We start from the raw sequence: 57,304 nt of genomic DNA on the forward strand, positions 1-57,304 counted from the left end.
GCCAGCCGCACCAGATACAAGGGATCAGATGCAAATCTGGTCCCTTTTTTCTTTCAGCGTAGGGATTTCGTCACGTTATTTCCATCCCGACGCCAGTTCGACGATTTACCCATTGGGCTAAATGCTCTGTCGAAAGATGAGCGTACCGCTGCACCATCTCCGACGTAGCCCATCCGCCCAGCTCCCGTAACACGTTTAACGGCGTCCCATCTTGCGCGTGCCACGATGCCCAAGTGTGCCGTAGATCATGCCAGCGAAATCCTGCTGAAATGCCTGCTTTGGCTAAGGCATTGCGCCATGACTTTGTTGCCACTTGAGTTACAGGCTTTCCTCTGTACGGAAAAACCCAATTTTCATTTTTACCGACTTGCTGCCGCAAAACTTGCATAGCTTCATTTGATAATGGCACTCCGATTGCTTTTCCTGCCTTGGCTTGATCGGGATGTATCCACGCTTGACGTTTGATAAGGTCAACTTGCGACCATGCCAAGTGCGTTACATTTTTCCTACGCAGTCCGGTTTCCAGAGCAAAGCGCACCATTTGCCGTTGATGATCTGGGAGGGCATTTAATAGTGCTAATGCTTGTTCCCGAGTAATCCAGCTTACACGCTTGATTGGTTCCTTTAACATCGGAATATTTGGACATTGATCTATCCATCCCCAATCATCGCGCGCTCTCCTTAAAATCGCCCTTAATACTTCTAAAGTTCGGTTTACCGTGGAGGTTTTTGGTGTGATTTGTCTAGGTCTGCCCTTTGTTCGGGCTATTTCGTAGGGTAATCCTCTTGCCACCGTGATTTGCGATATTAGGTCGCGATCAATTTGACTCAAGTATTTCCCTGCTAAACAGCCATCTAGCCATCGCAAATGCGATTTATCAGTTTCAATTGAAGCCTTGTTTGCTTGCTCGGAAAGCCAGCGCAAAACAGTTTCTTGCCATGTTCGATTAGGTTTAATGCCTAACCGTTTTTCGTTCCAAAATTGCGTTTTGAGTCTGTCATGCAACTCTTGCGCCGCTACTTTTTCGGAAGTCCCAGTGCTTTGCTGTATGCGTCGTCCGTCCGGTGCAGTAAGTTCGATCCACCAATTAGGTGAGTCTTTGCGCCTGAAGAGTGACATAGTGTTTTCCTTTCGTGAGAGTCACTCAACGACACCTGCATTGCATACTTTGCCCTAAGCCAGTCGAGTAAGTCAACAGTAATGAAGATCCATTTTTTCCCTGTTTTTGCCGCTGGAATTTGTCCATGTGCTGCGAGCCGTGAAAGAGTGATTGGATGAATTTTTAAAAATTGTGCGGCCTCTTTTAAATTTAAGGTCGTCATCTTGATTCACCCGTATCTCTCGGATTTTTGACTTCTCTGGTGTAGGGTTCGAGTCTTTTTGGTACTCCGCTTCGCCGCAGTATTTCGATTACTTTTCCTGCATTTTCCTCATGTACTGCCATAAGGACATTGATAGCCTTTCCTGACAATCTGCTTGCATTTGCAGTGATTGAAGCAAGTGTCAATGTGGTCGCTTTCTGCAAAGTTTTGAGTTTGATTTGTTCTGTTGTAAGAAATGCGAGACAGGGGTAACTACCTGCCAAATATTGACCAGGCTTAACAAGCATTTCCCAAGGTAAAAATCTATTTTTGTTTCTCAACTCAAGTTCTACTCGAAACCAATTGCTCTCAGGGTCTCTTAGTTGTTTGCCTTTCTCGTAGCAGCGCAACATTTTATTGCCACGTGTACCTATGTAAATCGTTCTACCATCGGTTAGGTTGTGCCAATCACCGGCAACTTTGATTTTGGCGTCTCTGCCACCAGAATTAAAGCCTTTCAGTGAATACCATTCTAAAATTTGCTCGGGATTGCAAATTGCCCCATCCAAATCATCGTGCGCAAGATCGATGCGAGTAATGTTTGCGTTGTGTTCTTCTCCCCATTCTCTTATTCCTGCCCAGTTGGAAATGCGTGAGCAACCTGTCCCATTGATCACAATGTGTGCTTTGCCGCGCTGAGAGTTTCCACCCCAAGCAACAAATCCATACTTATCAAGTAAAGCGCAATGCTTAAATCCATTCCAGCCCGCTTTTTTAATTTCGGTGATTTGTAAATCGAACACTGCACTGATTTGTTGAAACAGCCAAGAGCGGATGTCGTTGTAATTGACCCTTAATGAAAATCCTAACCAGTCGATATGGGCTACTGATTGGTCGGTTGAGTCATTTGGAATGGGGTGCTGAATTAATACGGAATTATTTTCGCCGTAAAAGCGAATTTTTGTTTCTTCTGAATCGAATGATGCAAATGGTTGGGTTGCTGATTTATCGGGGAGGGGTTCTATTGCTGAACTTTTATCCCGTATTACTAGACGGGATGCAATCGACCGCTTTTCGTCCTGAAGGACGAGGCTGCTGTCGATTGCTGAATCGTTGTATTTTTGGTGATGAATTTTAGCGGACATGATGACTCCAATCGTAAAGACGATGGAATCAGTGCCCAAATTTAAAAGGAGTTTGACCCCATCGTCGATTAAAAAGTAAGGACGATGAAGTCACGGAAGGACGAGTTTTAGTTTGTGCGATAAGCTTTTGTCGACATACGTAGGCACTTCTGGCCTAATTCGTTGCGAAGCTATATGTCCGTCTTCGATTGAGTGTAGTTCCCAACCAGTGACGATTCAATCCTAAACGAGCGATGATGCAGATGCAAGGAGGGTAAAGTTTTTTTACAACACCGGAATGTGCCGCAAGTTACCCACAGCCCAGCCCGCCCGTGCTCGATACATTGAGCAGCGGGCTGGGCTGTGGATAACATGCTAAATTGACGATTGGTATGATTTTATTAATTATCCATTGATTGATATGTAAAAATGACATTCTGCGAAATACTTGCAACACCCTGCAGCATTCATTCAACCTAACTACATCTTTTTTCCATAGTTATTTGCTCAGTCTTGAAATCATCGTTTTTGTTATGTAGGGAAATTGTCACGCTGCAATTGTTGGTTGCGCTAACGTCCCCCTTGATAAAGTTTAGGCATTACAATGAGCAGGTATCGTAAGTGATTGAATTGTAATAAAATTGCGTATTGCATGTGATCCTACGAACCAAGGGGTCGTGGGTTCGATTCCTGCCAGCCGCACCAGATACGAGGGACCAGATGCAAATCTGGTCCCTTTTTTCTTTTTGCGTATGCGTTGTTGGGGTTGATTATGGTCCGGTTACGCTCTTGCGATCTGCAGACTGGACGTAACAGCGGGGGTTTTGATTATTCGGCCAGGATTAGTTGGCGCAGATTCCAGCCGGCAGGCGCCTGCTGATTGAGTGCGCTGCGCTTGATGGGGGCGGATCTCAGACTTTCCTGTAACGAGCTAATCAGCCTGTGCAGTTGCCCGATATCAGGCAGCATGGTTCCTAAAAATGCGACCTGATCCTGATATTGAATCAGTAAGGTGGGAAAGTTTTCAATGTCAATCTCGTCGATCAGATGGGCGGATTCTTCAATGTCAATCCAGGCAAAGCATTTGTCGGAGTGGCGTGCTGCCAGCTCCTGAAAAGGCGCTCGGTACGCGGTGCAGGTATCACACCAGGCGGCGCAAAGGCAGGCAACCAGCCAGTCTTTACCTGATAAGTCCTGTTTCAGCAGTTGCAGGTTGTCGGTATATTGATAAGTGCTCATGCAGCAATTTTAACTGATTTGATCCTGCAGAAATCCGTCGTGAACAGATTGAACACGTTAAAATACGGCCATGACAATAATTTTAGCAATAGAAACCTCCACAGAACTTGCTTCAGCAGCGCTGTTGGCTGATGACCGTTATCTGGTGCGTGAACTTTCTGGAACACAGACGCATTCTCAGGGTATCCTGCCCGCTATTCAATCCTTGCTGGCTGAAGCCGGTATTGTTCTGAAACAATGCGACGCTATCGCGTTCGGTTGCGGCCCAGGTGCGTTTACTGGCATTCGCACTGCCTGCGGCATCGTGCAGGGACTGGCTGTCGGTGCAGATTTGCCGGTGATCCCGGTGACCAGCCTGGAAGCCATGGCGCTTGGCGCGTATCAGCAGACTGGTTGTGCGCAAATCGCCTGCATATTGGATGCGCGTATGAATGAAATCTATTGGGCGCAATACCACCTGACGGATGACGCCTGTCAGGTAATCTGTCCGCCAGCACTGACGGCAATCAGCTTAGTCACCTTGCAGGCTGTTGATCCGCTGACCCTGGCTGTCGGAAACGGCGTGCTCCTGCCGCCGGAATTATCCGCATTCACCGTCACTCCTTGCATGCCGCATGCGAGAGAAATTGCACAGGCCGGAATGCGTGCATTCCGGAATGGCGCCGTATTCAGTCCGGAACAGGCGCAACCAATGTATCTGCGTAATAAAATCGCCCTGACCACTGCTGAACGTGAGCAGGCCAGGCTATCCGCCTGATGGATGGTGATCGAATGAGGGGTAGTCAGGACATGGGCGAGTATACTTTTGAAAAACTGAAACCTGCAGACCTGGATGAGATTCTGGCAATAGAAGAAGCCGCCTATTCTCACCCCTGGTCGCGCGGTAATTTCAGCGATTCATTTGCAAATGGCGACACCGCATGGGGATTACGGAATGCCGCCTCAGAACTGGTCGGCTATTTTTTTGTGATGCCGGTTGTCGATGAATTGCATTTGCTGAATTTTGCAATCCAGGTTGAAAATCAGCGGCAGGGATTGGGGCGGATTATGCTTCGTTACCTGCTGGATTACGCCAGAGCCCGGCATATGGATTCCGTTTTACTGGAAGTGCGCCAGAGTAATGTCCGTGCAATCCAGATTTATCTGGCTGACGGGTTTCAGGAAATCGGGCGTCGTAAAGGATATTATCCGTCAGCGAATCAGACTCGTGAGGACGCTATTGTGATGCGGAGAATATGCGGATGAACCGGAATAAATTCAGAATGCTGAATGAAATGGGGTTGGGACCGCTGTGGCTGTTGCGGCAACCGGCAGGAAGCCATGCTGTGGCAACCAGCACACAGGCAGAGATCATGAGCTCATCGCACTCCCCGGCTGCCGCTGCTGTTGCCGAAATGCCGGAATTTGCTGCAATGGTATCGGCAGAAACCATTCCTCACATGACGCCTCAGCCGCAACCGGCAGATACAGTTGCGCACGCTCCGGTCGCAGAAATGAATTGGCCTGCTTTGCAGGAATCTGTTGCGCATTGTCGCGCCTGCGGTTTATGCGAAGGGCGTAACAAGACGGTGTTTGGTGTCGGTGATCCGCGTGCGACATGGCTGTTTGTGGGTGAGGGACCGGGTTATAACGAAAATATCAAGGGCGAGCCTTTTGTCGGCGCTGCCGGACAGTTGCTCGACAACATGTTGACCGCACTGGGCTTGCGACGTGGTGAGCGGGCGTATATCGCCAATGTCGTCAAATGCCGTCCGACCGATCCTGCCGGGAAAGACCGGCCACCGACCGCAGAGGAAATTCAGGCTTGCCTGCCTTACCTGAAAAGACAGATTGCCCTCATACAGCCTGAGGTCATCGTTGCGCTCGGAAAAACGGCGGCAATTGCCCTGCTGCAGGCAGATCCGGAAACGCCGGTTGCACAATTGCGCGGACGCGTACACAGCGTCGGCAGAGTGCCAATGATCGTAACATACCACCCGGCTTATCTGCTGCGCAAACCACTCGATAAAAGCAAGGCATGGACTGACTTATGCCTTGCCCAGAGCACCTTGCATGTCGCAGCCAGCTGAATTGAATTTCGGGGATTATCAGCATCAGTTTCATGCTGACTGGTCGCACCTGAACGATCCTCATGTGCGTGCGCTGGCATGGTTGCTGACCTCGCCCCATTTGCTGAATCCCGCCTCGCCAGTATGGCACGGTGCTAATGTCGCACCGGTTTTATCCCATAGCGATGCCGTGCATACATTTCTGACCATGCTGGATCAGCAACCTGCTGCCTTGTACGCTGCACTGGCGGCCGCTCCGACGCGCCGTCTCGGCCTGTATGCGGAAACGTTGTTCGGATTTTTTCTCGATAAAGTTACCACCTTGTATGCACATGGTTTGCAGGTGCAGGATCTGAGCGGGCGTACGGTTGGCGAATTTGATTTTCTGGTGCGGGAATCGGATGCCTTATCGCACTGGGAACTGGCGACCAAATTTTATCTGTTGGACAGTGTATGTGAAGGCGATCAAATCCTGCAGCATCCAAACAAACATCTTGATCTGTTCGATTATCTGGGCCCCAATCTGGGTGATACGCTGGGCGCTAAAATGGATAAAATCGTTCGCCAGCAGTTGCGTTTACCGCATCACCCGGCAGCTACGCAAGTATTGGATTGGCCTGTCCGCCAGTCGCAGGCCTGGATTAAAGGTTGGCTGTTTTACCGCAATCCTGCGGAGACCCGTACGGATAATTTACCGGAGGGAATCGCTGCGCATCATTGTGCCGGTTACATCTGGACATTGGATGATCTGAAGAAGAACACGGTTTTTCAAGGTGTGATACTGCCAAGACTGGAATGGCTGGCGCCGGTTCAATGCCTGCCCCAGCAAGTGTCGTCGCAACCAGCATTGATTGATGAGATCGGCAGGCAGATGGCGCGCATTGCGTCGCCGGTGATGCTGGCGATGACCCGGACCGTCAATGGCAGAGCACAGGAAGTATGTCGCGGTATGGTGTTGCCTGAAGACTGGTGGGCGCGTGCTGCGTTGGCCAGACCTGCGCTGAAGCCGGGGCGAAAGAATGTCGCTGGTTCTGATCAGATGTGATGAATCAGTGCTTATGTTCTCCGATCAGGGACAGCGAATCATGCTGACGCTGATTCGCTTCATGCCTCTTCATGACCAGGAACATGGTGCTGGCAACAAACAAACCGAATAGCACGATCACGATCTGTATGCTGAGATTCATGAAAATCATCAGTGCATAGAGTGCCAGCATCGTCAGAACTGACAGATTTTCATTGAAATTCTGTACTGCGATGGAATGGCCTGCGCTCATGAGTACATGCCCTCTGTGCTGCAACAGTGCATTCATCGGCACCACAAAGAAACCGGCAAGGGCGCCCACCAGGATCAGCAACGGATAGGCAACCCAGACGTTACGCACCAGAATCATCGTCGTGACCACCAGCCCCATCGCAATGCCAAGCGGCATCACGGATAGCGATTTTCTCAGGGGAACAAACCGGGCGGCAGCCACTGCTCCCAATGCAATACCGATGGCAACCACGCCTTGCAGCACGGCGGCTTTATTTAATGGCATCTGTAGTGATTCCTCGGCCCATTTCAACACGATGAACTGCAATGTCGCACCCGCACCCCAGAACAGGGTGGTGACTGCGAGAGAAATCTGTCCCAGCTTATCTTTCCACAGAGTGGTAAAACACCTGGAGAAATCGCCTATCAGTCGGATCGGATGATGCTTTTGATGCTCATAGCGCGCGCCGGTGTCTGGAATGCGCAGATTGAATAAAGCAGCCAGACCGTAAAAGCCGGTAATGACCGTCAGCGCGGCTTCGGTCGGTGTGTAAATCGGAAAGTCGACAACCGGAAAATCAAAATTTAACAAGGCAGCCGAAATATGTGGCGTGACCAGTGCGCCGCCCAGTACCGTACCCAGAATGATCGACGTGACCGTCAGACCCTCGATCCAGCCATTGGCAGCAACCAGTTTTTCCGGTGGCAGCAGCTCTGTCAGGATGCCGTATTTGGCAGGAGAATACGCTGCAGCACCGAATCCGACGACCGCATACGCCAGTAACGGATGAACATGAACGAACATCAGGATACAGCCGGCGACTTTGATCATATTGGTGATAAACATGACTCTTCCTTTTGGAAGTGAGTCAGCAAAGGCGCCGACAAAAGCTGCCAGCAGGACATAGGACAGGACAAAAAACAATTTCAGCAGTGGCGGCATCCATGTGGGTGATTGCATAGACACCAATAAGGCCATCGAGACAATGAGTAATGCGTTATCTGCCAGCGATGAAAAAAACTGCGCCGCCATAATCGTATAGAAACCATGTTTCATGCTGATTGTTTGCCTGTTACAAAGTGTTATCGGTCAGCTTTATACCATGAAAAATGCACCGGCTCTGTGAAATAGCGCATGTTATCGATTGAATACTGGTTAAAATATCAGTGTTTATTTCACTTACTCCTGAAAATAATGGCTAAGGCAAAAACCAATTACACCTGCACCGAATGTGGCGGCATTGTGAATAAATGGGCAGGACAGTGTCCGGCCTGCGGGCAGTGGAATACGCTGGTGGAAACCGTGATTGAAGCATCGGTCAACCGCTTTTCAGGAAAGCATCAGAGCCTGGCCCAGACCGCACCGGTTTTGAATCTGGCGGAAATTGAAGCCGCCGACATTCCGCGTTTCAGTACCGGCATTGAAGAGTTTGATCGTGTGCTGGGCGGCGGCATGGTGCCGGGCGGTGTAGTGCTGATCGGTGGTGACCCGGGCATCGGCAAATCCACGCTGCTGCTGCAGACACTGGCGAATCTGGCGAGAGAGAAAAAGGTGTTGTATGTCAGCGGCGAGGAGTCGGGGGCGCAGATTGCACTGCGTGCGCACCGGCTGGCACTGGATACGCGGGAGCTGGCGCTGCAGGCAGAAATTCAACTCGAGAAAATTCTTAACACGCTGGCAGATCACCGCCCACAGGTGGTAGTCATCGATTCGATTCAGACACTGTATTCAGACGCACTGAGTTCTGCGCCGGGTTCGGTGGCGCAGGTGCGGGAATGCGCAGCGCAACTCACCCGTGTGGCGAAAACCATGAATATCACCATGATTCTGGTCGGGCATGTGACCAAAGAAGGTGCCTTGGCAGGACCGCGGGTGCTGGAGCATATCGTCGATACCGTACTGTATTTTGAGGGCGACACCCATTCCAGTTTCCGTTTGGTGCGTGCGATTAAAAACCGCTTTGGTGCCGTCAATGAACTTGGTGTTTTTGCGATGACAGAGCGCGGCCTCAAGGGGGTATCTAATCCTTCGGCATTATTCTTATCCCAGCATGAAACGCAGGTTGCCGGTTCCTGTGTGATGGTGACGCAGGAGGGAACCCGGCCGCTGCTGGTCGAGATACAGGCCTTGGTCGACAGTTCATTTGCACCGAATGCCAAACGGCTTTCTGTCGGTCTGGAACAGAACCGGCTTGCCATGCTGCTGGCGGTATTGCACCGGCATGCCGGAGTGGCGGCGTTTGATCAGGACGTGTTCATCAATGCCGTGGGCGGAGTGAAAATTGCGGAGCCGGCTGCCGATCTGGCTGTGCTGCTGGCGATTAATTCATCGATGCGCAACAAACCCTTGCCGCGTCATCTGGTCGTGTTTGGCGAAGTCGGGCTGGCCGGGGAGATCCGGCCTGCGCCGCGCGGTCAGGAGCGCTTGAAAGAAGCGGCGAAACTGGGATTCCGGATCGCGATGATCCCCAAAGCCAATGCACCGAAACAGAAGATTGACGGCCTGACGATTATCGCCGTGGACCGGATTGATGAAGCGATGAACCGTATCCGTGATGTCGATGATCTCGGCTGATTCTGACTTTATGTCCGCATTGTGTGCAATGCGCGGTGCCAGATGTGTCAGAAGCTGGCCTGGCCGGTGATGATCAACTGCGCTGCCCGCTGCCCGCTGCGAACCGCACCTTCGAGCGTGGCGGGATAGTCGCCGCGTGTGTAATCGCCTGCCAGCAGCAGTCCGGAGATTGTGGTCAGATTGTCCGGTCGCTGCAAGCCGGGAGTGCAGCGGAACGTGGCTTTTTTCTCCGTAATCACCTGATGCCAGAGCGGCTGTGCCAGCACCGGCAGGCGCAATTCGCAGGCAAGCTGATGGGCGATTGCAGCAGCAAGCCCTGCATGATCGTGCGTGATGTTGAGGTCCGGCGCACTGACGACGACTGCCAGCAAGCCTGCCTGATCGGGGTGCAGTTGCCCGCGGTCGAATACATATTGTCCCCAGTACTGGCGGGAAGCGTCTTCTTTTAATGCGTACATCGCACGCGGCAGCTGAAATGCAGCGTCATATTGCAGATAACAGGTGGTAATTGCTTCGTCAGCGAAAACCGGCAACGGCGTTGTCTCCAGCTGAGTGCGCACGATCAGGCGCTGGGCATTGCGCGCTTCCGTCGCCACAATGACGGCATCAAAGCCATCGGTTTGCGTATCTGCGGTCTGTACCGACCATGAGCGCTCGTGACCGCGTTTCAGTTGCCGCACCGGTTGCTGACAATGGACTTCGGCACCACGTTGTCGCAGAAAGCGAATGGCCTGTTCCGGAAACAGTGCTGATAAATCCATGCGTGGCAACAGCATGTCGGAAGCACTGCGGCGCGCACCCAGGCTGTCGCGCAACACATGCAGGAATACCTGCGCCGAGGCTTGCTCAGGTCTGGTATTGAGAGCGGCGAGGCATAAGGGATACCACATCAGCTGACAAAGCCGGTCAGTCTGCCCAAAACGGGCTAGCAGTTCTGTCACGGAGCAGTCCTGATACAGCTGCCAGCCCATCCAGCGTGCAGCAGATGAAAATCGGATTAATGCCAGTTTATCTGCCCTTTGCAGACCGGTGGCTTGCCACAGGCCCGCCAGCAGATGTAACGGGGCGGGCAGGTGCGCTGCAATCAGCGCCATGTCTGCCTGAGGATCGGGATACACCATTTGTAACGGCAAACGCACGAATGCCTGATCCTGAGGGATGCCGACTTGCTGCATCAGTTTCAGAATCTGGCGGTAAGCGCCGAGCAGGATGTGCTGGCCATTGTCCAGATTCCGGTTATGCAGGCGAACTCGCCTGGCGCGTCCGCCTGGTGTTTTAGCTGCTTCATACAGTGTGACCCGGTGATCTGCCTGACACAACATGACGGCAGCTGCGCAGCCTGCCCAGCCGGCACCGATGATGGCAACGCGTTGCGGACTTTGTTTAGCCACGGATATAGGTTGTCCAGGCTAGCCAGAGTTTGCGGATTGGCGTGAGCGAGATACGCTGATTCAGCACATGAAAGTCGTCATGCTGAATTTCCTTCAACAGGGTGCGATAAATCGCCGCCATGATCAGGCCGGTACGCTGGGCGCGGCGGTCTTCCGGCGGCAGCATGTTCAGCGCCTCGTCGTACAAGGCCTGCGCCCGGTCATACTGAAACTGCATCAGGGCGACGAATTCGGGCGAATGTTTCGCGTTCAGGATGTCTGCTGCGGTGACCTTGAATTGCTGCAGCTCGTTGACCGGCAGATAAATCCGGCCTTTGCGCGCATCTTCCCCGACGTCGCGGATGATGTTTGTCATCTGGAATGCCAGACCCAGTTTTTCGGCAAACGTGCGGGTTTGCGGGTTGGTGATTCCGAAAATGCTGGCGGATAAAATCCCGACCACGCCGGCAACGTGCCAGCAGTATTTTTGCAGTGCCTGAAAATCGAGATAGCGGGTCTGGTTCAGATCCATTTCCATGCCGTCAATGATTGCCATCAGATGCGCGCCATCCAGCTGATAGGTGCTCATGTGCGGCAGTAATGCCTTGCTGACCGGATGCGTCGGCGCATCAGCCAGCATCGCCTGAATTTCCTGACGCCACCAGCCGAGTTTGCTGCGGGCTACCATATCATCAGAGCTTTCATCGACCACGTCATCGACTTCGCGACAAAAAGCGTACAGAGCAGTGATGGCGCGGCGACGTTCTGCCGGTAAAAACAGAAAGCTGTAATAAAAACTGGAGCCACTTTCCGCAGCTTTTTGTTGGCAATATTCGTCTGGAGACATGCTGTTGTTCAGAAGTAGATTCAGAAGGAAATTGGCGCAATGCCAAAAAAAATTGATATGCTAGCAAACTTCGCGCCGCTTTGAGGCGCTTTATGGCGATTTCCTGCGGTTTTATGCAGCCGGAGACGGGGCGATGCAGTAAGGTATCGTAATGTATTCTCCGGGCAGAATGCTTAACCCAAAATGCGCTAGCTCGTATAATAGTCGGCGCATTATATATTTATCGGGCATCTTGCTGGATGAACATAGAGCAGGTACCTGATTCGAAACTCTACATTTGGATAAACATCTTGAATAAATCAAAACTTGCAGTGGTGCTGGGCGGCCTGGGACTGGTTCTGGCCGGATGCGGCGGCTTTGTGTACACCACCGTGGGTGGCACGGTGACCGGCCTGGGAACAAGCGGCTCAAATACCCTGATTTTGCGGAATGATCTGAATTACCTCCGTACGCTGACAGCAGACGGAGCATTTTCATTCAATGTCGCCAGCAATGCCAATTATGCGATTACTGTTTCTTCCCAGCCGAATCTGGTGAACTGCTCGGTCGCCAATGGCACCGGAAAAATGACCGGCGATGCTTCAGTGAACAATATCGTCGTGACCTGCGTCCCCAATGTGCAGGTGTCCGGCACGCTGGCAGGCATGAATGACGGCGGCAGCATCACGCTGAATAACAATACCGTGAATCCGGTCACCAAGGTCGCGACCGACTATACAACGGCTGTTTCCGCCAATGGCAGCTTTTCGTTCACGAATTATGTGGTCAGCGGCAACAGTTACAATGTGACAGTGAAATACCAGCCTGCTGCGCAGTATTGCACTGTGGCGAATGCGACCGGGGTGGCTGATCTGAATAATCCGAATGCCATCAACAATATTGCTGTCAGCTGCGTGCCTGCCGTGCCGGTCAAGGTCACGATCAATGGCCTGACAGCTGGCAACGCCGTGACGCTCGCCAATACCACAAACGGTAGGGTGGACAAGCTGACCACTGGTACGATCGGTATTTATGCATTCAACTGGAGTCTGCTCAATGGTATGCCGTATGCTGTGACGGTCGATACCCAGCCGACCGGCCAGACCTGCACGGTTGTCAATGGTTCCGGCGTGGCCGATATCACCAAACCGACCGCTGCAAGTAATATCGTGGTCAATTGCAGCTGATTGTGTCAGATCACTGGCATATCTCTGGATGTGCCGGCGAACAAAAACCGGCATCAGGCCGGTTTTGTTTTTGAGAGAGCGTGTTGGGAATAATGATATTGGCTTGCTGTTGCCGGTTGCTGCGGGATGAAAATGATCGAAGGAAGGCGGTATTCAGTGTCGGAATGCGTCGTTTTTCCGGACTCAGAGTTCCCTTAATACGCCGGTTTCGTCGAAATAAAAAATCTCTTCCCGTTTGAATCCCCATTTGCCGCCTTTCAGCCGGACGAATGGCTCAAAGCTGAAAAATGGCGCATTTCCTAATGGTGCGCTGTTGGTTGTCTCAATGAATTGCCGCTGTTCAGAATCGGCCGCGATGCTGTGACCGACATTGTTGCGGTAATCCAGATTCACGAAGCCGCTTTGCCGTATGCGCATATTGGCCCAGTCAAACAACTGGCCGAAGGTGGTATGCGGTTTCACCAGTTTCTGCATCTGCAGATGCATCTGGTCAAGAAAGTTCAGGCCATTCTGAAATTCCAACTGTTTCGGATTGCTGGTCACCCGGCCATTTTCAATCGGAAATGAACGTGCACAGTCCCCCCAGTACGGTCCCAGCGTCGGGCTGAGATCGATCGTGACCAGATTGGAGTGGCCGACGCATTCATCATGGGGTTGGTAATCTTTGCCGGAAATGGAAACGCAACTGCGCGAACCCAGCAGCACCAGCGCCGGGCAGGTGTAATACCAGGTATCCGGATAACCCTGGGCCTTGAGCAGATGATGGGCTTTATCGGCAATACTTTTTTCCGTGTCGTCGGCCGTGATCATGGTCGTGATCTGGCTCAGAACGGCTCTGGCTGCAATCTGCACTTTCCGGTGTTGTGTGATTTCTGGCTCGGTGGGCATGATGCACTCAATCGCTGGTGGTTGTGGATGACTTACTTATCCGGGCTGCTGGTCACTGCTCTGACGCCTGCCGCCGTCACGTCGACAGCGGTACCGACGACAGCACTGCCGACTTTGACCGTCGTGGAGACAGCAGCGTCGGCGACCGCCAGCACAGTACATCCATTCAGGGAGAAAATGCATAGTAGGAAAAGCAGGCCGGATATACAAGTTCGCATGACAAATCCTTGATGTGGATGAGAATGTTGGCGCAAGCTGATCAGCTGCAGCTTTACAGGAAGCAATATTATCCATCAAATCGTCCTGGATGACAGAATATGCTTACTCAGAGCTGACAAAAAATATTTAGTTCAAATACTCTGCCTTGCCATCGTTTCTGATGTCTTGAGTGGTTTTTGGGGAGGATGGGCATGCCTGTTCTTTGTTGCAACAGACTTCCGGTAAATAGTTTTTACTGCCAGATATTAAGAGCAATAGCAGCGATGTATCAGCATACTCCCCCTGTTTTATTCAAAAATGCCCCGATCTCCTTGATTTTATTGGTCTCGGAAATATACTGGGGGGAGTATTTTTCATAAAATTGAGCCGTGACGAAATTTTTTAACGGCAGGCTGGTCAATCGAATCCAGGTACGGTCTTTTCCGGTCGGTTTGTTCCGGGTCCTCAGTCAGCCAGCTTGAAGGCAGGGGGGAATTACATGCGAAATGCGCGGGCAGTGAGCAATAGCCAGTCAACCGCAGTGAGCCGTGGCCGGTGCCGGAACACATCGCCCTGCACACGGTCGATTTTTTCGATAATCCGCAAACCACCCTGAACCACGAGTCGCAATTCCCAGCCAATGCGTCCCGGCAGATGCCGTGCAAGCCCGGCACCGCTTTGCATCAGGTCGTGTGCGCGGCGGGTCTGGAATGCCATCAGCTGTTGCCATGCCGGATTTAATTGCTGCGCACCGATTTGCTGTTCGCTGACGCCGAAATGCCGCAAATCTTCCTGCGGCAGATAGACGCGCTGTTTTTGCCAGTCAATCGCCACGTCCTGCCAGAAATTAATCAGCTGTAGTGCGGTGCAGATCGCATCTGCGCTGCGGATATTATCCGGAGTATTGCGCTGATACAGTTCCAGCATGATGCGCCCGACGGGATTGGCGGAACGGCTGCAATAATCCTGCAACTGCGCGAAATTGTCGTAGCGGGTGGTCTGCACATCCTGCCGGAATGCCGACAGCAAATCACGGAATGATTGCAGTCTTAAGCTGTGCTGACGGATGATGTGCGCCAGTCGCGCGAACAAGGCCGAATCGCTGTGCTGGCCCCGTTCGATGCGATCCAGTTCTGCTTCATATTCGGCAAGCGCCGCAAGCCGTTGCCCGGGCAGGGCGTCGCCTTCATCGGCAATATCGTCTGCGCTGCGCGCAAAAGCGTAAATTACCTCTACCGCAGGGCGCAGCGAGGATGGCAGCAGCAGAGAGGCGACAGGAAAATTCTCGTAATGATCGACCGACATAAGGTATTGAAAACGCAGGAAAAATAAATGACCGAAAAGTCATTGGCAAAAATAAAAGGCTTCACTATAATAACTAACCACCGAGTCAGTTATTTTTAACGGATAGAAAATTTTGCCCTGATCCGACCGGCTGGCCGATATCCATAGCCTGCATAGTAAAGGAAAAATCTTGTGTTAACACTCAAATCTGTTGCTTACCCGCATTCAGCGCGGAGCGCTGACCGGCGCCTGCTTCCGGCGCTTTCCTCCGGTGTTTTGCTGGCGTCAGTGCTGGCCTTGATGAGCGCCTGTTCCAAGCCGGTCGGGAAAGCGGAAGACGTTCGCCCGGTGCGTGCCGTCACCGTGGCCAGCGCCAGTGCGAGTGTTGTATTTGAAGTGTCCGGTGAGGTTCGTCCGCGGATCGAATCGCGGTTGGGTTTTCGAGTACCGGGAAAAATCGTGCAACGCAAAGTGGATCTTGGCGCGGTCGTGAAACGTGGTCAGGTTCTGATGCAGCTCGACCCTCAGGATCTGGCATTAGCGCAGACGCAGGCAAAAGCCGGTCTGATGGCAGCGGAAAGTAACCGTGATCTGGCGCAGGCCGAACTCCGGCGGTATCAGGAACTGCGGAGTAAAAATTTCGTCGCGGCGGCCGTTCTGGATGCTAAGGAAGTGGCATTCAGAGCCGCGCAGTCCAGCTACGAACAGGCTTTGGCTGGATACAAAAATCAGAGTAACCAGACGGCATATACCACTCTGATCGCGGACGTGAATGGCGTGGTGACAGGCATTGATGCGGAAGCAGGTCAGGTGGTTGCTGCGGGCACACCGGTGATTCGTGTCGCCCAAAGCGGGGACATGGATGTGGTGGTGGGAATTCCTGAAAATAAAATTAACCAGATCCGCCAGATGAGCGATATCCGCGTGGCTTTATGGGCAAATCCTGCGCAGCCACTGCCTGCCAAGCTCAGGGAATTGTCTGCAATCGCCGATCCGGTGACCAGAACATATCAGGCGAAGGTGAGCCTGCCCGCCGATGCCAGGGATGTGCGTCTCGGAATGACTGCCAACGTAAGTTTTTCCACACCGGGTCAGCAGCCGGTTTTCCGTTTGCCGATGACGGCATTATTCCAGGACAAGGGCGTCTCTTCTGTGTGGGTGGTGAATAATGGCGTTGTGAAGCTGGTGCCGGTGCAGCTGGCGGGTGCTGACGGCGAACAATTATTGGTAACCGGCGGCATCGCAGCAGGTCAGGTTGTGGTGACCGCCGGTGTGAATCAGTTGCAGGCCGGGCAAAAAGTTACTCTCTTGGGTGCAGAGTCTGCCGCCGGAAAAAATACCTCTTCCGCACCGGTTTCTGGTACTGCTGTTTCCAATCGTACGGGGGCTTCGCAATGAGCAAGTCTTCCGGTTTTAACCTCTCACGCTGGGCGCTGGAACACATCCCTTTAACCCGTTATCTGATCGTTGCTCTGCTGCTCGGAGGGATTTTCAGTTATGCGAAGCTGGGGCAGGATGAAGATCCCCCATTCACTTTCCGTGCCATGGTGGTGCGCGCAATGTGGCCCGGAGCAACGGCGTTGCAAATGGCCGATCAGGTGACCGATAAGCTGGAAAAGAAGCTTCAGGAAACACCTTACATCGATAAAATCCGCAGCTATTCCAAACCGGGTGAAACGCTGATCATTCTGCAATTGCGTGAATCGACGCCGCCGAAAGAAACCCCTCAGGCCTGGTATCAGGTGAGGAAAAAAATCGGTGATATCCGCTCTACTCTGCCATCTGGCGTGATCGGCCCTTTTTTCAATGATGAATTCGGCGATACCTACGGATCGATTTTTGCGTTATCCGGTGATGGCTTTTCGTATGAAGAAGTTAAGGAGTATGCTGACTTCGTACGTCAGCAATTCCTGCGTATTCCTTCTGTTTCCAAAGTAGAGTTGTTTGGTGTGCAGGATGAGAAAATCAATATTGAATTTTCACAGAAAAAATTTGCCCAACTCGGTGTTCCCTTCGATACGATTGTTGCCCAGATCAATTCCCAGAATGGTATCGAGGCGACAGGCGTATTGACGACGTCGGCCGACAATCTGCAGGTGCGGATTTCCGGTGCGCTGATGACGGTCAAGGACCTGGAAAGCCTGCAGCTGCGCGCCAATGGTACGACTTTCCGGCTCGGAGATTTTGCGACGGTCCGGCGTGAGTATAAAAATCCACCGCAGGACAAAATGCGCTTCAATGGCAAGGAAGTCGTCGGTCTCGGCATCTCCATGGAAAAAGGCGGCAACATTATCGAGCTCGGCAAGCATTTGCAGCAGGAAGTTGCCACGATCAAAGCTAAGCTGCCGGTCGGTATCCAGCTGGAACAGGTCACCAATCAGCCTGATGCGGTGAAGGCATCGGTCGGTGAATTTGTGCATACACTGATTGAGGCCGTGGTGATCGTGCTGGCCGTCAGTTTCCTGTCACTTGGCCTGCATACCAAACCGTTCCGGCTCGATATCTGGCCTGGGCTGGTGGTGGGGCTGACTATTCCGCTGGTGCTGGCAATTACCTTCCTGTTTATGCGTATCCTCGACATCGATTTGCATAAAATCTCACTCGGCGCGTTGATCATTGCACTGGGGTTGCTGGTGGACGATGCGATTATCGCCGTCGAAATGATGGTGCGGAAGATGGAGGAAGGGTTTTCCCGTTTCGATGCGGCGACTTTTGCTTACACCTCGACCGCGATGCCGATGCTGACCGGAACGCTGATTACTGCGGCAGGCTTTTTGCCGATCGGGCTGGCGAAATCGGCTGCGGGTGAATATACCTTTTCGATGTTTTCGGTGAATGCGCTGGCGCTGATTATCTCTTGGTTGGCAGCGGTGTTGTTTACCCCTTATCTCGGTTATCTGTTTTTAAAAATCAAGCCGCATCATGCTGGTGGTCAGCCGCATGAATTATTTGATACGCCGTTCTACAGCCGCTTCCGGTCGTTGGTGAACTGGTGCGTCGAATGGCGCAAGACGACGATTGCGATTACCTTGATGGTGTTTGGTCTCGGTGTGTTTGGTTTTAAATTTATCGAGCAGCAGTTTTTTCCTGATTCCAGCCGGCCGGAACTGATGGTGGAATTATGGCTACCGGAAGGCTCTTCCTTTGCGGCGACCGAGGCGCAGGCGAAGAAGTTTGAAAGCATTCTGCAGAAACAGGAAGGGGTGGAAAGTATCACCAGTTATGTCGGTACGGGTAGTCCGCGATTCTATTTACCGCTCGATCAGATATTTCCGCAGACGAACGTGTCGCAGATTGTCGTGTTGCCGAAAAATCTGAAGGCGAGGGAAGCGTTACGCCTGAAGATCATCGATTTATTTAAAACCGATTTTCCTGAGGTGCGCGGGCGTGTGAAGCTGCTGCCGAATGGTCCGCCGGTTCCTTATCCGGTGCAGTTCCGCGTGACGGGACTGGAGGTCGCTCAGGTTCGCGCCATTGCTGATCGCGTTAAGGAAGTCATGCGCGCCAATCCGAATACGGTGGGCGTCAACGACAACTGGAATGAATCGGTGAAAGTTGTGCGGATCGATCTGGATCAGGATAAGTTGCGTGCTGCCGGCATCACATCGCAAAACATTATGCGTGCAGCCAACACGATTCTGACTGGAACCACCGTTGGTCAGTTCAGGGATGGTAACAAGCTGATTGATATCGTGGTGCGCCAACCGGTGGATGAACGCTCCACTGTCAATGCGCTGAATAATGCCAATATTCCGACTGCCAGTGGCAAACCGGTACCGCTGTCGCAGCTGGCCAGCGTGAAGCTGGTCTGGGAACCAGGCGTGGTCTGGCGCGAAGGGCGGGAATGGGCGGTGACGGTGCAATCTGACGTGGTCGACGGCATTCAGGGACCGACGGTTTCCAGCCAGATTACGCCAAAATTGCAGCAAATCCGTGATGCGTTACCACCTGGATATAAAGTAGAGCTGGCCGGCGCTGCCGCAGACAGCGGAAAAGCGCAGGAATCGATTGCCGCCAATGTGCCGCTGGTGATTTTCATTATTTTCACCTTGCTCATGCTGCAATTGCACAGCTTCTCCAGAGCCATTCTGGTGTTTCTGACCGGACCATTGGGTGTTGCCGGCGCTGCGATGGCGTTGCTGATACTGCAAAGACCGTTTGGTTTCGTGGCGCAGCTGGGGGTAATTGCTTTGTTCGGTATGATCATCCGGAATTCGGTGATTCTGATTGATCAGATTGAGCATGATATTGAGGAGGGCGTGGAAGTCTGGGACGCGATTGTTGAGTCTGCGGTCAGACGTTTCCGCCCGATCATTCTCACCGCTGCCGCGGCTGTGCTGGCCATGATTCCCTTGTCCGGATCGGTATTCTGGGGCCCGATGGCCGTGGCGATCATGGGGGGGCTGATTATTGCTACCGCCCTGACTTTATTGTTCCTGCCGGCATTGTATGCTGCCTGGTTCCGGGTCAAAAAGCCCGTAGAAACGGTAAAATAAGCCGTATTTCGGGCAAATTATTTCTGATTTGCCCGAAATGCCCTGAAATGTTTTGTAATCGACATCAAAAAAATAAGCCACAGGATTTTAAAATCCAGTAGAATAATGGGCTGGAGTTGTAATGCCACATACATTAGTTCTGGGCGACGCTTGATGTTCGGGTCGCCCTTTGCTTTTGTGCCGGATGCGTCGCAGATCAATGCCGGTATTCAGGGTAGCTAACAAACTCATTCCGCGAGGATGGCGAAATTGGTAGACGCACCAGGTTTAGGTCCTGACGCCAGCAATGGTGTGGGGGTTCGAGTCCCCCTCCTCGCACCACAGAATTTTTACTATTTGGACGATTTTCATGGCAACTGCAGTCGAAACTTTAGATAAATTGGAACGCCGCCTCACGATTTCCTTCCCGGTCGCTGATGTGCAATCGGAAGTTGAAAAGCGTTTGAAGGTGCGTGCACGTACAGCAAAGGCTCCTGGTTTTCGTCCAGGTAAAGTGCCAATGAAGATGGTCGCGGCTCAGTACGGTTATCAGATTGAAAATGAAGTTCTGAACGATAAAGTCGGTCAGGCATTTGCTGCTGCGGCAAATGAAAATAATCTGCGTGTCGCAGGCTATCCAAACATCGAGCCGAAGTCCGGCGAAGGTGTTGCAGAGGGTACGCTGGCATTCAATGCGACTTTTGAAGTGTATCCGGAAATCCGGATTGGTGATTTGTCTTCTGCCGAAGTTGAGCAGGTTAAATCGGATGTGACAGATGCTGAGATCGATAAGACGATCGATATTCTGCGCAAGCAGCGCGTTCACTTCCATGTGAAGGGGGAACAGGGCGCGCACGGTGACGGCGGCGCTGATCAGTCCGCTCAGAATGGCGATCGTGTGACTGTCAATTTCGTCGGAAAAATTGATGGTGTTGAATTTGCAGGCGGTAAAGCGGATGACTTCGTTTTTATCTTGGGCGAAGGTCGCATGCTGCCGGAGTTCGAAGCTGCTACACTGGGTTTGAAGGCTGGCGAATCCAAAACTTTCCCGCTGAGCTTCCCTGAGGATTATCACGGTAAAGACGTTGCCGGAAAAACTGCTGAATTCACTATTACCCTGACGAAGATTGAGTTGGCGCATTTGCCTGAGGTGGATGCTGATTTCGCTAAAATGCTGGGTGTCGAGGATGGCGATCTGGTAAAGATGCGCAATGACATCAAGGATAACCTTGAGCGTGAAGTACGCGGACGTGTCAAGGCAAAAACCAAAGAAAGCGTGATGGATGCGCTGGTTAAAGCTGTTGCTTTTGATGTGCCTAAAGCTTTGGTTGCGCAAGACAGCGAACGTTTGGCAGAAATGACCCGGCAGGATATGGCGCAGCGTGGAATGAATGTAAAAGATGTTCCATTCCCTACAGAATTGTTCAATGCACAGGCAGAGCGCCGTGTGCGTCTCGGCCTGATTCTGGCTGAGATGGTCAAGGCCAATAGCCTGCAGGCAACTGCTGACCAGATCAAGGCGCAAGTTGAAGATTTTGCCCAAAGTTACGAAGACCCGCAGCAAGTGGTGAAATACTACTACAGCGACCGCAATCGTCTGGCAGAAGTAGAAGCCCTTGTATTGGAAGAAAACGTCGTTAACTATGTGCTGGGTAAATCAAAAGTCACAGAAAAAACACTGCCTTTTGATGAGTTGATGGGCAATAACGCACAAGCTTAACAAATAAAGGAACTCTACATGACAGGCATCATCCGTAATTCGGCGTTGGATACCAATATGCTGGGCATGGTGCCGATGGTGATTGAGCAGAGTGGGCGTGGTGAGCGTTCTTACGATATTTACTCCCGTCTGCTCAAAGAGCGGGTGATTTTCCTGGTAGGTCCGGTGAATGACCAGACGGCTAATCTGGTCGTGGCGCAATTGCTTTTTCTTGAAAGTGAAAATCCGGATAAGGATATTTCTCTCTATATCAATTCACCGGGTGGTTCCGTTTCTGCTGGCATGGCAATCTACGATACCATGCAGTTCATAAAACCGGATGTTTCCACTCTGTGTACTGGTATGGCGGCTTCGATGGGCGCCTTCCTGCTGGCTGCCGGTGCAAAAGGTAAGCGATTTTCGTTGCCGAATTCTCGTATCATGATTCATCAGCCATTGGGTGGTGCTCAGGGGCAGGCATCGGATATTGAAATCCAGGCCAGGGAAATCCTGTATCTGCGTGAACGCCTCAATGGTATTCTCGCTGAAAAAACTGGCCGTAGCCTCGAGCAGATTGCGAAAGATACTGACCGTGATAATTTCATGTCCGCCGATGCCGCGGTGGAATACGGTTTGATCGACAAGGTACTGGCACATCGCGCGTGAGTTTCACTGATTTTGAAACGCCCGCTCCTGCGAAGGTTCGGGCGTTTTTTATTGGTGGTCGTCAGCGCTATGCCGGTTGGGCGTATGCAATCTGTCTAAATGCTGAGATGCCATGACGAAATTGGTTTTTGCAGGTAATATGCATCCATGCTGTCCTGATTTAATTTTATTTGCTTTCTATTCGCACCATGTCCGATAAAAAATCCTCCGGCAGTGAAAAACTGCTTTACTGCTCATTCTGTGGAAAGAGTCAACATGAGGTTAAGAAACTGATTGCTGGGCCGTCGGTTTTCATTTGCGACGAGTGTATTGATTTGTGTAACGATATCATTCGCGATGAAGTCTCAGAGATTGACAACATTGCGAGTGCAAAAAATGAACTCCCCACACCCCAGGAAATTACGGATCTGTTGGATCAGTACGTGATCGGGCAGGCAACAGCCAAGCGCATACTCGCAGTTGCCGTATATAACCATTACAAACGTCTTAAGCATCTCGGAAAAAAAGATGATGTGGAACTGGCAAAAAGTAATATTTTGCTGGTTGGCCCGACAGGGTCGGGAAAAACGTTGCTGGCACAGACCTTGGCCCGTATGCTGAATGTGCCATTTGTGATTGCTGACGCGACGACGTTGACCGAGGCTGGATATGTCGGCGAAGATGTTGAGAACATTATTCAAAAATTACTGCAAAACTGTAATTACGAAGTCGAGCGCGCGCAAAAGGGGATTGTTTATATCGATGAAATTGATAAAATTTCCCGCAAATCTGACAATCCTTCCATCACGCGCGATGTTTCCGGCGAAGGTGTGCAGCAAGCGTTGCTGAAACTGATTGAGGGCACGATGGCGTCCGTGCCTCCTCAGGGTGGACGCAAGCATCCAAATCAGGACTTCATCCAAATTGACACGACTAACATCATGTTCATTTGTGGTGGCGCATTTGATGGCCTGGCCAAAATTATTTCTGACCGGTCCGAACGTAGTGGGATTGGTTTTTCTGCCAGCGTTAAAAGTCAGACCGAGAAAAGTGCCAGTCAAGTCATGCAGGATGCAGAGCCTCAGGATCTGATTAAGTTTGGATTGATTCCCGAGCTGGTGGGGCGTTTGCCGGTGATAGCCACATTAAATGAGCTGGATGAAGCAGCGTTAATCCAGATTCTGGTTGAGCCAAAAAATGCGCTGATTAAGCAATATGCAAAGTTGCTTGAAATGGAAGGCACTGAGCTGGAAATTCGTCCTGCGGCATTACAAGCCATTGCGAAAAAAGCGATTGCCCGTAAAACAGGCGCCCGCGGACTGCGTTCTATTCTTGAGCATGCATTGCTGGACATTATGTACGATCTGCCTAGTCACCAGAACGTTGAAAAAGTAGTCATTGATGAGAATACGATTACTAATGGTGCGAAGCCTTTGCTGATTTATCAGGAGCCGGCGAAAGTTTCTGGTGCCTGATCAGGGAAACCTGGCAAGCAGATCAAAGAAAAAGTCTTTCATCTGCCTGCCAGAAAAATCTAATCGCTGTAGAATAGGGCGATAAAATAGATCAGCTTCAATCGTAAAGCTACCCGGAGAACCCCTCTGCGTGGCTTTTTTTGTTGTTTTTAATGAGATGGGCTTGTGTTTTAGCCCTGTGCGCCAACATTGTTAACCAGTATTTATGAAAGGTGCGCCATGACGACTACTCTGATGACCGAGCAAATCCAATTACCATTACTTCCACTGAGGGATGTAGTGGTGTTTCCACATATGGTGATTCCTTTATTTGTCGGCCGACCAAAGTCTATCAAAGCCTTAGAGGCTGCAATGGATCAGGGTAAAAGCATTATGCTTGCTGCGCAAAAAGCCGCGGCGAAAGATGAGCCATCTGCGGACGATATTTACGAAATTGGCTGTGTTGCCAATATCCTGCAAATGCTGAAGTTGCCCGATGGCACGGTAAAAGTGCTGGTAGAGGGGGCGCAGCGTGCGCGGATTCACAAAATCCATGATTCTGAATCGCATTTCAGTGCAGAACTGACGCCGGTAGCGGCTGTTGAAGAAGATGATTCCGAAGTTGAGGCGATGCGCCGTGCGATCGTTCAACAGTTTGATCAGTACGTCAAACTGAACAAAAAAATCCCGCCTGAAATTCTGGCTTCTCTCTCCGGCATTGATGATGCCGGCCGTCTGGCCGATACGATTGCCGCACATTTACCTCTGAAGCTCGAGCAAAAGCAGGTTATTCTCGAAATATTCAGCGTCGCTAAGCGGCTCGAACATTTGCTGGGGCAGCTTGAGGGAGAGCTCGATATTTTGCAAGTTGAAAAGCGTATCCGTGGCCGCGTCAAGCGTCAGATGGAAAAATCTCAACGCGAATATTATCTGAATGAGCAGGTCAAGGCGATTCAAAAGGAGTTGGGCGAGGGAGAGGAAGGCGCTGATATTGATGAGCTTGAGAAAAAAATCACCGCTGCCAAAATGCCCAGGGAAGCCCGCGACAAAGCGATGAATGAGTTGAAAAAACTCAAGATGATGTCGCCCATGTCTGCCGAGGCGACAGTCGTGCGTAACTACATTGATACGATCGTCGGTTTACCGTGGAAGAAAAAGTCTAAGGTCAATAATGATCTGACCAATGCCGAGAAAGTGTTGGAGGATGAGCATTACGGACTCGATAAAGTGAAAGAGCGCATCCTTGAGTATCTTGCAGTACAGCAACGCGTAGATAAATTGAAGGCGCCTATTCTGTGTCTCGTTGGTCCACCCGGTGTCGGAAAAACGTCACTTGGACAATCCATTGCCCGCGCGACAAACCGGAAGTTTGTGCGTATGGCGCTCGGTGGTGTGCGTGATGAGGCGGAAATCCGCGGTCATCGTCGTACTTATATCGGATCAATGCCCGGAAAGATTTTGCAGAGCCTGGCCAAAGTCGGTGTGCGCAACCCCCTGTTTTTACTGGATGAAGTGGATAAAATGGGCGCAGACTTCCGTGGCGATCCATCTTCAGCTTTACTGGAAGTGCTTGATCCGGAACAGAATCATACTTTTTCCGATCATTACATCGAAGTTGACTTCGATTTGTCTGACGTGATGTTTGTTGCAACATCAAATTCCTACAATATTCCAGCTGCTCTGCTGGACAGGATGGAAGTGATTCGCTTGTCCGGTTATACCGAAGACGAAAAAACCAGTATTGCGCAACGTTATCTGTTGCCAAAACAAATTAAAAATAACGGTTTAAAAGAAACTGAAATCGGCGTTGCGGAAAGTGCGATACGGGACATCATCCGCTATTACACTCGCGAAGCTGGCGTCCGTTCTTTGGAGAGAGAAATTTCCAAGATTTGTCGCAAAGTGGTGAAGATGCTGTTACTCAAAAAAAATGAGAAAAAGGCGACTATCACAGCAAAAAATCTGGATAAATATCTCGGAGTCCGTCGTTATGATTTTGGTGTTGCTGTTAAGGAAAATCAGATTGGGCAGGTGGTCGGTCTGGCATGGACCGAAGTTGGTGGCGATCTGTTGACGATTGAAGCCGTGTCTATGCCTGGCAAGGGTGGTGTTATCCGTACTGGCACTTTGGGCGACGTGATGAAGGAGTCGATTGAGGCAGCCAGAACTGTTGTGCGTAGCCGCGCCAAGCGGCTTGGCATCAAGTCGGATGTGTTTGAGAAAAGCGATATACACATCCACGTACCGGAAGGTGCAACGCCCAAGGATGGCCCTTCCGCAGGTATTGCGATGACGACTGCATTGGTTTCTGTTTTTACCGGAATTCCGGTTCGTGCCGATGTTGCAATGACTGGTGAGATCACGTTGCGAGGCGAAGTATTGCCGATCGGTGGGCTGAAAGAGAAGTTGCTTGCAGCTCACCGGGGGGGTATCAAAACTGTTTTAATCCCGGAAGAAAATGCAAAGGATCTGACGGAAATTCCGGATAATGTTAAAAACAGGCTTGAGATTATTCCAGTCCGTTGGATCGATAAAGTTCTTGAAATTGCTCTGGAGAGTCAGCCGGCAGCGTTGCCGGATGAGGATGTCAGTATCGCCGCTACTCCAGCGGCGGGCACTGATGAGTCAGCGGTGGTAAAGCATTAAGTCTGTTTTTGTGATTTAAAAAATGCCCTGATTTTCAGGGCATTTTTTTGTCAATCAGAAAATTTGATAGCAGGTGTCGTAAGAGGTTCTTCAATTCGGCATCAGATTAGACCCAGTTTCTCATTAGTCCCACAGCCAATCCCTCTAAAGAAAAATCTGTTTCATTTTCGCTGACGTGAATAATGGAGTAGTCTGGATTTTCTGGAATTAACTCTACCCCGTTTTCTGTTTTTTTGTAACGCTTGACAGTGACGTCGTCACCCAGTCTGGCAACGATAATCTGACCATTTCTGGCATGATCTGTCTTTTTTACAGCCAGCAGATCACCATCCAGAATACCGGCATCGCGCATGGACATGCCACGAACTTTTAGTAAAAAATCAGGTTTGGCAGAAAAAAGAGCGGGATCCACCTGATAGCTTGACTCAATATGTTCGCTCGCAAGAATGGGGGAGCCGGCTGCAACGCGTCCGACTAGCGGAATGGTCAGATTTGCAGATACTGAACTGGCAGAGAGAGAGCCGGTAATATGACTCGATAAGTCAGAGTCCAGCAAGCGAATTCCCCGTGAAGTGCCTGCCGCAATTTCAATCACGCCTTTTCTGGCGAGTGCCTGCAGATGTTCTTCGGCAGCGTTAGTCGAGCGGAAGCCGAGCGCAGATGCTATTTCAGCCCTGGTTGGAGGGAAACCTGTCTGGTGGATGGCATCTTTTATGAGATTCAGGATTTGTTCCTGTCTTGCGGTCAGCTTTAGCATGAGGTCAATGCGCGAATTGCGCTGTACGTATAGACAGTCTGTATTTTTATACAGTGAGATGTTCTGTGCAAGGAAAATTTGATATATTTTTAGATGTCTATTGCGATTAGTTAAAGTGATTTGTATTAATCATTAAACTGGGTTATCATAATCGGCTTTCCTCTTCCTGCACTCGTCTTGACGCCGGGGCAGGCTATTTTTATTGTCCACAAGGAGAATATATGCGTCATTATGAAATCGTATTTATCGTACATCCCGATCAAAGCGAGCAGGTGCCGGCAATGATCGAGCGTTATAAGGCCAGTGTTGTTGCACGTGGTGGTCAGATCCATCGCGTTGAAGATTGGGGCCGTCGTCAATTGGCTTACATGATTCAGAAACTGGCAAAAGCACACTATGTTTGCATGAACATCGAGTGCGACGCAGAAACTCTGCTCGAACTGGAAACCGCATTCAAATTCAATGATGCTGTTCTGCGCCACCTGACAGTTAAAATGAAAAAAGCTGAAACAGCACCATCTCCAATGATGAAAGCTGTTCAGAAGGAAGATGCAGCGAAGGCACAGCGCGTTGAAGCGCCAGCCGCTTAATTTCATTAGTTGAAAAGGTCGTGTGACGGTACGGTGAACCAACTCAGTCTGTTTGCAAAAATCATCGAGAAATCTGCATTACGTTTTACGCCGGCAGGTGTTCCGATAGCCAGTGCTGTGCTGATGCACAGTTCTCAGCAGACAGAAGCAGGATTGATCAGACTGGTTGAAATGGAAATTTCTGCAATTGCTGCAGGAGATATTTCGAAAAGCTTTTCTGAAATTCCGCTGGAACTGGAGTGCGAATTCACCGGATTCCTGGCACGCAAAAACCGCAACAGCAAAAGTCTCGTTTTTCATGTAACGAATTTCGGGATGAATTTACTAGATTAGGAGCCAAAAATGGCATTCGGTAAAAAATTTGATAAAAACAAATTGAAGCAAAAGCGCCAGCAACAAAATCCTTTGTTTAAGCGTAAAAAATTCTGCCGCTTCACAGCAGCACATGTAGAGAAAGTTGATTACAAAGATATCGACACTCTGAAAGATTTCGTTCAGGAAAATGGCAAAATCATGCCAGCCCGTCTGACCGGCACTAAGGCTTTGTATCAGCGTCAGGTTGACACAGCGATCAAGCGTGCACGCTACTTAGCGTTGTTGCCTTACACTGATCTGCACACAGCGTAATTGACGACAGGATATTAGGAGAAAAATATGCAAGTTATTCTGATGGATAAAGTCGTTAATCTCGGCAATCTCGGTGATGTAGTTCGTGTGAAAGATGGTTACGCACGTAATTTTCTGATCCCGCAACGTATGGCTCGTCGCGCAACTGCGGCAGCGATTGCTGAATTTGAAGCAAAGCGTGCAGAGCTCGAAAAGGCGGCAGCTGAGAAATTGGCAGCAGCTCAGGCACAAGGCGAAAAACTGGAAGGCTCTACTGTTCAGATCGCTCAGAAAGCTGGTGTTGATGGTCGTTTGTTCGGTTCCGTAACTAATTTTGATATCGCTGAAGCCCTGGCTAAACAAGGTTTCGCGGTTGAGAAAGCACAAGTCCGTTTGCCACAAGGTCCATTGAAAATTGTTGGCGACCACGCGGTTTCCGTTGCATTGCACACTGACGTTGTTGTTAATGTGAACGTCGCAGTTGTTGGAGAGCAGGCGTAATTTAGCCGCTTTTCAAAATAAAAAAGCCGGGTTATTGCCCGGCTTTTTTATTTTTTTTGATAAATTATTTATATAATTTATTTGTTGTTGGAACAGCATAATGTCCAATTGTTACCCAGTCCGGGTTCGTTGGTAATCAGAATTAGCAGGTATAATGCGCGCCATGAAAGCCGCTCCCGATCCACAGTTAGACGCTATCCGCGTTCCTCCTCATTCAATAGAAGCAGAACAGTCCGTCTTGGGCGGCTTGTTGCTGGACAATGCTGCATGGGATCGAATTGCAGACTTTATTGGCGAGGATGATTTTTATCGTTACGACCATCGTCTGATTTTTCAGTGCATGGTGAAGTTGATTAATTCATCCAGGCCGGCAGACGTGATTACTGTATATGAAGCGCTGAGTGTACAGGGTAAAGCAGAGGATGCTGGCGGCTTGGTTTATTTGAATGCACTGGCGCAAAATACACCATCTGCTGCAAATATCCGACGATATGCGGAAATCGTCCGTGACCGTGGCGTATTGCGCAAGCTGATTACGGTATCCGATGAAATTGCAGGCAATGCCTTCAATCCGCAGGGTAAAGAAGTCAAACAGATGCTGGATGAGGCAGAGTCTAAAATATTTGCCATCGCAGAAGAGGGCGCACGTGGTGCCCAGGGTTTTCAGGCAATTCAGCCGCTGTTGACGCAGGTTGTGGAGCGCATTGATGAGCTCTACAACCGCGACAACCAAAATGATATTACTGGCGTGCCAACGGGGTTTGTTGATCTGGATAAAATGACTTCCGGTTTGCAACCTGGCGATCTGATTATCGTTGCGGGTCGTCCATCGATGGGTAAGACTGCGTTTTCGCTGAATATCGGAGAAAACGTTGCCATCGACAGTGGATTACCTGTCGCTGTATTTTCTATGGAAATGGGCGGGGCACAATTGGCAATGCGTATGTTGGGGTCGGTTGGGCGCCTTGACCAGAGCCGTTTGCGGATTGGTAAGCTGAGTGATGAGGACTGGCCCAGACTGACGCATGCCATCCAGAAAATGAATGAGGCGCAGCTATATATTGATGAAACACCGGCGCTCAGTTCAATTGAGCTGCGAGCACGTTCCCGGCGGCTGGCGCGTCAATGTGGCAAGCTGGGTCTGATTATCGTGGATTACTTGCAGCTGATGTCTGCCAATGTGGCAGGTGAAAACCGGGCGACAGAGATTTCGGAAATTTCCCGAAATCTGAAAGGTTTGGCAAAAGAACTGAATTGCCCCGTGATTGCGCTTTCCCAGTTGAACCGTTCTCTGGAACAGCGCCCGAATAAGCGTCCGGTGATGTCGGATCTGCGTGAATCGGGCGCGATTGAGCAGGATGCTGACGTCATCATGTTCATTTACCGCGATCAGGTTTATAACCCCGATTCGCCGGATAAAGGGACTGCAGAAATCATTATTGGTAAGCAGCGTAATGGTCCTATTGGCAGTGTGCGCCTGACCTTTTTGGGTGAATACACGAAATTCGATAATTATGTTGGTTCTTTGTCTATCTACGGAGATAGCGAGTAACTTTTAAGACAGGGTGATGGTGAACAGTCCGGCCACCGGATTGTTTCAATTCCCAGACCGATGTTTTTCTGATCAGAATTCATCTTCATTTCTATTTGTCAGTGAGAAAAAAATGTTTGGACGCTTGATGCCTACTGAAGGCAAATTCTTTGAGCTTTTTAATCAGCACGCAGAGTTGTGTGTAAAAGGATCCATGGAGATGTTGGCTTTGATGACCAATTTCGATGATCTGGAAAATCGCGTACATGCAATTGAAGGCATAGAAAAACAAGCCGATACGGTGACCTATAACACCATTGAGTTATTGCATAAAACATTTATCACGCCGATTGACCGTGATGACATCCATAAACTGATTACCCGCATGGATGATATTCTCGACTTGCTGGAGGATGGGGCACAAACTATTTCGCTGTACGACATCCGTGAAATCACCCCTGAGGCAAAGCGGCTGGCGGAGTTGTGTCTGGCTTGTTCTGAAAAGGTTCAGCTGGCAGTCAGCAAGCTGCACAACATGAATTACTCAAGAGAAATTTTGTCGATCTGTGAGGAAATTGATCGTCTCGAGTCAGATGCTGATCATGTCATGCGGGCGGCTATGTCTAAACTGTTCCGTGATGAACCTGATGTACGGAATCTGATTAAGCTGAAAGCGATCTATGAAATCCTTGAAACAGTGACAGATCGTTGTGAAGACGTGGCAAATATCATTGAAGGCATTATTGTTGAAAACGCCTGATGCACAGGTCTGGAATAGTCTGAATGTCTGATCTGATCTGACCTGCCGGGGAGAGAAGTGGTTGTTTGGCGGGGAAGATACACAATAAAAAATAACAGGCCTGTTACGGTTGTGCAGGCCGAATTCAAAAAGAGTAAATTTCATGCAAACTTTGCAGATAAGCATTTACGTCGTCGCGGCGCTGGTCGTGCTGGCGCTGCTGTTTGATTTTATGAATGGTTTCCACGATGCGGCAAACGCCATTGCAACCGTGGTATCAACAGGGGTATTGAAGCCACAGACGGCAGTTGCCATGGCTGCACTGTTTAACGTCATTGCTGTTTTTTTCTTTCAGTTGAAAGTGGCTGCGACAATTGGCAAAGGCACGATAGAGCCATGGGCGATTGACCATTACGTGATCTTTGGTGCATTGGTCGGTGCCGTATTCTGGAACCTGATTACCTGGTATTTCGGTATTCCTTCGTCTTCTTCGCATGCCCTGATTGGTGGTCTGGTTGGTGCGGCTGTGGCGAAGTCGGGAACGAACGCTTTGTTATCCTCCGGTTTGCTCAAGACGATCGCATTTATCGTTCTGTCGCCGTTACTGGGTTTTATCCTGGGGTCACTGATGATGTTGCTGGTGTCCTGGCTGTTCGTTCATTCAACGCCATTAAAGGTGGACAGATGGTTCCGCCGGTTTCAGTTGGCATCCGCTTCCATGTACAGTCTGGGGCATGGCGGTAATGATGCACAGAAAACGATGGGAATTATCTGGATGCTGCTGATTGCAGGCGGTTACTCCAGTGCGCAGGATGCGATGCCGCCATGGTGGGTGATTTTATCCTGCTATGGCGCGATTGGTCTGGGTACTTTATTTGGGGGGTGGCGCATTGTGAAAACGATGGGGCAGAAAATTACCAAATTAAAACCGGTCGGTGGCTTTTGTGCAGAAACAGGTGGTGCAATTACCTTATTTATTGCGACAGCAATGGGTGTTCCTGTATCAACGACCCATACCATCACTGGAGCGATTGTCGGGGTTGGCTCAGCACAGAAAATGTCTGCTGTACGCTGGGGTGTGGCGGGAAACATTGTCTGGGCATGGGTGTTAACAATTCCAGCATCCGCATTTGTGGCTGCGATTGCCTGGTGGTTTGGTTTGCGTCTTTTGTAATCAATCACTTCCCGGATTGGAAAGAAAAAAGCGCCTGAGCAAGGCGCTTTTTTTCGGAATGTGTCTCTAGGTATTTGACCTGATCTGAGTCGTATATAAGATCACATTTGTTTGAATAAGTGCACAAAACTTCTGCTGACCTCCAGTTTTTCATTCATGCCTTTGACTTGAACCAGATGGCGCCCACGGAGATCGCGCACAACGCCAGATATAGACTTGGCATTGACTAAGGTTGAACGGTGAATTTGCCAGAATAAAGCCGGGTCTAATTCTTCAGCCAGATCCCGGACTGGTTTGCGTATCAGTGCTTCGTATGACGCAGTCTGTACACGGGTGTACTTTTCGTCAGACTGGAAAAACAGAATTTCCTCTACCGGGATCAGGCGCAGTTCCTGACCAATTGATGCCTGTATCCATTGCAAATAAACAGGTTTTTGAGACATCCCCATTTGTTTCGCCAATTGTGACAGCAGCGTGCTCATGTCTGCAGGTTGTGTCTGGCTATGCAGGCGTGATTTCAGTCTTTCGACGGTTTTTGTGAGCCGATCTGCGTCAGCAGGCTTCAATACATAATCGACTGCACCATGATCAAAGGCTTCAATCGCGTACTGATCGTAAGCCGTGATGAAGACAATGTGCGCTTTATTACCTATTTCTTTAGCAGCTTCCAAGCCTGTTTTAATCGGCATGCGAATATCCAGAAAAACCAGATTGGGGCGGTGTTGCTCAACCAGTTGTATCGCTTCATTACCATTTTTCGCTTCATCCAGAATGGTCAGTTCTGGCCAGACCTGCTCGAGTCTTGATCTGAGCTGGTCGCGCATGAGTCTCTCATCGTCGGCAAGGATTGCAGTTGGCATCATGATTATCAGTTGGCTAATTCATAAGGAATTTCTATGGTAACGCAAACACCGCTTGGTTGATTCGGTGTGATGATCATTTGCCCCTTTTCTTTATAAATTAATTTCAGTCTTTCACGGATATTCTGAAGTCCGAGGCCTGTACCGTTGCTTGGCATTGCACCGAATCCCAAACCATTATCAGAAACGCTGACTCTCAATTTATTATGGGCAACTTCAACCCGGAACTGGATGGTACCTCCTTCGGCTTTGCATTCCAGCCCGTGCTTGATCGCATTTTCAACGAGAGACTGTAACATCATGGGAGGGAAGGAGGCGCTGCGCAGTCCTTCCGGCATGACAAAATCAACATTCAGCCTTTCCTCCATGCGCATCTTCAGCAGATCCAGATAGGCTTTGATCATATCCGCCTCGCGTCCCAGATTGGTTGTTGAGGCATTTTCCCGCATTTGAGGCAATACGGCGCGCAGATAGCTGATCAGGCTTCTTTGCATGGCGGCTGCGCGTGGCGGATCGGTTTCGATCAGGTGTTCGACCGATGCCAGGGTGTTAAATAGAAAATGTGGCTCAACCTGTGCCTGCATCATCTGCATTTTGGCTTCGCTGACCTGACGCAACAGCGATTCTTTTTCTGCAGCCTGACCGGCTTCCTTGGCTTTTTCTTCAGCCCGGACTTTGCCGCTCATTAATATTTTCATGCCAAACAGGCCAAAGATCAGCAAAAGGACAAAATTGACAAACCATTTTGAGGAAGTTTTTTTATAGCTACGGACTTCTTCATCGGCAGCATCAGCGACGGCATTATTGATATCCTCGCTGATTTCTTTTGCCACGTCAGCAGGTAATTTGATGTGGATGTCATCACCGGGCGCAAGATCTTTGGGGCCTGGCGGCATCACTGGTACTGCTGGCGCTATTGGTGGAGCGGCTGCCACCGGTGGTGCCGGCACGGGTGGCGGCGGCAAGGCGTCGCTGGCGCTGCTGGCCGGTGTTGCGGGAATATTCTTTGTGCGGACGCCATTTTCATCAATTTCAATTTGTTTGCCGGCTCCACCGACGCTGGATTTTCGGATGCGTAGCCCGGTATCATCAATTTCGATATTGGTATCGTTATCAATAGGCTGTGTTTTTTTGAGTTTTTTTAGAGGTTTGTTTTTTGTGACGACAACGCTTTCTTCGGATGTAAAGAGCATGTCCTGCAGCATGGCACCTGCAGACATTGTCACTACCGCAAAAAGAAAAAATTTCCACCAGGATAATTTAGTCACCCAGGCTGCGGTCTGGTCAAAGCGCAGGCTCAGCCATTCACGCAACTCACGGAGCAGTTCTTTGATGGTAATGACGGTCGGATTCATGGCTTTCTTTTCAAGCTGGCAAGGTGGATCGAAGTTTTATGTATGTACTGTAAAAAAATCAGGCGATTGACGCTACCGCTATGCGATAGTCGGTCAGGATTGCAGGATAGAATGAAAAATAGGCGACATGATTGTTATCTGTCGCCTTGGCCTGCTGGTGGAAAGAGGATGGAAAAGCGGATTTCTCAACTAGTGGCAGATCTGTTTTTCAGCCATTCATGCAATTCCGCTTTGGCAATCGGTCTGGCATAAAAGTAACCCTGAGCCAGATGACAGCCATAGGACATCAATGTATCCGCCTGCATCTGATTTTCAACACCTTCTGCAATGATAGACAGCCCCAGATTTTGCCCGAGCTGAACGATCATTTTGGCGATGCTGCCTTCGTTTCCATCTTGCTGAATATCATTGACAAATGCGCGGTCAATTTTGAGTTTATCGATATCGAGCTTTTGCAGATGGCTCAGCGATGAAAATCCGGTTCCGAAATCGTCAATGGAAATGCTGACACCGAGTTGTTTAATTTGGTGCAATGTTTTGATCAGTAACTCTGGATCTTTCATTGCCATAGATTCGGTGATTTCGAGTTCGACAAACTCAGGAGGTGCCTGGGTTTCTTCTAATGCCCTGTGCAGGGTCTGCATAAACAATGGATGAGAGAACTGTGCCTGAGAGACATTAATCGCCATCTGGAAGTCGATATAGCCAAGCTCGCGCAGGGTCACCAGTTCGTGGCAGGCACTGCGTAATACCCATTCACCGATATCAACGATCAGGCCGGAATATTCGGCAATCGGTATGAATTGATCAGGAGGGATGAATTTTCCTTCATCCGTTTTCCAGCGCAACAACGCTTCGGCACCTAATATCTTGCCAGTCCGCATGTCTACCTGAGGCTGATAGACCAGAAACAGACGTTCGTGTTCAAATGCCGCGCGCAAAGCATGCATCAGCAGCACCCGTTCACGGATTTCTACTCCCATGCTCCGGGTGAAGTATTCATAACCTCCCCGGCGGTGAGTTTTTGCACGTTTTAATGCAATATTGGTATCTTTGAGTGCCTCAGATGCATCGCCATCATAATCATCGAGCTTGATCAGGCCGATGGTTGCAGTTAACTGAACTTCCTGCCGGTCGACATCAAATGGTTCGGTGAACAATGTAAGAATCTGTTCAGGCGAAACCAGTCCCTGATCTCCCAGTAGTGCGAAGGTATCGCTGCCGATGCGAGCTGTATGACAGGTTTTTCCAAAATGCGTCTGCAGACGTTGCGCCACTGAAGAGAGCAGCAGGTCGCCGAACTGATGACCGAGAGCATCGTTGGTTTCTGCAAAATGATCAATGTCAATCAGTGACAGGGCGCTATGGTTTTTGAGCGGAGATTTAAGAGTCTCACTCAGCGTTTGTAATAACTTGAGACGGTTTGAGAGACCTGTCAGCGGGTCATAGAAGGCATAGTTATGCAGCCTGGAGGTCAGAATCACATTATCCAGGCCGACGGAGACGTTGCTGCAGAAGACCTCCAGCAGGCGCTTATCCATGTCATTCAGTTGCAGGCCGGCTTCCAGATACAGCGTGAAATCTTTTTTAGCGACGTTGTTAAAATATAGCGCCGTCAGATCTTCTTCATAAATACTATGTTTCAGATTCAGGGAGCGGGTGACGATCTCGGCAACTCGTGGCTGATTAACTGCGGAGACTGGCTGATCCAGCAAGTAATTAAACCCCTTGGTGGCTGCGATCACATGGACTTCTTCGGTTTGCCCCCGGTTGTGCATTACCGTTTGTCGGGAACAGACAAAACCTTCGGTATTTAATCCCAGCAGGCTGGTGGTCTGTGTCAGTACACCGGAAGCAAAATTATGCAATCCATGCAAGGCCATCAGTTCCGTACTGGCATTGACGATCATTTCCAGTCCGTGACGGCTGGCGTTAATTGCGCAAATTTGCTCATAAGAGCGGATTGCGGAAGTGACTGCCGTATACAGTTTGGTGCGGGTCAGTTCAGACTTGGTTTTGTAATCATTGATATCGTAATCACGGATCGCATCGATTTCCGGCGCATAGCCTGGTTGACCGGTTCTGAGAATAATTCTGACGTCAGTCAGTCCCAGTGTCTTGCGGATGTAATTGACTAACTGTAGCCCTGCGTCTTCCTGCTCCATCACCACATCAAGCAAAATAATGGCAATATCGGTTTCGCTTTGCAGAATACCCCGTGCTTCTGCTGCAGAATAAGCGTGGAGGAAACTCAGTGGACGGTGTTGTATTTCGAGGCTACCGAGTGCAAATGTGGTTGCAGAATGCACATCCGGATCATCGTCGATAATCATGATCCGCCAGCTGACATTGGCTCCTGAGGCAGTCAGAGACTCGTCATGATCATGCTCATCGAGGAAAATCAGATCGTCTTCGGTAGAGTGAATCGATGAATTCATCTGCAATACGGCTCCATGCTTAGCAACTCTCTTTGCGATCTGCGTAATGTAATGTGACGTCCTTGACGAACTATGACATTAAAAATGCTTGCAGCCAAGTCTCATATCTTCTTGTTTAGCAATAATAAAACAATATTCATTCGATCGTGCGCCACCTTCTGTGAATTCATTCTATTTTCTATTTATTTGTTGCTGATCGACGTATCAGGCGAGAGTGGCACCGGCGCCGTTCCGGTGCTCTGTTAAAATGATTTAAATTCCGTTTTTAATCATTATTGCAAAATATTATGTCTGGCAATACTTTTGGTACTTTATTTACAGTGACAACTTTTGGTGAGTCCCACGGGCCGGCGATCGGTTGTGTGATTGATGGCTGTCCCCCGGGGATGGAATTGTCAGAGGCGGATATCCAGCCTGAGCTGGATCGTCGTAAACCCGGAACTTCCAGGCATGTCACGCAAAGGCAGGAGCCGGATCTGGTCGAAATACTTTCCGGGGTATACCAGGGGAAGACAACCGGAACGCCGATCGCATTGCTGATCCGGAATCAGGATCAGCGCAGTAAAGATTACGGCAATATCACCGATACATTCAGGCCTGGGCACGCTGATTTCACATACTGGTGTAAATATGGCATCCGCGACCCTCGCGGTGGTGGTCGTTCATCTGCAAGGCTGACTGCACCAGTGGTCGGAGCCGCCGCCATTGCTAAAAAATGGCTGAAGCAAAAATTTGGGACAGAATTTTCAGGCGGCATGACGCAACTGGGAGATATTCAGGTTCCGTTTCAGGGCTGGGAGCATACGACACAGAATCCATTTTTCGCACCGACGGCTGATGCCGCTTTGCTGGAACGCATGGAGTCATATATGGATGCTTTGCGCAAGGATGGCGATTCGATTGGCGCCAGAATCCAGGTGCTGGCCCGCAATGTTCCGGCAGGCTTGGGTCAGCCAATTTACGACAAACTGGATGCCGATATTGCTTATGCGATGATGGGGATTAATGCAGTGAAAGGCGTTGAGATTGGTGCTGGTTTTGAATCGGTCTCGCAGCGTGGTTCAGTGCACGGTGATGAAATTACGCCACATGGCTTTGTCGGAAATAATGCGGGCGGCGTACTGGGTGGAATTTCAACCGGGCAAGATATTACGGTGTCCATCGCGATTAAGCCGACTTCCTCGATTCGTGTGCCGCGTCGCTCGCTTGATATTCACGGAAATCCGGTTGTGGTGGAAACTTTTGGCCGGCATGATCCCTGTGTGGGCATCCGGGCGACGCCGATTGCCGAGGCCATGCTGGCGCTGGTGTTGATGGACCATGCATTACGGCACCGTGCTCAGTGTAGTGACGTCATGCCACAAAACCTGTTCACGGGCGACTGACTGGCAGGATAGATTCCGGGTTTCTCCAAAACTCTGCTTAGTTTCGGGGAAGTCGGGGGAGTATTCAGGAAAAATAGTCTATCCCCATTGTAAAGACTGAGGTGTGCCAGATACTCGGGGGGAGTATCTGATCTTATGGACTTGCGTTGACTTGCAAAGCCATGATTTCTGTGTCCGGTGGGACTTTGGCATTGACTGAATAATCATCGGGTTTTTGCGAAAAAATTTTGATTTAAATGATTGAAAATTTGGTTTGATCGTCATTTTTTTTATTTTTCTCTTGAGTGATTCGGTTTTTCGAAGACGGTACCCGTGTTCTGCAATGCACAACTGTGGCATAATCAAATACAAAAAACAGCTGTTTTACCCGACTTAACGATTTATCTTCAGGCTTCAGATTATGCTTAAAACGCTTTACGACAAATTATGGGAATCTCATGTAGTGCACTCGGAAGATGATGGCACCGCCATTTTGTATATTGACCGTCATTTGCTACATGAGGTGACCAGTCCGCAAGCGTTTGAAGGACTCAAAATTGCAGGGCGTCAGCCATGGCGTCATTCTGCCAATCTGGTGGTGGCAGATCACAACGTACCGACAACGAATCGTGTGAATGGTATTGATGATCCGGTTTCCCGTTTGCAGGTAGAAACGCTGGATGCAAATGCAAAACACTATGGGTTGACCTATTTCAGCATGGCGGATAAGCGTCAGGGGATTGTGCATGTAATCGGACCTGAGCAAGGGGCGACATTGCCAGGTATGACGGTAGTGTGCGGCGATTCACATACATCCACCCATGGCGCTTTTGGCTGTCTCGCGCATGGTATCGGTACCTCCGAAGTCGAGCATGTTCTCGCGACCCAGACCCTGATTGCGAAGAAATCGAAATCCATGCTGGTGCAGATCGATGGCGCATTGCCTGCGGGTGTGACGGCAAAAGATGTTGTGCTGGCTGTCATTGGCCGCATCGGCACGGCTGGCGGTACAGGTTATGCGATTGAATTTGCAGGTTCCACCATTCGCAGTTTGTCGATGGAAGGACGCATGACTATTTGTAATATGGCGATTGAAGCAGGTGCGCGTGCCGGAATGGTTGCTGTTGACCAGACGACAATCGACTACGTGAAAGGACGCCCTTTCTCGCCGGTCGGGCCGCACTGGGATCGCGCCGTCGAATACTGGAAAACACTGCATTCTGATGCAGGTGCGAAATTCGACATGGTCGTCACTTTGAATGCAGCAGAAATCAAGCCGCAAGTAACATGGGGCACCTCTCCGGAAATGGTCCTGGCGATTGACGACCGTATCCCTGATCCGGATCAGGAAAAAGATGCGGTAAAACGTGATGCGATCGAAAAGGCGTTGGCGTATATGGCGCTGAAACCGAACACGGCCATCTCGGATATCCGTATTGATAAGGTGTTTATCGGTTCCTGTACTAATTCCCGGATTGAAGATCTGCGTGCAGCAGCAGCAGTGGTGCGTGGCAAGTTCCGCGCATCGAATATCAAGCTGGCGATGGTGGTGCCTGGTTCTGGCCTCGTTAAAGAGCAGGCCGAGCGCGAAGGTCTGGACAAGATTTTCCGTGATGCCGGCTTCGAATGGCGTGAACCGGGTTGTTCGATGTGCCTGGCTATGAATGCTGATCGCCTGGAACCGGGTGAGCGTTGTGCATCAACATCGAATCGTAATTTTGAAGGTCGCCAGGGGCAGGGGGGGCGGACGCATCTCGTTTCTCCGGCAATGGCGGCTGCAGCTGGTATTGAAGGGCACTTTGTTGACGTCCGTCGTCTGTCGTAAAACTCGTAAAAGAAAAGGAATTAACATGAAAAAGATTTTTGCTCTCCTGATTTGCGCTCTGGTAATGACTGCTTGTAATACTGTGCAAGGTATTGGCAAGGATGTGAAAAAAGCGGGTGAAGTGGTTGAAGGCGCTGGTAAAAAATAAAGCATGGCATGGAAAAATTCACTTTACTGAATGGTCTGGTTGCCCCAATGGACAGGGCAAACGTGGATACGGACGCTATTATTCCCAAGCAGTTTCTGAAATCCATCAAGCGCACCGGATTTGGCCCTAATCTGTTTGATGAGTGGCGCTATCTGGATCATGGTGAGCCGGGGATGGACAATAGTCGGCGTCCGTTAAACCCTGATTTCGCACTGAATCAGCCGCGTTATCAAGGGGCATCCATATTACTGGCACGTAAAAATTTCGGCTGTGGCTCATCCCGCGAACACGCACCGTGGGCGCTGGAACAGTACGGCTTTCGGGCAATCATCGCTCCAAGTTTTGCTGATATTTTCTTCAATAACTGTTATAAAAATGGCGTGTTACCGATCGTTCTGACTGAAAGCCAGGTGGATCATCTGTTTAATGAGATCAAGGCTTTCCCCGGTTTTCACCTGATTATTGATCTCGAAAAACAGGTCGTTACTACAAGCAACACCAGTGTCAGTTATCCATTTGAGATTGATCCATTCCGCAAATATTGCCTGTTGAATGGCTTGGATGATATCGGACTAACCTTGCGTCAGGCAGATAAGATCCGTGCATTTGAAGAACGGCATATTGCTGCCCAGCCCTGGCTTGCGAATACGATTTAAGCTATTAAAAAAACGAAGAATATGAAAATTGCGATTTTGCCCGGTGACGGCATAGGACCTGAAATCGTCACTCAGGCAGTGAACGTGCTGAACGCACTGGACGAAAAATTTGAAATGGAAACGGCGCCAGTTGGTGGCGCCGGTTATGAGGCATCGGGTCATCCGTTGCCGGACGCAACGTTAAAGCTGGCGCAGGATGCTGACGCTATTTTGTTCGGTGCTGTCGGTGACTGGAAGTACGATACGCTGGAGCGTGCATTACGTCCGGAGCAGGCAATTCTGGGGTTGCGTAAAAACCTGAAGTTGTTTGCTAACCTGCGCCCTGCAATCTTATATCCAGAATTGGCTGGTGCATCGACATTGAAACCGGAAGTTGTTTCGGGGCTGGATATCCTGATTATCCGCGAACTGACAGGCGATATTTATTTTGGTCAGCCTCGTGGCATGCGTGAGTGCCCTGATGGTCCTTTCAAAGGGGAACGCGAAGCATTCGATACGATGCGTTATGCCGAGACGGAAATTCGCCGTATTGCTCACGTGGCGTTTCAGACCGCGCAAAAACGCAGTAAGCGTTTAACCAGCGTGGATAAAGCAAACGTGCTGGAAACTTTCCAGTTCTGGAAGGATATTGTGACCGATGTGCACAAAGAGTATCCGGACGTTGCGCTGGATCATATGTATATTGATAATGCCGCAATGCAGCTGGTACGTGCACCGAAAAAATTTGATGTAATCGTCACAGGAAATATGTTTGGCGATATTTTGTCTGATGAAGCATCGATGCTGACCGGATCGATCGGGATGTTGCCGTCTGCATCGCTGGATGCGAATAACAAAGGTTTGTATGAACCTTCGCATGGTTCCGCGCCTGATATCGCAGGTAAAGGAGTCGCGAACCCACTGGCAACGATTTTGTCGGCGGCAATGATGTTGCGTTACTCTCTCGGGAAGACTGAGCAGGCTGACCGTATTGAGGCCGCAGTGAAAAAAGTGTTGGTGCAAGGTTTGCGTACTCCCGATATTTACGAAGCTGGTACCACAAAAGTTGGTACTGCTGAAATCGGGCAGGCTGTGGTCAGCGCATTGGCAAATTGAATTTTGTTCGGGCAGGAGTCTCCTGCAATTTATAGGGAAAAATGATGAAACTGGTGGGTTTGGTAGGTTGGCGTGGCATGGTGGGGTCGGTTCTGATGCAGCGTATGCAGGAAGAAAACGATTTTACACATATTGAACCAGTGTTTTTTTCGACATCGAATACCGGTGGCGCTGCCCCTGTAATGGCGAAAAATGAAAAGACACTGAAGGACGCACACAATATTGATGAGCTGAAAAAATGCGACATCATTATGACCTGCCAGGGTGGTGATTATACGAATGAAGTTTTCCCGAAATTGCGCGCTGCCGGTTGGAATGGCCACTGGATTGATGCTGCTTCCAGTTTGCGTATGAATGACGATGCCGTTATCGTTCTGGATCCGGTCAACCTGCCCGTGATTAAAAATGCACTAGCCAAAGGCCAGAAAAACTGGATCGGCGGCAATTGTACGGTCAGTTGTATGTTAATGGGGGTTGGCGCGCTGTATAAGGCCGGACTGGTTGATTGGATGAGTACCCAGACTTATCAGGCTGCTTCCGGTGGCGGAGCGCAGCATATGCGCGAGTTGTTGACTCAATACGGGACTTTGAACGCAGAAGTTAAGAATCTGCTCGATGATCCGAAAAGCGCGATTCTTGAAATTGATCGTAAGGTGATTGCTAAACAGCGTTCATTGAATGCTGCAGAAACTGCGAATTTCGGAGTCCCGCTGGGTGGCTCTCTGATTCCCTGGATTGATAAGGATTTGGGAAATGGCATGTCTAAGGAAGAATGGAAAGGCATGGCGGAAACCAACAAAATTCTGGGGCAGGGTGAAGGGTTTGGTACAGCGGCTGTTCCTGTTGATGGATTTTGCATCCGCATTGGAGCTATGCGTTGCCACAGTCAGGCATTAACCTTTAAACTCAAAAAAGACGTTCCCGTTGCAGATATTGAGGCAATGATTGCAGCAGATAATGAGTGGGTGAAGGTCGTGCCGAATACGCGCGAAGACAGTATCCGGGATCTGACCCCCGTTGCTGTGACCGGGACGATGACGATTCCGGTTGGACGTATTCGCAAGCTGGCAATGGGGTCTGAATACGTTGGTGCATTTACCGTTGGAGACCAATTGTTATGGGGTGCGGCTGAACCATTGCGCCGTATGTTACGAATACTGATTGACTGATACGGGCTAAAAAAAGGGAGGCTTGCCTCCCTTTTTTACTATAGTGATTTAGTGTTTCTATTTGTAATTTTGTGTTGCTTGTTAAATGGTAACAACGAATTCCCTACTTGCTTGCTTCTTGGCATCTTAATGTATTTACCATACGGTGAAATAGAGTTAAGCTTGCACCGCTAAGTTTGTAATGTTATCTTGGAACAATATCACGCTTTAGCGGCAAGCTAAATGGCTTATCCCAGCGGACCTTGTTCGCCAAATGCCCAATATATCTGACAAAAATGCTTAAACAAAAAAGAACATCAGTGATTTCTCTGGGGCGCAAAGCTTTGAGCGTTGCCGTCACCTCGACCTTACTATTTGTGTCGAACGCGCATGCGACAGGGATGGGGCGGCTAACGGTACTTTCTTCCCTCGGGCAGCCTTTACGCGCAGAAATTGAACTGACTTCGCCGGACAAAGATGAGGTCGGTTCACTGGTGCCGAAATTGGCATCAGCGGAAGCATTCCGTCAGGCGAATATTGATTTTAATCCTGCATTATTGTCCCTCAGGTTCGCTATTGAACCGCGCGGCGCGGCTTACGTGATCAAGGTGAATTCGACGCAGGCGATGAATGAGCCTTTTGTCGATATGTTGCTGGAGATGAATTCGTCCAATGGCAAGTTACTGCGGGAATACACTTTCCTTCTTGATCCTGCCGAGTTGAGAAACAGTCAGTCTGCTCAGGTATCCAGTCCGAACGTAGTCAATAGCAAACCGCAGGCAGGTGGTACGACAGACGGTATTGGCGGTCGCGCGTCTGCGAACGTCACAACGGCAGGAGCTATCAACACCTCTGCGCAGATTAAAAAAAATACACCTGCAACCTCCGTTCAGCCGCCTGTTGGTGAATACTCTGTGAAGGCTGGCGATACCCTAGGAAAGGTTGCTGGCGCATATCGCAAAGAAGGTATATCGCTGGATCAGATGTTGGTCAGTCTTTATCGTGCAAATCCACAGGCTTTTCTCGGAAACAACATGAATCGCCTGAAAGCGGGACAGATTCTGGTGATTCCGGATACAGAATCAGTGCGGGTTACCAGTAATTCTGAGGCTCATTCTGTTGTGATGGCCCATGCTGCTGATTTCAACGCTTATAGAAATAAACTAGCCGATTATGTGGAACATACTCCGGCGGCAAAATCGCAATCCGTCAAACAAACTGCAAGTGGTGCGATTTCAGCCAAGGTGAAAGAAGTACCTAATCTGACTGCTGAGTCCCCTGATAAATTGAAACTTTCGAAGGCCGCAGCTTCAACAGCAGGTACGAATGGCAAGGGAGTCTCGGAAGAGGATAAGCTCGCAAAGAATAAGGCTACAGCAGATGCCAGCAATCGTGTCAAAGAGCTAGAAAAAAATGTTAGCGATCTTCAGCGTTTGCTGGAGGTAAAAAATAAAGATCTCGCTTCTAAAGAAGCTGAGTTGAATCTGAAAGGCAAGCAGGATGCCAAACTGGCGGCAGCCAGCGCTGTGCAGGAAAAAGCGGCAGCAATTCCAGCCTCGGCTCCGGTATCTTCTGTACAGCAGGTCAATGCCTCCGCTGCTGTCAGCGCAACAACAGCATCACCATCTGCCATTTCAGCATCGGTCAGCGCGTCGTCTGCTAATACTTCGAAGCCACCGCGTCGTCGTCCTGTCCCGCCGCCGCCACCTGAGCCTGGCTTTTTTGAAAGCATCTCTGATTTTCTGGTTCCCGGTGGAGCCCTGATTCTTGCCTTATTGGGCGGGGTCGGATTATGGGCAAATCACCGCAAGAAAAAAATGCAGCAATTTGAAGACAGTATTCTGACCGGATCCAGTATGAAGGCAAACTCCATGTTTGGCTCAACCGGTGGTCAGAGCGTGGATACTAACAACAGCGTCTTCAATTCTAATTTTGCACCCTCAGCCAGTCAGCTGGATGCAAACGAGGTGGATCCGGTTGCTGAAGCGGATGTCTATATTGCTTATGGACGTGATTCTCAGGCCGAAGAAATTCTGAAGGAGGCGTTGAGAACCCAGCCAGATCGCCATGCAGTCCGGGTAAAACTACTGGAAATTTATTTTGCGCGTAAAGATGCCAAAACTTTTGAGCGCCTTGCCAGTGAGTTGTATGGCATGACCAGTGGCGAGGGGGAGGAGTGGGCACAAGCGGCATCCATGGGTATCGTTCTTGAACCCGGTAACCCACTCTATGCTGGCGGTCAGGCGAAGCCTGAGGCTGTCGGTTCTGTGTTGGGAGTGACGACGCAACCGTTGGAAGATCTGGATCCAGACGCCTTGCTGGCAAATTCTTTGTCCCGGGATATGCTGGATGCGATAAGTATCATTGATACAGCATCGAAGCCTGAATCGCCAACATTAACTGATGGTGATGGACATGTTGGCGAGGAGGCTGCTCCGCTGCATCTGGACAGTGCCGCTGATTTGGACTTTGATCTTGGCTTGGACGAATCCGAGGTTCCTGTTATTCCCGAATCTGCACCTGCCGCAGCATTACTGCCAGCCCAGGAGGAGGCTCCGGTTGTTGATTTTGGAACCATCGACTTTGATTTTGGCGATCATAAATCCAGTGCTGAACAAGCATCTCCTTCACATGATGCTGTACAGGTAGCTTCGGACGAGTCTGTCAGTGACGACTTGGATATGCTGGATTTCAATTTATCTTCCGAGAAAGAACAAATCGTTACATCTGTTTCTGCTCCCACAGATGAAAGCGTGTCCGGGATGACTGATGGGCTTGCTCTTGAAATGATGCCGGCAGAAAAGGCGGAACCTGAAGCTCAGGGCAACATAGATAGTGTGTCTGCATTTGAGTTTGATCTGTCAGGCATTGATCTAGAGTTGGAGCCGAGTAAAGCTCAGGAAGAACAGCTTGTTCATATTGAGCCTGCGGTTGCTGACGTGGAAACCGAGAATGCGGAAATGTCCACCAAACTGGATCTGGCCGTTGCTTATCATGAAATTGGTGATAAAGAAGGCGCCAGAGAGTTGCTGGACGAGGTGATGAAGGGCGGTAGTGCGTCCCAGAAGGCAAGAGCCGAATCTATGTTGTCTCAGATGGCTTGAGTCGTAGTCTGAGTGCTCCGCGGGCGCAGCGTTTGCTTGCGCCCGTTTGTTTTTCTATGCTGAAATGAATGAGGCGGTTTGTGAAGCGTATCGTATTGGGCGTGCAGTATGACGGTAATGGCTGGCAAGGATGGCAAAAGCAACCTTCCGGAAACACAGTCCAGGATGCCCTTGAAAAAGCACTGCGGCAGTTTTGTAATATCGAGGTCAATACTGTTTGTGCCGGCCGTACCGACGCTGGAGTGCATGGTGTTGAGCAGGTTGTTCATTTTGATACTCCTTTAATCCGAACCCCTTATTCATGGGTAAATGGCGTCAATGCTTTTTTGCCGGATACTGTTGCCGTACGTTGGGCCAGGGAGCTGGAGCTTGTTGCACCTGATGGCGATCAATTTCATGCCCGATTTGGCGCAAGGGCAAGAACGTACCACTACGTTTTATTGAATGACAAAATCAGGTCTCCTTTACTGATCGGTCGTGCTGGCTGGGTATTCCGGCCTTTAGATGTGGAAAAAATGCGAGCAGGTGCTGATTATCTGCTGGGTGAACATGATTTTTCTGCCTTCCGGGCGGCAGAATGTCAGGCAAAAAATCCTGTGAAGCATATGTATTCCATACAAATCCGTCAGCAGGCAGAGATCATCGTGATTACACTGCGAGCCAGTGCTTTTCTGCATCATATGGTCAGAAATATTGTGGGTTCACTCATTTTTGTTGGTACGGGAAAAAGATCACCTGAATGGATGGCTGAACTCCTGGCTGGAAGGGATCGTAGCGTTGCCGCGCCAACATTTATGCCTGATGGTTTGTATCTGGCGAAAATTGAGTACGATGAAAAGTGGGCGTTACCTCAATCCCCATCGGCCGGAATTCCCGGATTCTTGCCTCTTTTGTAGTAAATGCCCGGACTGAGAGGGAATTCTCCGTGTTACTACCTGAAATCCGGTAAAATGGCGTTTTGCAAAACCCGAACTGAAGGCGCTCGCCTGGGGAACGTTGCCCAGACTTGAGCGCTTTTTTTTAGCTGGCGTTTGTCTGCTTCAGTAATTTTTAGTTACTTCAATGAATAACATCCGGAATTTTTCTATTATTGCCCATATCGATCACGGTAAATCAACGCTGGCTGATCGGATTATTCAACTGTGTGGCGGACTGTCTGATCGTGAGATGGAAGCTCAGGTTCTTGATTCTATGGATATCGAGCGTGAGCGTGGGATTACCATCAAGGCGCAGACTGCTGCGCTGCATTACAAGGCGCGGGATGGCCAGATTTATAATCTGAATCTGATTGATACTCCTGGTCATGTCGATTTCAGTTACGAAGTCAGTCGTTCTCTCTCCGCCTGTGAAGGCGCCTTGCTGGTGGTGGATGCATCACAGGGGGTGGAGGCTCAGACGGTTGCCAACTGCTACACGGCTATCGAATTGGGAGTGGAAGTTGTTCCCGTATTGAATAAAATTGATTTACCGTCTGCCGATCCTGAGAATGCCTGTAAAGAAATTGAAGAGGTAATCGGCATTGATGCAAGCGATGCTGTCCACTGCTCTGCTAAAACTGGGCTGGGTGTTGAAGATGTGCTTGAATCCCTGATTGCAAAGGTTCCGCCACCGCAAGGCGATCCGACGGCACCATTGCAGGCTTTGATTATCGATTCATGGTTCGATAATTATGTCGGAGTAGTAATGCTGGTTCGTATTGTGAATGGTACTCTGCGCCCTAAAGATAAAATCTTGTTCATGGCGACTGAGGCTCAACATCTCGTGGAGTCGGTCGGTGTTTTTACACCGAAATCTTTGTCCCGCGATCAGTTAACGGCAGGTCAGGTCGGATTTGTGATCGCCGGAATTAAAGAACTGAAGGCCGCCAAAGTGGGGGATACCATTACCGTGGCAAACCGCCCGGCAACGAGGCCGCTGCCCGGTTTTAAAGAGGTTCAGCCGCAGGTGTTTGCCGGATTGTTTCCTGTAGAAGCGAACCAGTATGATGCGCTCAGAGATTCTCTTGAAAAACTGAAACTGAACGATGCGGCACTGATGTACGAGCCTGAAGTGTCGCAGGCGCTTGGCTTTGGTTTTCGGTGTGGATTCCTCGGGTTGTTGCATATGGAGATCGTGCAGGAACGTCTTGAGCGTGAGTTTGATATGGATCTCATTACAACCGCACCGACGGTTGTTTATGAGGTAGTGATGGCGGATGGCACCATTCTTATGGTCGATAATCCTTCCAAGATGCCCGATCCATCCAAGATTGAAGAGATTCGGGAACCAATCGTCACCGTTAATCTCTATATGCCGCAGGAATACGTCGGTTCTGTAATTACCCTTTGTACCCAGAAGCGTGGTGTGCAGATGGACATGAGTTATCACGGACGTCAGGTGAAACTGACCTATGAAATGCCGATGGCCGAAATTGTTCTGGATTTCTTTGACAGGCTCAAATCGACGTCGCGCGGCTACGCTTCTATGGATTACGAGTTCAAGGAAAATCGTGCTGCGGACGTGGTAAAAGTTGACATGCTGATTAACAGCGAAAAAGTCGATGCGCTGGCGATTATTGTACATCGCGCCAACAGCCAGTTCCGCGGACGCGCTGTGGCTGCGAAGATGCGTGAGCTGATTCCACGACAGATGTTTGATGTTGCGATTCAGGCAGCGATTGGCTCCAATATTATTTCCCGTGAGAATGTCAAAGCCTTGCGCAAGAACGTTCTTGCAAAATGTTATGGTGGGGATATCAGTCGTAAACGAAAATTGCTTGAAAAGCAAAAAGCAGGTAAAAAGCGCATGAAACAAGTTGGTTCTGTGGAAATTCCGCAAGAAGCATTTTTGGCAATTTTACAAGTGGATGAAAAATGAGTTTTCAGTCGATTCTGGGAAATTTTGCATTGATTTTATTTGTCCTGACTATCGGCACAGGTATTGTCTGGTTTCTCGATATGTTTGTTCTGTCAAAGCAGCGCAGAGCCGCCGCAGACAAGGCATTGGCAGAGTTAGATGCACGCCAGGCCAGGCTTGCATCAGATGGTATTAAAATTGATGAGGTCGATCGCGCTGAACTGGAAGCAAAAATTTTGCGACAGCCAGTCTGGGTAGAATACTCAGGCAGCTTTTTTCCAGTGATTGCCTTGGTTTTTTTCCTTCGCTCTTTTCTTTATGAGCCTTTTAAAATCCCGTCCAGCTCTATGCTACCCACCTTATATGTGGGTGATCTGATACTGGTTAATAAATTTGAATATGGGATTCGCCTGCCAGTCATTAATAAAAAAGTGATTGAGCTGAATAATCCAAAGCGTGGCGATGTTATGGTATTCAAATATCCGGTTGATCCGACAGTGGATTACATTAAGCGTGTTGTCGGCGTTCCCGGTGATAAGGTGGTTTACCATAACAAGCGCTTGCTGATTAACGGTCAGCCTTTGTCTTATCAGACGATGCCTGATTTCCTGGATGAAGAGCATCTGAATTACTCCAGACAACTGACTGAAAATCTTAACGGTGTTTCACACAGGATACTGAATGACGATCGGGCTCCTGCCTTTGTGAATGATCCATTTAATTTTCCTAAACGGGAAAATTGCTCATACGACAACGAAGGTTTTTCATGTGTTGTACCTGAGGGACATTATTTCATGATGGGCGATAACCGTGATAATAGTCTGGACAGCCGTTACTGGGGATTCGTTCCTGATCAAAATATTGTTGGTAAGGCATTTTTTATCTGGATGAATCTGGGTAATATCAAACGTATTGGCAGCTTTCATTAAAACGGACAGGGTTCGATATGAAAAAAATGTGGGTTGAACAACAGCATTCATTACATTCTCAGCGCGGCATTTCTTTGTTTGGTTTGATTTTTTCTTTGGGAGTTTTGATTTTGCTGGCGATAGTTGCGATGAAAGTCGTTCCTACTGCGATTGAATATGTCTCTATAAAAAAAGCGATTATCGCTGCAAAAAATGGCGGGACAACGGTTGCTGAAATCCATAAGGTTTTTGATAAACAGGCAGAAGTGAACTACATCACCTCGATCGAAGGGAAAGATCTGATCGTGACCAGAAATGACGGTGAAATTGATGTAAGTTTTTCCTATCAGAAAAAAATTCCATTATTCGGGCCGGCAAGCTTATTGCTGGAGTATGAAGGTACGACAGCAAAAAACGGTTACGCACCCAAGAAAACAGAATAGCAGACAGACGTATGAATTTTCAGTTATTGCAGAAAAGGCTGGGGTACCAGTTTTTAAATCCCGCTTTATTGCAGCAGGCGCTCACACATCGTAGTCATAGCGGTACGCATAATGAGCGTCTGGAGTTTCTGGGCGATTCAATTCTGAATTGTGTCATTGCTTTCCTGTTATTTGATAGTTTTGCAGACATCGATGAAGGTGATTTGTCACGTGTCCGGGCGAATCTGGTGAAACAACAGTCTTTATATGAGATTGCTCAACGGATTGAGCTCTCGCAGTTTCTGCGTTTGGGGGAAGGGGAACTGAAATCAGGCGGCTTTCGCCGTCCCTCTATTTTGGCAGATACTTTGGAAGCGCTTTTTGGCGCAATATTTCTGGATGCCGGTTTTGATGCAGCGCGTGAAGTGATACGTACATTGTACGCACCGGTTCTGGCAGTCGTCGATCCGACGACTCTGGGTAAAGATGCAAAGACATTGCTGCAGGAATTTTTGCAGAGTAAGAAAATTGCCCTGCCTCAGTACAATGTCGTCGCAACGCGTGGTGCTGCCCATAGTCAGGAATTTGAAATTGAATGTCTGGTTCCTAAACTCGATATTCAGGTATTTGGTACTGGAGGAAGCCGTCGCGCCGGGGAACAGGCGGCCGCTAAACTGGCGCTTGAAACCGCGGTCGTGGCATTAGCCAAGACACCTGCCTCACGAAAAACAAAGCCACGCGCAGCCCAGCTGAAACTAGCCGGTATCGCCACACCGCAGTCGAATCAGACCGGAGGTCCGGATCATGAGTTGCGTGATGGGGCGCCTTCCAATACTTCAGCGATCGAAGGCATCACCCCGGCTGATCAGCCTGCTTCCACTCAACATCCAAAAACAGCCTGATGACCCCATGAATGAATTACCAGACAATCCCGAGTTTCGTTGTGGGTATATTGCTATTGTTGGCCGGCCGAATGTCGGTAAATCGACATTAATGAATGCCCTGATTGGGGCGAAAGTCAGCATTACTTCCCGCAAGGCGCAGACGACCAGACACCGTATTACCGGGATTCAGACCAAAGACAATACCCAATTCGTTTATATCGATACGCCTGGTTTTCAGACCCGCCACGCAAATGCGCTGAACCGCACTTTAAACCGTACGGTGACGACCACGCTGACCGCGGCAGACGTCATCTTGTTGATCGTGGAAGCGGGCACGTTTGGAGCGCCGGATCAACAGGTACTTGACCTGCTGCCCAAAAATGTCCCCTGCATTCTGGTCATCAATAAATCGGATCGTATGAAAGATAAAGCGATCATGATGCCTTTTGCACAAAAGGTGGCAGCGCTTTTCCCCTTTACCGCCGTGGTGCCGGTGTCTGCAACGCTGCGCTTTCAGCTGGACAATCTGGAAGGCGAAATTCGCAAGCATTTACCTCAAAACCCGCCGATGTTTGCCGAAGATGATATTACCGACCGCAGTGAGAAATTTCTGGCTGCCGAAATCGTGCGGGAAAAGTTATTTCGCTTTGTCGGCGATGAGTTGCCGTACACCAGTACGGTACTGATTGAAAAGTTTGAACAGGAAGGTAATTTGCGCCGTGTTTTTGTAGCGATTCTGGTCGATCGGGACGGACATAAATCCATGGTGATCGGAAATAAAGGTGCCCGTCTGAAGGAAATTTCCACTCAGTCCAGAATTGATATGGAGAAGTTGTTTGGAGGCCCTGTTTATCTTGAGATCTGGGTAAAGGTCAAATCCGGATGGGCTGATAACGAGGCTGGGTTACGCGCCTACGGGTATGAGTAAAACGGCACATGGCAGATGAGTCTCAGATTGCTGCATCAGAAGATAACATCTCGTCAGGTGGTGAGATAACATTTTCTGATTTTCGGTTACAGCGCACCTCTGATCACCGGCGCAATCACACCAGCCTTTCGCGTGAAAGACGAGTCCAAAATCAGCCAGCCTTTATTCTTCACTCATGGCCTTATAAAGAAACCAGCCTGATTCTGGATGTTTTGACCCGTGATTACGGCCGTATCGCGCTGGTCGCAAAAGGAGCCAAGCGACCACATTCGCAGCTACGCAGCGTACTGCAGACTTTCCAGCCATTGCAGGTAGGATGGACTGGGAAATCTGAAATCAGGGTGTTGACCACGGCTGACTGGGTTGGCGGAATGCGTCCACTGGAGCGTTCAGCGCTGCTTTGCGGGTTTTATCTGAATGAATTGCTGATTAAATTCCTGATCCGGGACGAGCCGCAGACACCACTTTTTGACCAGTATGTATCAACATTAAATCAACTGGCGCATGACACTTCCGCGCCTGCTGTACTGCGGCAGTTCGAGCTGATTTTATTGCGTGAATCAGGATTGCTGGCCGATCTCACTTTTTGCACCCAGACCAGGCAAAGTGTTGACCCCGTTCAGAATTATGTGTTGGACCCTGATGCCGGTGTTCGTCCCATACGTGCGAGCGACACTTTACCGGCGGTATCCGGAAAAACATTGCTGGATATGAAAAGTGATAATTACAGCGACCCTGTCACGCAGTTTCAGAGCAAAATGCTGATGCGTCATGTATTGGGGCATCACCTGCAGGGCAGCGCTTTAAATACACGTCAGATACTGATTGATTTGCAGAATCTATGAATATTCACTCTTATCATCAGATGATTAATCTGGGTATCAACATGCACTCCATGTTGAATTGGTCCCGCAGAACAGATGATTGCGTATGGATGTTCCGAAAGATATGCCAGACAGCGACTGAGGCTGGCGCTGACAGCATTAATGTTTACCTGCAGGCTAAAGATGCATTTTTACTGGATAGTTTGACGCAGCATGTACAGGAATACGGCCATTTTTTACAGTTCAGTATTGAACCACAATCAATCATACTGGACAAAATATTGCCGCTCAAACCAGCGCATATTTGTCTGGTTGGTCAACAGGATGAGCGGGGAAATCCAAATGTGGTCGATGTCTGCCGTCATTTTGATATTGTGCAAAGCTGTATTGCTCAACTGAAGGCGATAGGTATAGCCACGACGGTGATGATTGATGGTTCAGCCAGGCAGATGCAGGCCAGCGCAAAGGCAGGTGCGTCGTGTGTCCGCATTCATTTAGCTCCTGTTGAGAGGCTGGCGGATGTTGATGAAGGATTACTCCAGCAGCTGCAGGAAATGCAGAGAGAATCAATCTTGTGTGGTCTGCTCATGCATGTCCATGCTGAGTCTGAGTCGTTGATCAACGCGGCGGCTGCGATTCCCGGGATTGAAGCAGTCTATACCGGTGACCCGGTTTTTCGACGCGCAGTGTTTGATGGGCTGCATCAGTCCGTCAGGCATATCAAGGCCGGTCTGATCCGCAGCAGGCTGAAAGGATGCTGAGCGGATGATTTACGGGATTGGTACCGATATTGTTCAGTTATCGCGCATCAGAGAGGTTTATATGCGAAATGGTGAACATTTTGCACGGAAAATTTTGGGGCAGCGGGAACTGAACGTGTTTTATCAGCGTATGGCACTGGCCGAGGAAAAGGGGATCCGTTATCTGGCAACCCGATTTGCTGCAAAAGAGGCATTTTCAAAAGCTATCGGAACCGGAATCCGGGCGCCCATGACATGGCACAATATGGAAACGCTCAATTCGGTATTGGGTAAGCCGGAGGTGGCAGTCAGCGGGACGCTGGAGCAATGGATGACGGCGAATCGCTTGCGCGGCTTGATTACGCTCAGCGATGAAGCGCATTATGTGATCGCCTTTGCACTCGTCGAAACAAGCTCAGCTCAGATATGAACGCAGAGCAGGATTCCACAACAGATAACGGACGCCAGCAGGTTCTGGACACCGTAGCACAATTACCGCATTTGCCGGGTGTCTATCGTTATTTCGACACCCAGGATCAGGTTCTCTATGTCGGCAAAGCCAGAGACCTGAAAAAGCGTGTCAGCAGTTATTTTCAGAAAACTCTTTCCAGTCCGCGCATTGCCATGATGGTCGACAAGATCGCTCGTCTCGAGACGACCATCACACGGAGTGAGGCGGAAGCCTTGATATTGGAAAACAATCTGATCAAGGCATTAAAGCCGCGCTACAACATTCTTTTTCGTGATGATAAATCGTATCCTTATCTGAAAATAACATCCGAAAAAACACCGCGTATGGTGTATTACCGTGGTGCCATCGATAAAAAGCATCAGTATTTCGGACCCTTTCCATCAGGGTGGGCTGTTAAAGAGTCTATGCAGATTTTGCAGAAGGTTTTTCTCCTGCGCACTTGCGAGGACAGCGTTTTTGCCAACCGTACCAGACCCTGCCTTCTGTATCAGATTCAACGTTGCAGCGCGCCTTGTGTCGACCTGATTTCAAAGGATGACTATGCGGAAGATATTGCCCATGCTGCAGATTTTTTGCGTGGGCGGCAGGACCAGGTTTTGCAGAGCATGGAAGCAAAGATGCTGGCTTATGCGGCTGATCTCCGGTTTGAACAGGCTGCAGCGGTCAGAAACCAGATGTCGGCACTCTCCAAGGTATTACATCAGCAAAGTATGGAAACGACCGGTAATGCCGATATCGATATTATTGCGGTGTTAGTTGAGGGCGGGAAAGCATGTGTAAATCTCGCCATGATACGCGGCGGGCGCCATCTGGGGGACAGAGCTTATTTCCCTGCGCATGTCGACGACGCACGATTGACAGCAGAGCAGCCGATAGAAGCTGAAGTGATGGCGGCATTCATTGCACAACATTATGTCGATCAGTTTATTCCGTCCACACTGGTGATGAATATTGAGTTTGATGAGCCTGACCTGATCATGGCTCTGACGGAACAATGTGGTCATAAAATTTATTTGACATCCCAGCCTCAGGAACAGCGTCGTATCTGGCTTGAAATGGCGGTTAAAGGCGCCCAGCTTGCTTTGGCGAGAGTATTGTCCGAGCAGGGATCGCAACAATCGAGAACGGCAGCGCTGGCGTCCGTGCTTGAACTGGATTCGGATGATCTTGAACAGCTCCGTATCGAGTGCTTCGATATCAGTCATACCCAGGGCGAGGCAACACAGGCGTCTTGCGTCGTCTATCAGCATCATGGAATGCAGAATGCCGAATACCGGCGATACAACATCAAAGACATTACGCCTGGCGATGATTATGCAGCGATGCGTCAGGTGCTCTTGCGCCGTTATGAAAAAATTGTCAATGCAGAAGGTGACGATATCCGGATGCCCGATATTGTGCTGGTTGACGGTGGAAAAGGGCAGGTCGAAATGGCCCGGCAGGTTTTTGCTGAGCTGGGGCTGGATGTCAGCTTGATTGTTGGTGTTGCCAAAGGCGAAGGCAGGAAAGTTGGTCTCGAAACCTTAGTGTTTGCAGATAGCCGCGCGGAAAAAGAACTTGGCAAAGAATCTGCGGCGCTGATGCTGATCGCGCATATCCGCGATGAGGCTCACCGTTTTGCGATTACAGGCATGCGTGCAAAACGCGACAAAGCCAGACAAACATCGAAACTGGATGAAATTGAAGGTGTGGGACCAAAACGACGTCAGAAATTATTGATCAGATTCGGCGGATTGAAGGGGGTGAGTGACGCCAGTGTGGAAGAGTTGGCCAGCGTTGAAGGTATATCCCGCCATCTGGCAGAAGAAATTTACAAGCGATTGCGATAGCCCCATATAATTAAGAAAAATTTTTTATCGACAAGGTCATGCCTTTTAATTTCCCGATATTGCTGACATGGTTGCGCGTTGCGCTGATTCCCTTGGTTGTCGGCGTCTTTTATTTGCCGGATACCTGGTTAACGTTGTTTCAAAAAGGCGTGGCATCGACGCTGGTTTTTATCATTGCCGCAGTGACCGACTGGTTTGATGGTTTTCTGGCGCGCCGCTGGAATCAGACTTCTTCGTTTGGAGCTTTTCTTGATCCTGTTGCCGATAAGTTGATGGTCGCAGGTGCGTTGCTGGTGTTAGTCCAGTTGGACCGCGTGAATGCCGTAATTGCCTTCGTCATCATTGGACGTGAAATCACCATTTCTGCATTGCGTGAGTGGATGGCACTGATCGGCGCTTCGAAATCTGTCGCGGTTAATTCGCTGGGAAAAATCAAAACGACAGCGCAGATGCTGGCGATACCGATGCTGCTTTATTATGATATTTTGTTTGGTATCGTCGACACCAAAATATTCGGTTCATGGTTGCTGCTGGTTGCTGCAGTATTGACTGTTTGGTCGATGCTATATTATTTACAAAAAGCCTGGCCGATGATCAAAGAGGAGACCGAAAAAATGGAGTAGCGGCTTGACAGAATCTGCATATCCTATATAATTCTGGTCTTTCGTTGATGCGGGAATAGCTCAGTTGGTAGAGCGCAACCTTGCCAAGGTTGAGGTCGAGAGTTCGAGACTCTTTTCCCGCTCCAGGTTTTCAAGCGAAAAGCAGTAAAAAAATGCGGGAATAGCTCAGTTGGTAGAGCGCAACCTTGCCAAGGTTGAGGTCGAGAGTTCGAGACTCTTTTCCCGCTCCAGATTCAGTAGTACCTGCTGTATCAGGAAAATGCGGGAATAGCTCAGTTGGTCGAGCGCAACCTTGCCAAGGTTGAGGTCGAGAGTTCGAGACTCTTTCCCGCTCCAGATTCAGTAGTACCTGCTGTATCAGGAAAATGCGGGAATAGCTCAGTTGGTCGAGCGCAACCTTGCCAAGGTTGAGGTCGAGAGTTCGAGACTCTTTCCCGCTCCAGATTCAGTAGTACCTGCTGTATCAGGAAAATGCGGGAATAGCTCAGTTGGTCGAGCGCAACCTTGCCAAGGTTGAGGTCGAGAGTTCGAGACTCTTTTCCCGCTCCAGATTCAGTAGTACCTGATGTATCAGGAAAATGCGGGAATAGCTCAGTTGGTAGAGCGCAACCTTGCCAAGGTTGAGGTCGAGAGTTCGAGACTCTTTTCCCGCTCCAGGTTATAAAGGGGGAGCAAAGCTTCCCTTTTTTGTTGAGTTAGGTGTCTGACTGAAATGTTAAGTCAGTATCCCTGG

At 49.6% G+C, this 57,304-nt stretch carries 51 protein-coding genes, 7 tRNA genes and 1 pseudogene; 45 read left to right on the forward strand and 14 right to left on the reverse strand.

The window, feature by feature from the left end:
• Positions 1-70 precede the first annotated feature (70 nt).
• The 4 genes from HV832_RS15295 to HV832_RS15310 form a co-directional block, all read right to left on the reverse strand.
• On the reverse strand, positions 71-1,120 hold the full coding sequence (locus HV832_RS15295) for a tyrosine-type recombinase/integrase (RefSeq protein WP_176804731.1): 1,050 nt from the start codon (positions 1,118-1,120) through the stop codon (positions 71-73).
• Positions 1,018-1,323 carry a helix-turn-helix domain-containing protein gene (locus HV832_RS17605; protein WP_176804732.1) on the reverse strand — a complete coding sequence of 102 codons (306 nt, stop codon included), beginning with the start codon at positions 1,321-1,323 and terminating at the stop codon, positions 1,018-1,020. Before HV832_RS17605 ends, HV832_RS15295 begins: the two co-directional genes overlap by 103 nt.
• Entirely contained in the window at positions 1,320-2,447 is a 1,128-nt protein-coding gene (locus tag HV832_RS15305) for a replication initiation factor domain-containing protein (RefSeq protein WP_176804733.1), read from the reverse strand. Before HV832_RS15305 ends, HV832_RS17605 begins: the two co-directional genes overlap by 4 nt.
• Before the next feature lie 807 nt (positions 2,448-3,254).
• A complete protein-coding gene (locus HV832_RS15310) occupies positions 3,255-3,665 on the reverse strand; it encodes a thioredoxin family protein (protein ID WP_176804734.1) in 411 nt (136 codons plus the stop codon).
• Positions 3,666-3,735: 70 nt separating this feature from the next.
• Between HV832_RS15310 and tsaB the strand changes: the two genes are divergently transcribed.
• Genes tsaB through HV832_RS15330 form a run of 4 tightly spaced genes read left to right on the forward strand, consistent with a single transcriptional unit; the run spans position 3,736 to position 6,758 of the window.
• Positions 3,736-4,422, forward strand: coding sequence for a tRNA (adenosine(37)-N6)-threonylcarbamoyltransferase complex dimerization subunit type 1 TsaB (tsaB, locus tag HV832_RS15315; RefSeq protein WP_176804735.1), 687 nt, complete (start codon positions 3,736-3,738; stop codon positions 4,420-4,422).
• A 32-nt stretch (positions 4,423-4,454) separates the two neighbouring features.
• The gene (gene rimI / locus HV832_RS15320) at positions 4,455-4,910 is read left to right on the forward strand and encodes a ribosomal protein S18-alanine N-acetyltransferase (RefSeq protein WP_223827327.1); all 456 of its coding nucleotides are present in this window, start codon (positions 4,455-4,457) and stop codon (positions 4,908-4,910) included.
• On the forward strand, positions 4,907-5,734 hold the full coding sequence (locus HV832_RS15325) for a uracil-DNA glycosylase (RefSeq protein WP_176804736.1): 828 nt from the start codon (positions 4,907-4,909) through the stop codon (positions 5,732-5,734). The genes rimI and HV832_RS15325 overlap by 4 nt, the downstream gene beginning before the upstream one ends.
• Positions 5,718-6,758 carry a DUF1853 family protein gene (locus tag HV832_RS15330; RefSeq protein WP_176804737.1) on the forward strand — a complete coding sequence of 347 codons (1,041 nt, stop codon included), beginning with the start codon at positions 5,718-5,720 and terminating at the stop codon, positions 6,756-6,758. The genes HV832_RS15325 and HV832_RS15330 overlap by 17 nt, the downstream gene beginning before the upstream one ends.
• Before the next feature lie 4 nt (positions 6,759-6,762).
• On the opposite strand, the gene lplT is transcribed toward HV832_RS15330, so the two are convergent.
• Positions 6,763-8,025 carry a lysophospholipid transporter LplT gene (lplT, locus tag HV832_RS15335; protein ID WP_176804738.1) on the reverse strand — a complete coding sequence of 421 codons (1,263 nt, stop codon included), beginning with the start codon at positions 8,023-8,025 and terminating at the stop codon, positions 6,763-6,765.
• A 138-nt stretch (positions 8,026-8,163) separates the two neighbouring features.
• Here lplT and radA point away from each other — a divergent pair, with 138 nt between their 5' ends.
• Entirely contained in the window at positions 8,164-9,543 is a 1,380-nt protein-coding gene (gene radA, locus HV832_RS15340; RefSeq protein ID WP_176804739.1) for a DNA repair protein RadA, read from the forward strand.
• Positions 9,544-9,590: 47 nt separating this feature from the next.
• Here radA and hpnE read toward each other — a convergent pair whose 3' ends face one another.
• Both hpnE and hpnD read right to left on the reverse strand, forming a co-directional pair.
• Positions 9,591-10,934, reverse strand: coding sequence for a hydroxysqualene dehydroxylase HpnE (gene hpnE, locus HV832_RS15345; protein WP_317889336.1), 1,344 nt, complete (start codon positions 10,932-10,934; stop codon positions 9,591-9,593).
• Complete coding sequence (gene hpnD, locus HV832_RS15350; RefSeq protein WP_176804740.1) at positions 10,927-11,760, reverse strand: presqualene diphosphate synthase HpnD; 834 nt, start codon at positions 11,758-11,760, stop codon at positions 10,927-10,929. Before hpnD ends, hpnE begins: the two co-directional genes overlap by 8 nt.
• Before the next feature lie 290 nt (positions 11,761-12,050).
• Between hpnD and HV832_RS15355 the strand changes: the two genes are divergently transcribed.
• Positions 12,051-12,926: a hypothetical protein gene (locus HV832_RS15355; protein WP_176804741.1), complete on the forward strand. Its 876-nt coding sequence runs from the start codon at positions 12,051-12,053 to the stop codon at positions 12,924-12,926.
• A 183-nt stretch (positions 12,927-13,109) separates the two neighbouring features.
• On the opposite strand, the gene HV832_RS15360 is transcribed toward HV832_RS15355, so the two are convergent.
• The 3 genes from HV832_RS15360 to hpnC form a co-directional block, all read right to left on the reverse strand.
• Positions 13,110-13,814, reverse strand: coding sequence for a M24 family metallopeptidase (locus tag HV832_RS15360; protein ID WP_176804742.1), 705 nt, complete (start codon positions 13,812-13,814; stop codon positions 13,110-13,112).
• Positions 13,815-13,846: 32 nt separating this feature from the next.
• Positions 13,847-14,032, reverse strand: a complete 186-nt coding sequence (locus tag HV832_RS15365; RefSeq protein WP_176804743.1) for a hypothetical protein — start codon at positions 14,030-14,032, stop codon at positions 13,847-13,849.
• Positions 14,033-14,507: 475 nt separating this feature from the next.
• The gene (gene hpnC / locus HV832_RS15370) at positions 14,508-15,317 is read right to left on the reverse strand and encodes a squalene synthase HpnC (protein WP_176804744.1); all 810 of its coding nucleotides are present in this window, start codon (positions 15,315-15,317) and stop codon (positions 14,508-14,510) included.
• Between the two features lie 171 nt (positions 15,318-15,488).
• On the opposite strand from hpnC, the gene HV832_RS15375 reads away from it, so the two are divergent.
• From HV832_RS15375 to lon, 7 genes are all read left to right on the forward strand, one after another.
• Positions 15,489-16,694 (forward strand): efflux RND transporter periplasmic adaptor subunit, encoded by a 1,206-nt coding sequence (locus HV832_RS15375; RefSeq protein WP_317889337.1) that lies wholly within the window; start codon positions 15,489-15,491, stop codon positions 16,692-16,694.
• Entirely contained in the window at positions 16,691-19,792 is a 3,102-nt protein-coding gene (locus HV832_RS15380; RefSeq protein WP_176804745.1) for an efflux RND transporter permease subunit, read from the forward strand. Before HV832_RS15375 ends, HV832_RS15380 begins: the two co-directional genes overlap by 4 nt.
• A gap of 234 nt (positions 19,793-20,026) precedes the next feature.
• Positions 20,027-20,113 (forward strand) — tRNA-Leu (locus tag HV832_RS15385).
• A gap of 28 nt (positions 20,114-20,141) precedes the next feature.
• Positions 20,142-21,491 (forward strand): trigger factor, encoded by a 1,350-nt coding sequence (tig, locus tag HV832_RS15390; RefSeq protein ID WP_176804746.1) that lies wholly within the window; start codon positions 20,142-20,144, stop codon positions 21,489-21,491.
• Positions 21,492-21,509: 18 nt separating this feature from the next.
• A complete protein-coding gene (gene clpP, locus HV832_RS15395; RefSeq protein WP_280525087.1) occupies positions 21,510-22,136 on the forward strand; it encodes an ATP-dependent Clp endopeptidase proteolytic subunit ClpP in 627 nt (208 codons plus the stop codon).
• Positions 22,137-22,324: 188 nt separating this feature from the next.
• On the forward strand, positions 22,325-23,590 hold the full coding sequence (clpX, locus tag HV832_RS15400) for an ATP-dependent Clp protease ATP-binding subunit ClpX (protein ID WP_176804747.1): 1,266 nt from the start codon (positions 22,325-22,327) through the stop codon (positions 23,588-23,590).
• A 219-nt stretch (positions 23,591-23,809) separates the two neighbouring features.
• Positions 23,810-26,215 (forward strand): endopeptidase La, encoded by a 2,406-nt coding sequence (lon, locus tag HV832_RS15405; protein WP_176804748.1) that lies wholly within the window; start codon positions 23,810-23,812, stop codon positions 26,213-26,215.
• A gap of 106 nt (positions 26,216-26,321) precedes the next feature.
• Here the strand turns inward: lon and lexA are convergent, their stop codons facing one another.
• The gene (gene lexA / locus HV832_RS15410; RefSeq protein WP_176804749.1) at positions 26,322-26,972 is read right to left on the reverse strand and encodes a transcriptional repressor LexA; all 651 of its coding nucleotides are present in this window, start codon (positions 26,970-26,972) and stop codon (positions 26,322-26,324) included.
• Positions 26,973-27,193: 221 nt separating this feature from the next.
• On the opposite strand from lexA, the gene rpsF reads away from it, so the two are divergent.
• The 7 genes from rpsF (at position 27,194) to HV832_RS15445 (ending at position 32,113) form a co-directional block, all read left to right on the forward strand.
• A complete protein-coding gene (gene rpsF, locus HV832_RS15415) occupies positions 27,194-27,562 on the forward strand; it encodes a 30S ribosomal protein S6 (protein WP_176804750.1) in 369 nt (122 codons plus the stop codon).
• A 33-nt stretch (positions 27,563-27,595) separates the two neighbouring features.
• Positions 27,596-27,895, forward strand: a complete 300-nt coding sequence (priB, locus tag HV832_RS15420) for a primosomal replication protein N (RefSeq protein ID WP_176804751.1) — start codon at positions 27,596-27,598, stop codon at positions 27,893-27,895.
• Positions 27,896-27,904: 9 nt separating this feature from the next.
• A complete protein-coding gene (gene rpsR / locus HV832_RS15425) occupies positions 27,905-28,189 on the forward strand; it encodes a 30S ribosomal protein S18 (protein ID WP_176804752.1) in 285 nt (94 codons plus the stop codon).
• A gap of 27 nt (positions 28,190-28,216) precedes the next feature.
• Positions 28,217-28,669 carry a 50S ribosomal protein L9 gene (gene rplI / locus HV832_RS15430; protein ID WP_176804753.1) on the forward strand — a complete coding sequence of 151 codons (453 nt, stop codon included), beginning with the start codon at positions 28,217-28,219 and terminating at the stop codon, positions 28,667-28,669.
• Between the two features lie 163 nt (positions 28,670-28,832).
• Positions 28,833-30,221 (forward strand): replicative DNA helicase, encoded by a 1,389-nt coding sequence (locus tag HV832_RS15435; protein ID WP_399311200.1) that lies wholly within the window; start codon positions 28,833-28,835, stop codon positions 30,219-30,221.
• Positions 30,222-30,333: 112 nt separating this feature from the next.
• A complete protein-coding gene (locus HV832_RS15440; RefSeq protein ID WP_176804792.1) occupies positions 30,334-30,960 on the forward strand; it encodes a DUF47 domain-containing protein in 627 nt (208 codons plus the stop codon).
• A 142-nt stretch (positions 30,961-31,102) separates the two neighbouring features.
• Positions 31,103-32,113, forward strand: coding sequence for an inorganic phosphate transporter (locus HV832_RS15445; RefSeq protein WP_176804755.1), 1,011 nt, complete (start codon positions 31,103-31,105; stop codon positions 32,111-32,113).
• 101 nt (positions 32,114-32,214) lie between these two features.
• Here the strand turns inward: HV832_RS15445 and HV832_RS15450 are convergent, their stop codons facing one another.
• The 3 genes from HV832_RS15450 to HV832_RS15460 form a co-directional block, all read right to left on the reverse strand.
• Positions 32,215-32,973: a LytR/AlgR family response regulator transcription factor gene (locus tag HV832_RS15450; protein WP_176804793.1), complete on the reverse strand. Its 759-nt coding sequence runs from the start codon at positions 32,971-32,973 to the stop codon at positions 32,215-32,217.
• An 8-nt stretch (positions 32,974-32,981) separates the two neighbouring features.
• Entirely contained in the window at positions 32,982-34,328 is a 1,347-nt protein-coding gene (locus tag HV832_RS15455; RefSeq protein ID WP_176804756.1) for a sensor histidine kinase, read from the reverse strand.
• Between the two features lie 185 nt (positions 34,329-34,513).
• A complete protein-coding gene (locus HV832_RS15460; RefSeq protein ID WP_176804757.1) occupies positions 34,514-36,766 on the reverse strand; it encodes a bifunctional diguanylate cyclase/phosphodiesterase in 2,253 nt (750 codons plus the stop codon).
• Positions 36,767-37,053: 287 nt separating this feature from the next.
• Between HV832_RS15460 and aroC the strand changes: the two genes are divergently transcribed.
• The 25 genes and pseudogenes from aroC to HV832_RS15580 all read left to right on the forward strand — a co-directional run bounded on the left by aroC (position 37,054) and on the right by HV832_RS15580 (position 57,227).
• Positions 37,054-38,151 carry a chorismate synthase gene (aroC, locus tag HV832_RS15465; RefSeq protein WP_176804758.1) on the forward strand — a complete coding sequence of 366 codons (1,098 nt, stop codon included), beginning with the start codon at positions 37,054-37,056 and terminating at the stop codon, positions 38,149-38,151.
• 400 nt (positions 38,152-38,551) lie between these two features.
• On the forward strand, positions 38,552-39,955 hold the full coding sequence (gene leuC / locus HV832_RS15470) for a 3-isopropylmalate dehydratase large subunit (protein ID WP_176804759.1): 1,404 nt from the start codon (positions 38,552-38,554) through the stop codon (positions 39,953-39,955).
• A gap of 25 nt (positions 39,956-39,980) precedes the next feature.
• A complete protein-coding gene (locus HV832_RS15475; protein ID WP_176804760.1) occupies positions 39,981-40,103 on the forward strand; it encodes an entericidin A/B family lipoprotein in 123 nt (40 codons plus the stop codon).
• A gap of 8 nt (positions 40,104-40,111) precedes the next feature.
• Positions 40,112-40,759 (forward strand): 3-isopropylmalate dehydratase small subunit, encoded by a 648-nt coding sequence (gene leuD, locus HV832_RS15480; protein WP_176804761.1) that lies wholly within the window; start codon positions 40,112-40,114, stop codon positions 40,757-40,759.
• A 21-nt stretch (positions 40,760-40,780) separates the two neighbouring features.
• Complete coding sequence (gene leuB, locus HV832_RS15485; RefSeq protein ID WP_176804762.1) at positions 40,781-41,854, forward strand: 3-isopropylmalate dehydrogenase; 1,074 nt, start codon at positions 40,781-40,783, stop codon at positions 41,852-41,854.
• 41 nt (positions 41,855-41,895) lie between these two features.
• Positions 41,896-43,023 (forward strand): aspartate-semialdehyde dehydrogenase, encoded by a 1,128-nt coding sequence (gene asd, locus HV832_RS15490; RefSeq protein ID WP_176804763.1) that lies wholly within the window; start codon positions 41,896-41,898, stop codon positions 43,021-43,023.
• A 380-nt stretch (positions 43,024-43,403) separates the two neighbouring features.
• Positions 43,404-43,703 (forward strand): annotated as a pseudogene (locus HV832_RS17620) (type IV pilus assembly protein FimV); the annotation flags it as partial.
• 213 nt (positions 43,704-43,916) lie between these two features.
• Positions 43,917-46,106: a motility hub landmark protein FimV gene (locus HV832_RS15495; protein WP_342354547.1), complete on the forward strand. Its 2,190-nt coding sequence runs from the start codon at positions 43,917-43,919 to the stop codon at positions 46,104-46,106.
• 80 nt (positions 46,107-46,186) lie between these two features.
• Positions 46,187-47,002, forward strand: coding sequence for a tRNA pseudouridine(38-40) synthase TruA (gene truA, locus HV832_RS15500; RefSeq protein ID WP_317889338.1), 816 nt, complete (start codon positions 46,187-46,189; stop codon positions 47,000-47,002).
• A gap of 166 nt (positions 47,003-47,168) precedes the next feature.
• Positions 47,169-48,962, forward strand: a complete 1,794-nt coding sequence (gene lepA / locus HV832_RS15505; protein ID WP_176804766.1) for a translation elongation factor 4 — start codon at positions 47,169-47,171, stop codon at positions 48,960-48,962.
• On the forward strand, positions 48,959-49,870 hold the full coding sequence (lepB, locus tag HV832_RS15510) for a signal peptidase I (RefSeq protein ID WP_176804767.1): 912 nt from the start codon (positions 48,959-48,961) through the stop codon (positions 49,868-49,870). Before lepA ends, lepB begins: the two co-directional genes overlap by 4 nt.
• Positions 49,871-49,887: 17 nt before the next feature.
• Positions 49,888-50,292, forward strand: a complete 405-nt coding sequence (locus tag HV832_RS15515; protein ID WP_223827328.1) for a DUF4845 domain-containing protein — start codon at positions 49,888-49,890, stop codon at positions 50,290-50,292.
• A gap of 11 nt (positions 50,293-50,303) precedes the next feature.
• The gene (gene rnc / locus HV832_RS15520; RefSeq protein WP_176804768.1) at positions 50,304-51,173 is read left to right on the forward strand and encodes a ribonuclease III; all 870 of its coding nucleotides are present in this window, start codon (positions 50,304-50,306) and stop codon (positions 51,171-51,173) included.
• A gap of 7 nt (positions 51,174-51,180) precedes the next feature.
• Positions 51,181-52,083: a GTPase Era gene (gene era / locus HV832_RS15525; RefSeq protein WP_176804769.1), complete on the forward strand. Its 903-nt coding sequence runs from the start codon at positions 51,181-51,183 to the stop codon at positions 52,081-52,083.
• 8 nt (positions 52,084-52,091) lie between these two features.
• On the forward strand, positions 52,092-52,928 hold the full coding sequence (recO, locus tag HV832_RS15530; RefSeq protein WP_176804770.1) for a DNA repair protein RecO: 837 nt from the start codon (positions 52,092-52,094) through the stop codon (positions 52,926-52,928).
• Positions 52,925-53,668: a pyridoxine 5'-phosphate synthase gene (locus tag HV832_RS15535; RefSeq protein ID WP_176804771.1), complete on the forward strand. Its 744-nt coding sequence runs from the start codon at positions 52,925-52,927 to the stop codon at positions 53,666-53,668. Before recO ends, HV832_RS15535 begins: the two co-directional genes overlap by 4 nt.
• A gap of 4 nt (positions 53,669-53,672) precedes the next feature.
• A complete protein-coding gene (acpS, locus tag HV832_RS15540; RefSeq protein ID WP_176804772.1) occupies positions 53,673-54,077 on the forward strand; it encodes a holo-ACP synthase in 405 nt (134 codons plus the stop codon).
• The gene (uvrC, locus tag HV832_RS15545) at positions 54,074-55,948 is read left to right on the forward strand and encodes an excinuclease ABC subunit UvrC (RefSeq protein ID WP_176804773.1); all 1,875 of its coding nucleotides are present in this window, start codon (positions 54,074-54,076) and stop codon (positions 55,946-55,948) included. Before acpS ends, uvrC begins: the two co-directional genes overlap by 4 nt.
• A gap of 38 nt (positions 55,949-55,986) precedes the next feature.
• Positions 55,987-56,571 carry a CDP-diacylglycerol--glycerol-3-phosphate 3-phosphatidyltransferase gene (gene pgsA, locus HV832_RS15550; protein WP_176804774.1) on the forward strand — a complete coding sequence of 195 codons (585 nt, stop codon included), beginning with the start codon at positions 55,987-55,989 and terminating at the stop codon, positions 56,569-56,571.
• 49 nt (positions 56,572-56,620) lie between these two features.
• Positions 56,621-56,696, forward strand: a tRNA-Gly gene (locus HV832_RS15555).
• Between the two features lie 29 nt (positions 56,697-56,725).
• Positions 56,726-56,801 (forward strand) — tRNA-Gly (locus tag HV832_RS15560).
• A 31-nt stretch (positions 56,802-56,832) separates the two neighbouring features.
• Positions 56,833-56,907: transfer RNA gene (locus tag HV832_RS15565), tRNA-Gly, on the forward strand.
• Positions 56,908-56,938: 31 nt separating this feature from the next.
• Positions 56,939-57,013: transfer RNA gene (locus HV832_RS15570), tRNA-Gly, on the forward strand.
• A gap of 31 nt (positions 57,014-57,044) precedes the next feature.
• Positions 57,045-57,120 (forward strand) — tRNA-Gly (locus HV832_RS15575).
• 31 nt (positions 57,121-57,151) lie between these two features.
• Positions 57,152-57,227 (forward strand) — tRNA-Gly (locus tag HV832_RS15580).
• Positions 57,228-57,304: the final 77 nt, after the last annotated feature.

This window comes from Cognatundibacterium oligocarboniphilum (assembly GCF_013377855.1).
Lineage (GTDB): Bacteria > Pseudomonadota > Gammaproteobacteria > Burkholderiales > Burkholderiaceae_D > Undibacterium > Undibacterium oligocarboniphilum.

Excerpts from the sequence above, each read along its gene's own strand:
- HV832_RS15535 (WP_176804771.1), top strand. The coding sequence starts at position 52,925 with ATGAATATTCACTCTTATCATCAGATGATTAATCTGGGTATCAACATG.
- lplT (WP_176804738.1), bottom strand. The coding sequence starts at position 8,025 with ATGAAACATGGTTTCTATACGATTATGGCGGCGCAGTTTTTTTCATCG.
- tig (WP_176804746.1), top strand. The coding sequence starts at position 20,142 with ATGGCAACTGCAGTCGAAACTTTAGATAAATTGGAACGCCGCCTCACG.
- rplI (WP_176804753.1), top strand. The coding sequence starts at position 28,217 with ATGCAAGTTATTCTGATGGATAAAGTCGTTAATCTCGGCAATCTCGGT.
- HV832_RS15305 (WP_176804733.1), bottom strand. The coding sequence starts at position 2,447 with ATGTCCGCTAAAATTCATCACCAAAAATACAACGATTCAGCAATCGAC.
- leuB (WP_176804762.1), top strand. The coding sequence starts at position 40,781 with ATGAAAATTGCGATTTTGCCCGGTGACGGCATAGGACCTGAAATCGTC.
- HV832_RS15330 (WP_176804737.1), top strand. The coding sequence starts at position 5,718 with ATGTCGCAGCCAGCTGAATTGAATTTCGGGGATTATCAGCATCAGTTT.
- acpS (WP_176804772.1), top strand. The coding sequence starts at position 53,673 with ATGATTTACGGGATTGGTACCGATATTGTTCAGTTATCGCGCATCAGA.
- HV832_RS15295 (WP_176804731.1), bottom strand. The coding sequence starts at position 1,120 with ATGTCACTCTTCAGGCGCAAAGACTCACCTAATTGGTGGATCGAACTT.
- rnc (WP_176804768.1), top strand. The coding sequence starts at position 50,304 with ATGAATTTTCAGTTATTGCAGAAAAGGCTGGGGTACCAGTTTTTAAAT.
- HV832_RS15475 (WP_176804760.1), top strand. The coding sequence starts at position 39,981 with ATGAAAAAGATTTTTGCTCTCCTGATTTGCGCTCTGGTAATGACTGCT.
- hpnD (WP_176804740.1), bottom strand. The coding sequence starts at position 11,760 with ATGTCTCCAGACGAATATTGCCAACAAAAAGCTGCGGAAAGTGGCTCC.
- uvrC (WP_176804773.1), top strand. The coding sequence starts at position 54,074 with ATGAACGCAGAGCAGGATTCCACAACAGATAACGGACGCCAGCAGGTT.
- HV832_RS15440 (WP_176804792.1), top strand. The coding sequence starts at position 30,334 with ATGTTTGGACGCTTGATGCCTACTGAAGGCAAATTCTTTGAGCTTTTT.
- hpnC (WP_176804744.1), bottom strand. The coding sequence starts at position 15,317 with ATGTCGGTCGATCATTACGAGAATTTTCCTGTCGCCTCTCTGCTGCTG.
- lepB (WP_176804767.1), top strand. The coding sequence starts at position 48,959 with ATGAGTTTTCAGTCGATTCTGGGAAATTTTGCATTGATTTTATTTGTC.
- HV832_RS15360 (WP_176804742.1), bottom strand. The coding sequence starts at position 13,814 with ATGCCCACCGAGCCAGAAATCACACAACACCGGAAAGTGCAGATTGCA.
- pgsA (WP_176804774.1), top strand. The coding sequence starts at position 55,987 with ATGCCTTTTAATTTCCCGATATTGCTGACATGGTTGCGCGTTGCGCTG.
- asd (WP_176804763.1), top strand. The coding sequence starts at position 41,896 with ATGATGAAACTGGTGGGTTTGGTAGGTTGGCGTGGCATGGTGGGGTCG.
- HV832_RS15380 (WP_176804745.1), top strand. The coding sequence starts at position 16,691 with ATGAGCAAGTCTTCCGGTTTTAACCTCTCACGCTGGGCGCTGGAACAC.
- rimI (WP_223827327.1), top strand. The coding sequence starts at position 4,455 with ATGGGCGAGTATACTTTTGAAAAACTGAAACCTGCAGACCTGGATGAG.
- leuC (WP_176804759.1), top strand. The coding sequence starts at position 38,552 with ATGCTTAAAACGCTTTACGACAAATTATGGGAATCTCATGTAGTGCAC.
- aroC (WP_176804758.1), top strand. The coding sequence starts at position 37,054 with ATGTCTGGCAATACTTTTGGTACTTTATTTACAGTGACAACTTTTGGT.
- HV832_RS15445 (WP_176804755.1), top strand. The coding sequence starts at position 31,103 with ATGCAAACTTTGCAGATAAGCATTTACGTCGTCGCGGCGCTGGTCGTG.
- rpsR (WP_176804752.1), top strand. The coding sequence starts at position 27,905 with ATGGCATTCGGTAAAAAATTTGATAAAAACAAATTGAAGCAAAAGCGC.
- lexA (WP_176804749.1), bottom strand. The coding sequence starts at position 26,972 with ATGCTAAAGCTGACCGCAAGACAGGAACAAATCCTGAATCTCATAAAA.
- clpX (WP_176804747.1), top strand. The coding sequence starts at position 22,325 with ATGTCCGATAAAAAATCCTCCGGCAGTGAAAAACTGCTTTACTGCTCA.
- rpsF (WP_176804750.1), top strand. The coding sequence starts at position 27,194 with ATGCGTCATTATGAAATCGTATTTATCGTACATCCCGATCAAAGCGAG.
- HV832_RS15450 (WP_176804793.1), bottom strand. The coding sequence starts at position 32,973 with ATGCCAACTGCAATCCTTGCCGACGATGAGAGACTCATGCGCGACCAG.
- HV832_RS15455 (WP_176804756.1), bottom strand. The coding sequence starts at position 34,328 with ATGAATCCGACCGTCATTACCATCAAAGAACTGCTCCGTGAGTTGCGT.
- HV832_RS15435 (WP_399311200.1), top strand. The coding sequence starts at position 28,833 with ATGAAAGCCGCTCCCGATCCACAGTTAGACGCTATCCGCGTTCCTCCT.
- HV832_RS15460 (WP_176804757.1), bottom strand. The coding sequence starts at position 36,766 with ATGAATTCATCGATTCACTCTACCGAAGACGATCTGATTTTCCTCGAT.
- era (WP_176804769.1), top strand. The coding sequence starts at position 51,181 with ATGAATGAATTACCAGACAATCCCGAGTTTCGTTGTGGGTATATTGCT.
- clpP (WP_280525087.1), top strand. The coding sequence starts at position 21,510 with ATGACAGGCATCATCCGTAATTCGGCGTTGGATACCAATATGCTGGGC.
- lepA (WP_176804766.1), top strand. The coding sequence starts at position 47,169 with ATGAATAACATCCGGAATTTTTCTATTATTGCCCATATCGATCACGGT.
- HV832_RS15515 (WP_223827328.1), top strand. The coding sequence starts at position 49,888 with ATGAAAAAAATGTGGGTTGAACAACAGCATTCATTACATTCTCAGCGC.
- lon (WP_176804748.1), top strand. The coding sequence starts at position 23,810 with ATGACGACTACTCTGATGACCGAGCAAATCCAATTACCATTACTTCCA.
- HV832_RS15325 (WP_176804736.1), top strand. The coding sequence starts at position 4,907 with ATGAACCGGAATAAATTCAGAATGCTGAATGAAATGGGGTTGGGACCG.
- HV832_RS15365 (WP_176804743.1), bottom strand. The coding sequence starts at position 14,032 with ATGCGAACTTGTATATCCGGCCTGCTTTTCCTACTATGCATTTTCTCC.
- radA (WP_176804739.1), top strand. The coding sequence starts at position 8,164 with ATGGCTAAGGCAAAAACCAATTACACCTGCACCGAATGTGGCGGCATT.
- recO (WP_176804770.1), top strand. The coding sequence starts at position 52,092 with ATGGCAGATGAGTCTCAGATTGCTGCATCAGAAGATAACATCTCGTCA.
- tsaB (WP_176804735.1), top strand. The coding sequence starts at position 3,736 with ATGACAATAATTTTAGCAATAGAAACCTCCACAGAACTTGCTTCAGCA.
- HV832_RS15310 (WP_176804734.1), bottom strand. The coding sequence starts at position 3,665 with ATGAGCACTTATCAATATACCGACAACCTGCAACTGCTGAAACAGGAC.
- HV832_RS17605 (WP_176804732.1), bottom strand. The coding sequence starts at position 1,323 with ATGACGACCTTAAATTTAAAAGAGGCCGCACAATTTTTAAAAATTCAT.
- leuD (WP_176804761.1), top strand. The coding sequence starts at position 40,112 with ATGGAAAAATTCACTTTACTGAATGGTCTGGTTGCCCCAATGGACAGG.